Origin of the sequence: Bacteroides sp. GM023 (genome assembly GCF_014750685.1) — a bacterium.
Taxonomy (GTDB): domain Bacteria; phylum Bacteroidota; class Bacteroidia; order Bacteroidales; family Bacteroidaceae; genus Bacteroides.
In genome coordinates, this window is record NZ_JAAXGE010000012.1 from 1 (window position 1) to 57671 (window position 57671).

43 protein-coding genes and 1 tRNA gene (1 of these 44 running past the window's edge) are annotated in these 57671 nt (G+C 40.7%); 27 read left to right on the forward strand and 17 right to left on the reverse strand.

The features are described from left to right. Positions 1–395 precede the first annotated feature (395 nt). Positions 396–881, forward strand: coding sequence for a hypothetical protein (locus HC965_RS26725; protein WP_223854981.1), 486 nt, complete (start codon positions 396–398; stop codon positions 879–881). Positions 882–967: 86 nt separating this feature from the next. Next, positions 968–2524, forward strand: a complete 1557-nt coding sequence (locus tag HC965_RS21835; protein ID WP_191033457.1) for an ATP-binding protein — start codon at positions 968–970, stop codon at positions 2522–2524. A gap of 82 nt (positions 2525–2606) precedes the next feature. Here HC965_RS21835 and HC965_RS21840 read toward each other — a convergent pair whose 3' ends face one another. Genes HC965_RS21840 through HC965_RS21850 form a run of 3 tightly spaced genes read right to left on the reverse strand, consistent with a single transcriptional unit; the run spans position 2607 to position 4762 of the window. Beyond that, positions 2607–3422 carry a flavodoxin domain-containing protein gene (locus HC965_RS21840; protein WP_191033458.1) on the reverse strand — a complete coding sequence of 272 codons (816 nt, stop codon included), beginning with the start codon at positions 3420–3422 and terminating at the stop codon, positions 2607–2609. Between the two features lie 48 nt (positions 3423–3470). Next, positions 3471–4157, reverse strand: a complete 687-nt coding sequence (locus HC965_RS21845; RefSeq protein ID WP_223854977.1) for a hypothetical protein — start codon at positions 4155–4157, stop codon at positions 3471–3473. Beyond that, entirely contained in the window at positions 4154–4762 is a 609-nt protein-coding gene (locus HC965_RS21850) for a TetR/AcrR family transcriptional regulator (RefSeq protein WP_191033459.1), read from the reverse strand. The genes HC965_RS21845 and HC965_RS21850 overlap by 4 nt, the downstream gene beginning before the upstream one ends. Positions 4763–4995: 233 nt before the next feature. On the opposite strand from HC965_RS21850, the gene HC965_RS21855 reads away from it, so the two are divergent. Beyond that, positions 4996–5439 carry a VOC family protein gene (locus tag HC965_RS21855; RefSeq protein ID WP_191033460.1) on the forward strand — a complete coding sequence of 148 codons (444 nt, stop codon included), beginning with the start codon at positions 4996–4998 and terminating at the stop codon, positions 5437–5439. Positions 5440–5600: 161 nt separating this feature from the next. Here HC965_RS21855 and HC965_RS21860 read toward each other — a convergent pair whose 3' ends face one another. Beyond that, positions 5601–6041 carry a WG repeat-containing protein gene (locus HC965_RS21860; protein ID WP_191033461.1) on the reverse strand — a complete coding sequence of 147 codons (441 nt, stop codon included), beginning with the start codon at positions 6039–6041 and terminating at the stop codon, positions 5601–5603. Between the two features lie 142 nt (positions 6042–6183). After that, on the reverse strand, positions 6184–8247 hold the full coding sequence (locus HC965_RS21865; RefSeq protein WP_191033462.1) for a UvrD-helicase domain-containing protein: 2064 nt from the start codon (positions 8245–8247) through the stop codon (positions 6184–6186). Positions 8248–8386: 139 nt separating this feature from the next. Between HC965_RS21865 and HC965_RS21870 the strand changes: the two genes are divergently transcribed. Next, positions 8387–8974, forward strand: coding sequence for a phosphoglycerate mutase family protein (locus tag HC965_RS21870; RefSeq protein ID WP_191033463.1), 588 nt, complete (start codon positions 8387–8389; stop codon positions 8972–8974). A gap of 41 nt (positions 8975–9015) precedes the next feature. On the opposite strand, the gene HC965_RS21875 is transcribed toward HC965_RS21870, so the two are convergent. The 4 genes from HC965_RS21875 to HC965_RS21890 form a co-directional block, all read right to left on the reverse strand. Next, entirely contained in the window at positions 9016–9783 is a 768-nt protein-coding gene (locus HC965_RS21875; protein WP_223854978.1) for a LuxR C-terminal-related transcriptional regulator, read from the reverse strand. Between the two features lie 37 nt (positions 9784–9820). Then, positions 9821–10813: a histidine kinase gene (locus tag HC965_RS21880; protein ID WP_191033509.1), complete on the reverse strand. Its 993-nt coding sequence runs from the start codon at positions 10811–10813 to the stop codon at positions 9821–9823. A gap of 15 nt (positions 10814–10828) precedes the next feature. Further along, positions 10829–11587 carry a LytTR family DNA-binding domain-containing protein gene (locus HC965_RS21885; protein WP_191033464.1) on the reverse strand — a complete coding sequence of 253 codons (759 nt, stop codon included), beginning with the start codon at positions 11585–11587 and terminating at the stop codon, positions 10829–10831. 121 nt (positions 11588–11708) lie between these two features. Beyond that, positions 11709–12617, reverse strand: coding sequence for a DUF6268 family outer membrane beta-barrel protein (locus tag HC965_RS21890; RefSeq protein ID WP_191033465.1), 909 nt, complete (start codon positions 12615–12617; stop codon positions 11709–11711). Positions 12618–12959: 342 nt separating this feature from the next. On the opposite strand from HC965_RS21890, the gene HC965_RS21895 reads away from it, so the two are divergent. From HC965_RS21895 to HC965_RS21910, 4 genes are all read left to right on the forward strand, one after another. Beyond that, the gene (locus tag HC965_RS21895; protein ID WP_167966794.1) at positions 12960–13262 is read left to right on the forward strand and encodes an RNA-binding protein; all 303 of its coding nucleotides are present in this window, start codon (positions 12960–12962) and stop codon (positions 13260–13262) included. A gap of 375 nt (positions 13263–13637) precedes the next feature. Further along, a complete protein-coding gene (locus tag HC965_RS21900; protein ID WP_191033466.1) occupies positions 13638–14762 on the forward strand; it encodes a DEAD/DEAH box helicase in 1125 nt (374 codons plus the stop codon). Between the two features lie 54 nt (positions 14763–14816). Further along, entirely contained in the window at positions 14817–15263 is a 447-nt protein-coding gene (locus HC965_RS21905) for a cold-shock protein (protein WP_191033467.1), read from the forward strand. Between the two features lie 42 nt (positions 15264–15305). Continuing rightward, positions 15306–16160, forward strand: coding sequence for a GNAT family N-acetyltransferase (locus HC965_RS21910; RefSeq protein WP_191033468.1), 855 nt, complete (start codon positions 15306–15308; stop codon positions 16158–16160). A gap of 134 nt (positions 16161–16294) precedes the next feature. Here the strand turns inward: HC965_RS21910 and HC965_RS21915 are convergent. From HC965_RS21915 to sppA, 5 genes are all read right to left on the reverse strand, one after another. After that, positions 16295–16367: transfer RNA gene (locus HC965_RS21915), tRNA-Phe, on the reverse strand. A 161-nt stretch (positions 16368–16528) separates the two neighbouring features. Next, the gene (thiL, locus tag HC965_RS21920; protein WP_191033469.1) at positions 16529–17563 is read right to left on the reverse strand and encodes a thiamine-phosphate kinase; all 1035 of its coding nucleotides are present in this window, start codon (positions 17561–17563) and stop codon (positions 16529–16531) included. 16 nt (positions 17564–17579) lie between these two features. Further along, positions 17580–18389: a purine-nucleoside phosphorylase gene (locus tag HC965_RS21925; RefSeq protein WP_044655499.1), complete on the reverse strand. Its 810-nt coding sequence runs from the start codon at positions 18387–18389 to the stop codon at positions 17580–17582. Further along, a complete protein-coding gene (lpxK, locus tag HC965_RS21930; RefSeq protein WP_191033470.1) occupies positions 18352–19482 on the reverse strand; it encodes a tetraacyldisaccharide 4'-kinase in 1131 nt (376 codons plus the stop codon). The genes HC965_RS21925 and lpxK overlap by 38 nt, the downstream gene beginning before the upstream one ends. 10 nt (positions 19483–19492) lie before the next feature. Then, entirely contained in the window at positions 19493–21271 is a 1779-nt protein-coding gene (gene sppA, locus HC965_RS21935; RefSeq protein ID WP_191033471.1) for a signal peptide peptidase SppA, read from the reverse strand. A 231-nt stretch (positions 21272–21502) separates the two neighbouring features. Here sppA and HC965_RS21940 point away from each other — a divergent pair, with 231 nt between their 5' ends. Continuing rightward, entirely contained in the window at positions 21503–22777 is a 1275-nt protein-coding gene (locus HC965_RS21940; RefSeq protein ID WP_191033472.1) for a histidine-type phosphatase, read from the forward strand. Between the two features lie 28 nt (positions 22778–22805). Then, positions 22806–25001, forward strand: coding sequence for a GH92 family glycosyl hydrolase (locus HC965_RS21945; protein WP_191033473.1), 2196 nt, complete (start codon positions 22806–22808; stop codon positions 24999–25001). 261 nt (positions 25002–25262) lie between these two features. On the opposite strand, the gene HC965_RS21950 is transcribed toward HC965_RS21945, so the two are convergent. Continuing rightward, positions 25263–26306: a FecR family protein gene (locus tag HC965_RS21950; protein ID WP_191033474.1), complete on the reverse strand. Its 1044-nt coding sequence runs from the start codon at positions 26304–26306 to the stop codon at positions 25263–25265. A gap of 53 nt (positions 26307–26359) precedes the next feature. Then, on the reverse strand, positions 26360–26947 hold the full coding sequence (locus HC965_RS21955) for an RNA polymerase sigma-70 factor (protein ID WP_191033475.1): 588 nt from the start codon (positions 26945–26947) through the stop codon (positions 26360–26362). A 327-nt stretch (positions 26948–27274) separates the two neighbouring features. Between HC965_RS21955 and HC965_RS21960 the strand changes: the two genes are divergently transcribed. The 7 genes from HC965_RS21960 to ltrA all read left to right on the forward strand — a co-directional run bounded on the left by HC965_RS21960 (position 27275) and on the right by ltrA (position 40866). Next, positions 27275–30691 (forward strand): SusC/RagA family TonB-linked outer membrane protein, encoded by a 3417-nt coding sequence (locus HC965_RS21960; protein WP_191033476.1) that lies wholly within the window; start codon positions 27275–27277, stop codon positions 30689–30691. A gap of 32 nt (positions 30692–30723) precedes the next feature. After that, positions 30724–32367, forward strand: coding sequence for a RagB/SusD family nutrient uptake outer membrane protein (locus HC965_RS21965; protein ID WP_223854980.1), 1644 nt, complete (start codon positions 30724–30726; stop codon positions 32365–32367). Next, entirely contained in the window at positions 32367–33782 is a 1416-nt protein-coding gene (locus tag HC965_RS21970) for a hypothetical protein (RefSeq protein ID WP_191033510.1), read from the forward strand. Before HC965_RS21965 ends, HC965_RS21970 begins: the two co-directional genes overlap by 1 nt. Positions 33783–33829: 47 nt before the next feature. After that, entirely contained in the window at positions 33830–35308 is a 1479-nt protein-coding gene (locus HC965_RS21975) for a BACON domain-containing protein (RefSeq protein WP_191033478.1), read from the forward strand. A 35-nt stretch (positions 35309–35343) separates the two neighbouring features. Then, positions 35344–36417: a cellulase family glycosylhydrolase gene (locus tag HC965_RS21980; protein WP_191033479.1), complete on the forward strand. Its 1074-nt coding sequence runs from the start codon at positions 35344–35346 to the stop codon at positions 36415–36417. 7 nt (positions 36418–36424) lie between these two features. Next, on the forward strand, positions 36425–38950 hold the full coding sequence (locus HC965_RS21985) for a family 20 glycosylhydrolase (protein ID WP_191033480.1): 2526 nt from the start codon (positions 36425–36427) through the stop codon (positions 38948–38950). Positions 38951–39462: 512 nt separating this feature from the next. Next, a complete protein-coding gene (ltrA, locus tag HC965_RS21990; protein WP_191033481.1) occupies positions 39463–40866 on the forward strand; it encodes a group II intron reverse transcriptase/maturase in 1404 nt (467 codons plus the stop codon). 88 nt (positions 40867–40954) lie between these two features. Here the strand turns inward: ltrA and HC965_RS21995 are convergent, their stop codons facing one another. Next, positions 40955–41986: a LacI family DNA-binding transcriptional regulator gene (locus HC965_RS21995; RefSeq protein ID WP_191033482.1), complete on the reverse strand. Its 1032-nt coding sequence runs from the start codon at positions 41984–41986 to the stop codon at positions 40955–40957. A 397-nt stretch (positions 41987–42383) separates the two neighbouring features. Between HC965_RS21995 and HC965_RS22000 the strand changes: the two genes are divergently transcribed. The 10 genes in view from HC965_RS22000 to HC965_RS22045 are tightly spaced (at most 40 nt apart) and all read left to right on the forward strand, a layout consistent with a single transcriptional unit that may run on beyond the window. Beyond that, positions 42384–43703 carry an FAD-dependent oxidoreductase gene (locus HC965_RS22000; protein ID WP_191033483.1) on the forward strand — a complete coding sequence of 440 codons (1320 nt, stop codon included), beginning with the start codon at positions 42384–42386 and terminating at the stop codon, positions 43701–43703. 5 nt (positions 43704–43708) lie between these two features. Further along, positions 43709–45499 (forward strand): sodium:solute symporter family protein, encoded by a 1791-nt coding sequence (locus HC965_RS22005; protein ID WP_191033484.1) that lies wholly within the window; start codon positions 43709–43711, stop codon positions 45497–45499. Between the two features lie 31 nt (positions 45500–45530). Continuing rightward, positions 45531–46895, forward strand: a complete 1365-nt coding sequence (locus HC965_RS22010) for a BACON domain-containing protein (protein ID WP_122136241.1) — start codon at positions 45531–45533, stop codon at positions 46893–46895. 5 nt (positions 46896–46900) lie between these two features. Further along, complete coding sequence (locus HC965_RS22015) at positions 46901–49987, forward strand: TonB-dependent receptor (protein ID WP_191033485.1); 3087 nt, start codon at positions 46901–46903, stop codon at positions 49985–49987. A gap of 24 nt (positions 49988–50011) precedes the next feature. After that, positions 50012–51751, forward strand: coding sequence for a RagB/SusD family nutrient uptake outer membrane protein (locus tag HC965_RS22020; protein WP_191033486.1), 1740 nt, complete (start codon positions 50012–50014; stop codon positions 51749–51751). Positions 51752–51772: 21 nt separating this feature from the next. Continuing rightward, complete coding sequence (locus HC965_RS22025) at positions 51773–52726, forward strand: DUF6772 family protein (protein WP_122136240.1); 954 nt, start codon at positions 51773–51775, stop codon at positions 52724–52726. A gap of 15 nt (positions 52727–52741) precedes the next feature. Then, the gene (locus HC965_RS22030) at positions 52742–53071 is read left to right on the forward strand and encodes a hypothetical protein (RefSeq protein WP_191033487.1); all 330 of its coding nucleotides are present in this window, start codon (positions 52742–52744) and stop codon (positions 53069–53071) included. Further along, positions 53059–54444 carry a ComEC/Rec2 family competence protein gene (locus tag HC965_RS22035; RefSeq protein ID WP_191033488.1) on the forward strand — a complete coding sequence of 462 codons (1386 nt, stop codon included), beginning with the start codon at positions 53059–53061 and terminating at the stop codon, positions 54442–54444. The genes HC965_RS22030 and HC965_RS22035 overlap by 13 nt, the downstream gene beginning before the upstream one ends. Then, positions 54444–55718, forward strand: a complete 1275-nt coding sequence (locus tag HC965_RS22040) for an FAD-dependent oxidoreductase (RefSeq protein ID WP_191033489.1) — start codon at positions 54444–54446, stop codon at positions 55716–55718. The genes HC965_RS22035 and HC965_RS22040 overlap by 1 nt, the downstream gene beginning before the upstream one ends. Positions 55719–55758: 40 nt before the next feature. Further along, on the forward strand, positions 55759–57671 hold the 5' portion of the coding sequence (locus HC965_RS22045) for a histidine phosphatase family protein (RefSeq protein ID WP_191033490.1). Its footprint extends 325 nt past the window's final position; only the first 1913 of its 2238 coding nucleotides appear in the window; the start codon lies at positions 55759–55761; its stop codon lies off the right edge, out of view.

A 57671-nucleotide genomic window follows, 5' to 3' on the forward strand; every position in this document is an offset into this window, starting at 1 on the left:
TTTGGATTTTCCAATACGGATGGATGCGGAACGATTATCTTAAATTCTGCTCTGTCACTTAGAACGAAGCGAAGAAAGATGAACAAGGCGGGGCAGGATTACACGATATATTTCTATTTGTCGAAAAAGAACGTACTTCCTGCAACAAACTGCTTATGAAGTGCATATGTTTAATTACAAATGACCGGGAAGCATTGGGACATTGTTAAATTTGTATTTTAATGTCGCTGTGAAGCGCCCATTTTCCGAAGAATCCATGTGCCCCTATCATTTCTTTATATAGTAGTAAGGGAATGACCGCATGGATTCTATACCTGCCTGTGAAGGTTGGCTATTGTTTGTTTTGTTTGTGTGGTGCATCTTCTTCCCGGTGGGGAAGGAGGTGCACTCTTGTTATGTATGAGGATGAATATGAAGTGTATCCGGTAATTTCTTACCAATATGATACTAGTGCAACGCTGGATGAATTTGCGAAGGAGATTTCTTCGACTTCAGGAGTCAGTGAAGGTGAAACGATTAGTGTTCTCAAAGACTTTCGTACATTATTGAAGAAAACATTGCTGGGTGGTCGTTCGGTAAATATTGCAGGATTGGGATATTTCTTTTGGGCTGCTCAAAGCAAAGGAACGGAGAAGCCGGAAGATTTTACAGCCGCTGATATTGACCGTTGGCATCGGGATACTTCGCCGGATTTGAATGGGGATGGTGTGATTGAACCTTATGAATATGTGAAGGCTTGTCCTTGTTTTGATGTGAGGGAGTTTCTGAGGAGTGGAAGAGACTTGCTGTTTGTATTGCTGGTGGTTTTAGCTGTTCCCGGATTGTTGTCGGGATGTAGAAGCAAGAGAGAGGTAGTACTTTGGAGGATGTTGGATTTATAGATCGAAGAAAACATAATATGTTGTTTGTTCTATATGAAATTCCATAGAAATGCGTATCTTTGAATAATTAAAATAGAGGAAAAATAATGGACGGGATATTACGTAAACTTCCTATTGGGATACAGACTTTTGAGAAACTTCGTGAAGGGGATTACCTTTATGTGGATAAGACTGCTCTTGTATGGAGAATGGCTTCAACGGAGACCCCATATTTTTTGAGCCGTCCTCGTCGTTTTGGCAAGAGTCTTCTTCTTTCTACTTTTGAAGCTTATTTTGAAGGTAAGAAGGAATTGTTTGAAGGGTTAGCCATAGCCGGTATGGAAAAGGAATGGAGAAAATATCCGGTACTGCATTTGGATTTGAATGCAGAGAAATATGATGCTCCTCAAGCTTTAGTCGAAATTCTTAGCAGGCAATTGACGCAATGGGAACTGAGATATGGCAAAGGAGAGGATGAGGAAACTCTTTCGGGACGTTTTGCTGGTGTAATCCGTCGTGCCAGTGAACAGTCTGATTGTGGAGTCGTTGTCTTGGTTGATGAATATGATAAACCATTGTTGCAGGCATTGGGTAATGATGCTTTGCTTGATGATTATCGTAAGACATTAAAGGCTTTCTATGGTGTATTGAAAAGTTCAGACCGTTATCTTCGTTTTGTTTTTCTTACTGGTGTAACTAAGTTTGCGCAAGTCAGTGTGTTCAGTGATTTGAATCAGTTGAATGATATCAGTATGGATTTAGCTTATGCTACGGTTTGTGGCATTACTAAAGAGGAGTTAATATCAACTTTTGTGCCTGAATTGGATCGTCAGGCAGTAGCTAATGAAATGACATTGGAAGAAGTTGTGGAAATGATGACTCGCAGATATGATGGGTATCACTTTCATCCGAAAGGTGCTGGCGTGTTTAATCCGTTCAGTATACTTAATTCGTTTTATAAACTTGAATTTGGCAGTTATTGGTTTCAAACGGGTACTCCTACTTTTTTGGTTGAACTACTTAAAAAGAGTGAATATGATTTGCGTACATTGATTGACGGGGTAGAGGCTAGTGCTTCTTCTTTCACAGAATACAGGGTGGAGGCAAATAATCCTATTCCGTTGATTTATCAGAGTGGTTATTTGACTATAAAAGATTATGATAAAGAATTCCAACTTTATCGTTTAGCTTTTCCGAATGATGAGGTTCGTTACGGATTTCTTAATTTTCTAGTTCCTTATTATACGCCTGTCAATGATGATGAACAGAATTTTTATATAGGTAAATTTGTTCAGGAATTGCGTGCTGGTGAGGTTGATGCTTTTCTTACCCGTTTGCAGGCTTTCTTTGCAGATTTCCCTTATGAACTAAACGAAAAGACTGAGCGTCATTATCAAGTTGTATTTTATTTAGTTTTCAAATTGATGGGGCAATTCACCGGAGCAGAGGTACTTAGCGCCCGCGGACGGGCGGATGCAGTGGTGAAAACTCCGAAGTATATTTATGTATTTGAGTTTAAACTGAATGGTACTGCCGAACAGGCTCTGCAACAGATCGAAGAAAAAGGTTATCTGATTCCTTATCAAGTGGATGGGCGTGAGTTAGTCAAAGTAGGAGTGGAGTTCAGCGCAGAGAAGAGAAATATAGAACGATGGCTATACTAGCTCGATAACTATGTTTTAAAGGAGCTACAGGATGTTTGATTAATGCCCTAATATTGAGAAATTTATTCGTCCTCGTCGTTTCTCAAATATTATATGCTCCTTGCAACTTATCACTAACTACCTCCCGAAGGGCAATCCGTATTCCATTCATAAATGTCTCATGAATATAAATACTGTCCGAGGGACAATTTACCGCACATTTTTGACACTGAATACAGTTACGTTCTCCTATCGGAAGAATAGTTTTAGTATTTTCAGACTCCTTTATCTCAAAGACATGCATAGGGCACGATTGGATACATTTCATACAATGAATACACGTTGTAATATTTAGTAAAGCGATTCTGCCCGCAATTTTGTTTGAATTCGAAGGAGCTTGATAAATAAATATATTTTCAATCTTTTCGACAATTTGTTTTTTACTTTTCGCAAAGGTAGCTAACGGATGTGCTTTACGTCTCATTTTAGCAACAAACAATCTTGCTTTGAATAAGTCCATTGCATTAGGACGTGCCTTATTATAACCATCCATTGTTATCCATGGTCCAGTTCTATCATAGCCTTTGCAAGAGAACTCTCCAATAAGATGGGTACCTTTCTCTAACAGTCTCCTTTTTAGTATTTGATGATATTTTCCCAAGAATGGACGACAGCGGGTAGAGAAGATAAAAACATTACGATTCTTGAAATCAGACGCTTCTACAAAGTGGAGAAGTTTTTTATGATGTTGGGCAAAGTTTATAGCCGAACCGAGTCCGATAAGGTCAAACTTCGATAAATCTATGTTTTCTGCTTCTTCAATAGTTACCAGCATCGCAGATAATTCATTCGCCATAGCCTGTGCTACTTTTTGAGTATTACCTTGATAAGTAGAAATATATATAATGATTGCTTTCATTGTTTTTATAATAATAGAATTGATTGTTTTAGAAATAAGTATATTTACCTATTTAGATTTAATAGTAGTTTCAGGAGTACCAGGTCCGCCATTTACTCCTTTGTAACCGATGAATTGATGATTTTCTGCATTAAAGTAATAAAGACAACTCCAAAAGTGAGATAGGAGTCCCGTTAGTCGAACTTTTACTTCATAAGCATTTTGGTTGTTGAATGCAGTAAGGTTGTTTTTACGTTCTGCTTGCATAACATATAGTTCTAAATTATCAGGACGGAAACATTCATAGGTAAAACTCTTTTTATTGATGAGTATCTTTCCGGCGGAATAAGCTATATTTTGATGCCACGGATAACCTTTACTTTTTACTGTCTTATCATAAGGCTGATTATTGAATATACCTTTAAAATAGTAATTGCTATTATATAAGGTAATGGTGAGATTTGTGTGTCTGATTGAGTCTATTACCTGCCAGGATAGCGTAGTGAGAGAAGGATAGATGTTGTAATAGTGAATCTCTGAGTTCTGAGAAGTTCTGAGACAGGTTATATTATTCTCAATTTTCCTTTTATTCCATGTTATGATACTTTTTTCTTTTCCACATAAAGATTCAAACGATTTTTCCTGTGCCTGTGCTTCATAAGGAAAACAATATAAAAAGCATAGTCCTAAATAGCATGCTACCTTGTAATATATGCTCAAGTTACATATGTTGGCAGATAAACAACTCTTTCTCATTTCAGTATATTTTCGAATAGTACATGGACATATCTACGAATACTTTCTTTGCATAATTCCCACGCTTCAGGGACACTAAAGTCAATGCCATTGAAAAGGCGATATTGCCGGGTAGCCAATACAACATAGTTTATAGAGGCTACTAATAGAGTAATATACATACGGACATCTTTGGAATCCTTTCCTAATTTCCTTTCCAATTCTTCCTGAAGTTTGAAACCATTTTTTTCCCTTTCATTCTGAATACCTCTGAAAGAAGAATTACCTGATAACTCCCATGCCAATAATTCTTGCATTAGCTTATTGGTACGTAGAAAATCGAGTTGTTCCAATAAGACGATTTGGGTTAATTCAATAATATCTCTCGTGCATTCTATCGTTGCTAATCTTTCAGAATAGGTATGATAAGCTAATGTATAGAAATCATTCTCTTTTGCCCATGTGGCTAATAAACCATCCAGTCCACCAAAATAACGGTAGATTAAAACTTTGTCACATTTTGCTTGTCTTGCAACCCTGTTTACTCCCATTTTGATGAATCCTTCGTTTTCGATAATTTCACCTACTGCGGCTAGCAGCCTTTTCTCTGTGTTTTTAAGTTCCATAATAATATATCTTTGTCACTATTTGGTGACAAAGATATGTCTCAAAGTGGTGACATTTTCTATTTAGTCAGAAAAATAGGAATTAATGTGAATCTGTTGTTGAAAACAGACTGTTGTTTGTTCTTGTACTATTTTGAAGTAAATATGTTTTTTTTGAAATGCCATCCAATAGAATGATTATATTTGCATCTTGATGATAAGAAACAAAATACAAATCATTAAATCAGTAAACAATGAAATTCAGCAACGTAAGATTATTAGTAAAAGACTTCGCCAAATGCTTCAAATTCTACACAGAACAACTCGGATTAGAGCCAGCTTGGGGAGATGAAAGTAGCGGATACGCCAGTTTTAAAGTGGCTGACGGAATAGAAGGTTTCGCTCTTTTTGTATCCGACTGGATGGCCCCCTCGGTAGGCAATGCAGATAAGCAGCAGCCCGTTGCAATGCGCGAAAAATCAATGGTATCATTCAGTGTAGATAACGTAGATGAAACCTTTGCCGCCCTGAAAGCAAAAGGCGTGACGTTTATCAATGAACCTACGGATATGCCTGATTGGGGAATGCGTACTCTGTATCTGCGCGACCCCGAAGAAAATCTAATAGAACTCTTTACCCCTTTGGCACCGGAGCAATGCAGCCAAGAACTTCTCGAAGAAGATAAGAAATTTCAATAAGAGATATGGCTTAAAAGAAACGTATTCATACAAGTGAATCGGAAAAATAACATTTAATGCCCCATAGTGACACTGCTATGGGGTATATGTTAACTTGGCACCTTACTTAAAACTATTCACTTTCGCGGTAAACTTGTATTCTACTCCTTTATTTTTCATATTTATTCAACTTTATTCCCTTTTACGTCTATAAAGAAAGTCTCTCCGTTCAGTTTTACCTTTGCTTTACCGTCTTTATTAAAATAGCGGGCATCATCATATATAAGTGGGATAACTTGTTTTCCTGTTTGGTCTATGAAACCACATTTACCTTCTATGCATACTGCTGCTAGCCCTGTTTTGGTAAATGACCATGCGGGGTAATATATGCATGGGATAACTTGTTTTCCTGTTTTATCTATATAGCCCCACCAACCATTTGACCGGACTAAGGCTAACCCCACAGAAAAAGAATGCGCATGGTCATAGATAAACGGTACGACTTCTTCTCCTGTTGCCGCATCTAAAAATCCCCATTTACCGTTGTTTTCCGTTGGTACTAATTTTTGTATTGGGGATACCGGAATATCAGCGGACTTCTTTTCTGTGTGTTGTTTGGCCATTTTTTTATTTGATTATTTTTTTATCATTTACAAAATCAAGCAATGGTACAATTTGCTATTGTGCAAAAATAAGAAATAATAGGAGTTTAGCTATTACTTTCTCTTTCAATTATTTCTTGATGTCTGTTTGATGCACACATACTTACAAGAATCGACAAATGGGAGCAGAAACGGAATAAGTTAAAGTTAACTTGTGCATAGCCCTTGTCACTGCTACATAAAGCATACTTTTATCAATATTGGAATGATAATTTCTATCATCAGTTTGTGGAATGATTACTTCGTCAAACTCCAGTCCTTTTGCCATATGAGCGGAAGTGATAATAATACCTTTTACATAGGCTGAACTTTGATTGGATAAAAGTGAAATATGCTCTGTATAAGTCTGGAGTTTTTGAGCGAGTTCTTTCGCCTGAGATTCTGTTTTGCAGATAATGCCCAATGAAGTATAATTGGAGTTTTTGAAAGAAGTTATTAAGTCTGCAATACCGGAAACTTCCTTTTCTGCATTTTTGAATTGAAGAATTTCCGGTTGTTCTCCATGCCGGATGATTGGTTCTAATTCATGGTTCGTCTGAATCTTCTGCGCAAAGTTGGTAATCTCGAAAGTGGAGCGGTAGCTTTTACAAAGTTTCATTATTTCTCCTGTTGTAAATGTCTTCCGAATCATATCCGCAGTTGACGAACCGTAAGGATTGACAGATTGCGAGGCATCTCCGAGAATTGTTTTCCGGCAGGGGTACAGTTTTTGAATGACTTTATATTGTACAGGAGAATAATCCTGCATTTCATCTATCAGAAGATGTTTAACATGAGACTGAACGAAATTGCCTTCTAATGATATATGCAAGTATGCCAAAGGCGCTAAGTCCGCATATTCCAGCGTACGGTTCTTACGCATTTTGAACATTTCAGGTTTCCCAACCCATTCGAAGAAGTTTTTATAGAGCTGGATGTCATTATTCCCTGCAAACATCTTTCTTATTTCTTTTTTCAACAGATTCTTTTCTGCAGTGGTAGCTGTGAAATTATATTGGATGTTCATCATTTCCAAAATATAATCTGTCATCGTTTCAAAACGTTGTCGCATCGGATAGCGGTTAAAGCGTCTGAATTGCTCTTCAATATATCCAGCGGGAATAGTAATGTACTTGGTCAGTTTAACGTCTACCGCTTTGAAATAGTTGTTTTCTATGTAAAGGATAAATTTATCGAGCCGGGAGATGAAGTCGAACGATGCTTTATACTGTATGCGTTCAATAAACTCCTGTGCCGGCTTTTCCAGTAACTCCGTTATTTGCTCAAAGAAATTCTGATATTTATATTTGTTATCGAGTATTCCCGAAAGTATTTGCTCCATGCTGGTTTCGGATACGGTTTCTTCACCAAGTTCAGGAAGTACATTGGATATATAATCAGCGAATACCTTATTGGGAGAAATGATTAATATGTCTTTAGAAGAAATCTGCCCTTTTTGCGCATAAAGCAGGTAGGCGATGCGATGGAGGGCAATGGAGGTTTTTCCTGAACCGGCGACTCCCTGGATGATAAGTACAGGGGCATCTTCGTTACGGATAATCCGGTTCTGTTCCCGTTGGATGGTCGTAACGATATTTTTCATTTTGTCGTCGGCATTGGAGCTAAGTTCTTTTTGCAGAATATCGTCATGGACGGTTACGGAACTTTCAATCATATATTCCATTTTTCCTTTGCGAATACGATACTGACGCTTTAGCGAAATATCTCCATTGATTTCCCCTGTCGGAGAAAGGTAGGATGCTTCTCCTAATTCATGGTCGTAGAACATACTTGAGATAGGAGCTCTCCAATCGTAAATCAGATTTTTCTTTTCATTGAAGTCATAAAATGTATGTATACCTATATAAATAGGAATAGCTTGATTCCCGTCTTTCTTTTTCCGGAAGTCGATTCGTCCGAAATAGGGAATATCCAGTATCTTACTAAGACGTCTGCGTTTGTCAATCACACTTTCGCCCAGTGCAAAATGATTTAATATGCTTTCGCGCATGGAACGAATCTCATGTGGGTCAATGTCCTTATTTGACCATAGATAGTCTTTGTATTCCTGTAAAGTGTCTACATGTTCTTTAACGGAAGTACTGGTGGTGTTTATCGTATCATTAATGATACCTATGACTTGCTGCAAATACTTTTTTTCCTGCTTTTCTGTTTGATTGAATATCATAAATCGCTCTTTAATGGTATGATGAAGAATTGAAATTGCGGGCAAAGTTAGCTCAACTTTTTTGGGTATTAAATAGTTATTTATAGCTATATATTCATCCTTTTTCCTACTTTTGTGTGCTCATTTAAAAAGAAGAAAGATGGAGAATATTCTCGAAATAGCAAGGCGAAATCAACAGAAGGCATGGGAGATTGTGGAGAAAACCAATATTATTCCAATATGGGAAAGTATCGGTGCACGGATAAATATGGTCGGCTCTCTTCGTACAGGATTGTTGATGAAACATCGGGATATTGATTTTCATATTTATACTCCTTCTTTGACTTTGGTTGATAGCTTCAGGGCAATGGCTGAATTGGCAGAAAATACGTCTGTCAAGAAGATTGAATGTGTGAACTTGCTGCATACGGTTGAAGAGTGTGTAGAATGGCATGCCTGGTATCAGGATACAGAAGGAGAACTTTGGCAAATTGATATGATTCATATTCGGGAGAATTCCCGTTATGACGGTTATTTTGAGAAGGTGGCCGAGCGTATTTCTGCTGTATTGACGGATGAAACGAAACAGGCAATTCTGAATTTGAAATATGAAACGCCTGATACGGAGAAGATTATGGGCGTGGAATATTACCAGGCTGTAATCCGTGATGGCGTGCGAAGTTATTCGGAATTTGAAGAATGGCGGAGACTGCACCCGGTTACAGGTGTGATAGAATGGATACCCTAGTTTGATTGAATAACTTTGGGAGAGGAAAAAGAATGTATGAGCTAACTTAGTAATCCGATTTTCTGTCCTAAACGAATGGCTTCGATAGAATTTTGTACGCCTAGCTTGCGTAACAGATTCTGTCGATGGATATTGACTGTATGAATACTGATGCATAGCTTATCTGCAATTTCTTTACTTAGCAGACCTTTTTGAATAAGACGTAATATCTCTATTTCCCGATTGGTGAGATTTGTAGAAGGCAGGGGCAGTAGGGACGGAGAGAAGATTTCTCCATTCTTCAGATTCAGAACGGCACAGTCTACCGTTTCAAAATCTCTTTGATTGGCTGAGATGTCCATATTACCTATGATAAGCCATGCTTTACCGTTGCGGTCTTGTTCCAAAACTTGGTGTCTGCTGGTGACGCGCATATATTGTTGCCTGGCATTAAGCATACGAAAACTGTAAATATTTGAATAGTTGTTCCGTTGTTCAAGAGGTAGGTTATAAATGAATTGGGCTAGCGTGACTTGTAATGTTGCCAATTGTGCACGGTCATCCGGATGAATACGTGATTCCAGATAATCGCCTTGTCTCTCCAGTGTTTCTATCTTATGACTGTCATATCCAAGTAAATCGACGAAATTCGAGGAAGCATAAGTATAGTTGCATTTATACACATCGACTACAAATGCGCAACTATGGCTAATTTTCGACAATTGGTGAAGCATGGATTTGTCTCGTTCCCATATGGCGTAGTCGATGTCAGTAGTCGATAGACATTGTTTCGCCCACATTTCTTCTCGGGTTATATTGGCTGATTTCATAGGAAGAATATAGTAAAATATAATAGTATCGGCAAATTTAATCTAAAAGCGGTAGTTTGACAATAAACTCTTTATCGTTTTTAATTATTTCGATGTGTTTATCGTATAAGGCATATTGACGTTGCAGATTTTTGAGCCCTGTTTCATTCCGGGTTACGTAGTTGCGTAATTGGAGATTATTGGAAACAATAATCACTTCGTCATTGATGCATATATGAATAACTAACGGAGAACTTTTAGTGCTTATATTATGCTTTATTGCATTTTCTACCAGCATCTGTATGCTCGCCGGGATGACAAAACGGTTGTGTTCCTTCTTGCTATCTTCAATATTGATGGATAAAGTATCTTCAAAGCGTATATGTTCCAAATACAGATAAGAATCGACAAATGATAATTCTTCTTTTAGCGTTACCTTTAGTTGTCCATGAGTGGTGAGGAGATAACGATAAACAGTAGATAGTTTTTTTGTGAATAGATTTGCTTTTTCGGCATCCTGATAGGTGAGGGAAGCTAATACATTGAGACTATTGAATAAAAAATGGGGATTTATCTGATTCTTCAACACCTCGAATTGATATAGGGCTTTTTCTTTTTCGATAAAAGCCAGCCGTTTCTCCATTTCTGTTTGTTGTAAGTTATAAAGAAAGATTTCTATCTGAAAAACGACAATCCAGTTCCATGGAATGATAGCTAAAGAATTTTTTAAAATATCCCAATTGGACATATAGCTCTCTGCTATCAGATAGTTGATGCTTACAGACAGTAAGACACCTAAAAAAGTAATCACTATCAAGTCTAGTAGGATTCTGATAGCATTATTTCGGAATTTGATTTTCTTGTATATCAAATTTATAATTCCCAGGTCAATGAAACCAAGAACAATGCATAATGGGAGATTAAATGCAAATTGATAGATAAGATTCGCTTGTAATGGTTTTCCTGCGATTATATTATAGATACATCCAATAACAAATAATGAAATGGAGATTGTCAGGATAAAAAGGACTATAATTTTTTTATGCTTTATCATTATCATGCCGGTTTATAAGATACCATCCATCCATTTCAGAAAATCACTAACCCGGTTACGGCTTACCAACACTTCATGTGGACATTCGGGACGGAAATAGAGTTTCAGACGACTTCCGAAATACCTGGAACTTTTTTGAATAGCTTTGACATTTGCAATGCAATTTCTTGATACGCGAAAGAAAATTTCTTTGTCCAGCATACCTTCCAGCATATCTAGCGAGTAATTGATAATATATCTTTTGCCAGAGAATAAGTGCAGATAGTTATATTTATCTTCACTATAAAAGAAAGCCGCTTCGTGAGTCTCGACATATTGGAAAGTATCTCCTATCTGAATTAAAAAGCGGTTCTTCTTATTGTGCGTCAGATAATCAGCTTCCAGTTTTCGGTATTGTGGGGTAGTGGAATGAAGAGAATGATTCCGTTCGAATTTAGCCAAGGCTGTTTCCAGCTCATTTTCTTCAATAGGTTTTAGTAGATAATCGATACTATTGACCTTGAATGCCTGCAATGCATATTCATCATAGGCCGTTGTAAATATAATAGGAATGTTTACAGGACATTGTTCGAAAATCTCAAAACTGACTCCGTCGGATAGACGTATATCTACAATCATCAGGTCTATCTTATTCTGTTGAAGAAGTAAAATCGTTTGTTCGATGCTTTCTGCCCAGCCAACCAATTGATAGCCCGGTCTTAATACTTGCATCATCCGCTTCAGTTCTTCATAAGCAAACCGTTCATCTTCTACTACTAAATATTTTGTCATACAAGTTCTATGCTTTAAGGGTATGGCTATTTTCTGTCAAAAATACAATATATTTTGTTCTATGCGAGTTTATAAGCGTAAAATTAGAATCCGATTGTTCTGTTCGTAGTATGGAGGAAAATCAGAAACCATAACGAAGTCCGGTCATGACACGTAAAGAAGCGCCAAATTCGCGTTTATCATTATTGTTGTCTTTGAAGCTATTAATGAAGCCTTTGAAGCTACGGTCTGATATCTTGGTTCCACGAAGCCAATTTCCACCTATTCCCAGATAGATACTTGTTTTTTTATTGATATGGAATGACGGGCTTACGTAGGATTTCATCATTACCATCGAATAAATTTTGGATTTTCCGTTGACATTCATAACAGCAGACATCCCATCCATTTCGATAGCCGTAAATTCCATTTTAAACTTTTTATTCAGCCAGGTCGCCGCAGATATTTTCATACCGCTTGACATATCTATTTTAAATTCGTATTTGCCGGTATTTCTCCAACTGAAGTAAAGCATGGGTAATATCATGGGAATGCCATATGCATTCGTGAGCCCTGCGCCGACGCCTATATCCAGATTCTTTCTTAATTTGTATGCAAAGATGATGCCTCCATTTGCTAAAATGCTTTGTGAGGTGATTTCCTTAGGGGAAGCATAAACACCAGCACCAATCGAAGCAATGATATTCCATTTCTCGGATATTGGTCTGATATGAGATATATTCAGGCTACTGTTTACTATGTTTCCTGGATTCAGATTTTTTGCCTGTCCTTTATTGTGCGAAATGCCATACGAGCAATAAAGAGTTGCAGACCACGCAATCGGTTGTCCTCTATGATTATGCTTAATGGCAAACGGTAGGGTGTATCTACCTGACAGAATCAATAAATCTCCCGAACCGTATCTATTTCCGTTCTCATCTTTTAGGGAGCTGGAAGTTATATAGTCGCTGCTAATATAACCTTGTCCGTAACTAAAAAGCGGAATAGCTGCAAATGACAGGACTAATAGTACTTTAGAAATAATCTTCATAAACTGACTGTTATTGTTTTTGCAAAGATATTACCAGGAAAAAGTATACAACGAGTGTTATCTGATGGATGGCAGAATAGGACAGCTGAATTTCAGAATTAAGTAGATAAACTGCAGTGTTTTATAATGTTTAACATGCTAACAAATGATAATAATTGAAATTCTCTTAAAAAACAAAGAATAAAAACGTTGTTATCTGATTTTTTACATTATCTTTGTCCGAGAGTTTGAGTTACGAAACATTATCGTATAGTTCTTCTTTTAATATAATATTAGTAAGTAGGCCTTTTCTGTAATTATCCTCCTCACTCCAATTTAGTATTTATTTTAATAAAAGTTTAAATGAACATTTACATTGCAGGTTTAAGTTATCGTACAAATGATGCGGACTTAACAAATTTATTTGCAGAGTTTGGAGAAGTTTCTTCAGCTAAAGTTATTATGGATAGAGAGACTGGTAAATCCAGAGGATTCGCTTTCGTAGAAATGGCGAATGATGAAGAAGGACAAAAGGCAATTGACGAATTGAATGGCGTTGAATACGACCAGAAGGTTATTTCAGTAAGCGTTGCACGTCCTCGCGCTGAAAAACCGTCATACGGTGGAAACCGTGGAGGTGGTTACAACAATTCCAGAAGATATTAATATCCGGACTTTGGAAAAGCGGAGGAATATTTCTTCTGCTTTTCTATAAAGTCTTTGTATCCGCCTTTATGATTTATCTGCGGAGGCTTCTATAAAACAAGACAGCCTGAAAGGAAAATCATCTAACAATTAAGTTCTGCTAATTCTCACTCCTCAGTGTAGTGCAACAAGGATACCCCAGGTCCTGATCTTTTCATGTCTAAAGAAGAATTATTAGGCTTATTGCAATTTGAACACTCTTGAAACATCAAGGGTGTAAGTTTAATAATTATATCACAAAGTCTATATTGATAATTGTGTCGGTATTATCGTAAGCATTTGCATGAAATGTTTTCAGATATTCCGGCGTAAATACAGGTATAGCAAATTACATATATGACATTTAAAGATTTAAATATAACCGAACCGATTTTAAAAGCAATTGAAGAAAAAGGATATACTGTGCCAACTCCCATTCAGGGAAAAGCAATTCCTGCCGCATTGGCGAAAAGGGATATATTAGGTTGTGCACAAACAGGGACAGGAAAGACTGCTTCATTTGCAATTCCTATTATCCAACATTTGCAGGGAAGCAAAGAAGTCGGCAAACGTCAGGGTATCAAAGCGCTGATATTAACGCCTACCCGCGAACTTGCTTTGCAAATTAGTGAGTGTATTGATGATTATTCAAAATATACCCGTGTGCGTCACGGAGTTATCTTCGGCGGTGTGAATCAGCGTCCTCAGGTTGATATGTTGCATAAGGGAATTGATATTCTAGTGGCAACTCCGGGACGTTTGCTTGATTTGATGAACCAGGGACATATCCAATTGACTAATATACAATATTTTGTGCTTGATGAGGCAGACCGTATGCTTGATATGGGATTTATCCATGATATCAAGCGGATATTACCGAAACTTCCGAAAGAAAAACAAACCTTGTTTTTCTCAGCAACAATGCCGGATAGCATTATTGCTTTAACGAAGTCTCTGTTGAAGAATCCGGTGAAGATTTATATAACACCGAAATCATCTACCGTAGATTCAATCAAGCAAATTATCTATTTTGTAGAGAAGAAGGAGAAAAGTCAGCTGCTAATTTCGATTCTGCAAAAGGCAGAAGATCAATCAGTACTCATCTTCTCACGAACGAAACATAATGCTGATAAAATCGTTCGAATATTAGGCAAAGCAGGGATTGGAAGTCAGGCTATTCACGGAAACAAGAGTCAGGCAGCAAGACAGTCCGCATTGGGGAACTTCAAATCGGGAAAGACAAAAGTAATGGTGGCTACCGATATTGCTTCCAGAGGAATTGATATTAATGAATTACCGTTAGTTATCAATTATGATCTTCCTGATGTTCCTGAAACCTATGTACACCGTATCGGGCGTACCGGAAGAGCAGGGAATGAAGGAACGGCGCTTACATTCTGTTCGCAGGAAGAACGAAAACTCGTCAATGATATTCAGAAATTGACGGGCAAGAAACTAAATAAGGCTGATTTTACTATTTAAAATCAGCAATTTACATTATCTTTAAACTATAATATTAAACTAAATATAAATTCTATGGCAAAATCCATGACAGTTGGAAAACGTGAAAATGAGAAGAAAAGACTTGCTAAGCGAGAAGAAAAACTAAAGAAGAAAGAAAGCAGGAAATTATCAGGTGCTAGTAGCTTCGATGATATGATTGCTTATGTCGATGAGAACGGGATGATTACTTCAACTCCGCCTGATGATGATGTAAAAAAGGAAGAGATTAATCCGGATGAAATAATCATAGCAACTCCGAAGAAAGAGGATGAAGAGCCGGTCATCTTGAGAGGTCGTGTTGAATTTTTCAATGAGGCAAGAGGCTTCGGTTTTATTAAAGATCTTTCCGGGGTTGAAAAGTATTTTTTTCATGTGAATAATGCTGTGTCAGAGATTGCAGAGAATGATATTGTAACATTTGATTTGGAACGCGGTCTGAAAGGAATGAACGCAATCAACATTACTTTGGAAAAGAAATAGACCGGATTTAAACATTTACTTTGTAAATCTACTAAAATCAATATGGAAATAAAGTCTTTGGCTAATACAGGCTTCGATACGATATTTGAAGCCTTTAGCAAGGCTTTTGCTGATTATGAAATGCAGCAGGATAAGGAGCAGTTACGGTCTATGCTAAAAAGACGTGGCTTTAATGCTGACCTTTCTTTTGCTGCTTTTGAAGGAGATGATATAGTTGCTTTCACTTTCAATGGTATCGGTAGTTTTGAGGGTGCGACTATGGCTTATGATACCGGAACCGGTACTTTAAAAGAGTACAGGGGAAAAGGTTTGGCTACACAGATTTTTGAGCATTCTCTTCCTTATTTGAAAGAAGCAGGTATCAGGCAATTCCTGCTTGAAGTGTTGCAGCATAATACAAAAGCAGTTTCTGTTTACCGTAATCTTGGTTTTGAAGTCGTGCGTGAGTTTTATTATTCCATGCAAGATAATGATAAAATTACGAACCAGGTGAAAACACCGGATATTCCATATGATATAAAATCTATAAAAATTGAAGTACTCAGTGCAGCGGCTGGGTTTGGGGATTTTTATCCTTCGTGGCAGAATAGTATCGAGTCGATAAACAGAGCTGCCGTAGATTTTATTTGTCTCGGAGTTTTTACAATGGGGCAGCTTATCGGTTATTGTGTATTTGAGCCTACTTCCGGTGATATTACTCAAATAGCTGTTCACAGGCAGTATCGCAGACAAGGCTTTGCTTCACTATTGCTTGAACGAATACTGGAATTGAATAAGTATGCTTCTGCCAAAGTGATAAATACGGATATTCATTGTGAATCAATCATAGCTTTTCTTGAAGTAAAAAATATACCAATACTAGGTAAGCAATTCGAGATGATAAAACGGATTGTGTAATTGATAAGGATTCCCCTTTGGGTATGATCCGGCTTTTACTTTTGTCTATACGCTAAAACAATCAAAATAATGATAAAACAAAAATCCCTTGAACTTTTGAAAGTTCAAGGGATTTTTATTACTGAATCTTGAAGTGGTGCCACCAGGAATCGAACCGGGGACACAAGGATTTTCAGTCCTTTGCTCTACCAACTGAGCTATGGCACCTTGTGATTATTGGTTCAGTAATTTCTCATTTGCGGTTGCAAAGGTAGTGAAACTTTTGGATTCTGCAAGCCTTTCAGAAATAAAAAACACTGATAAAAAGTTAGTCGGCTTATTATCAGTGCTATATAGAATAAAAAATATTTTGCTGTATGCTGAATATTTTATTTATCTTCTTTTAATGGATTCCATCCCTGTGCTTTTAATTCAAACTCTTGTCCGTCGCGGGTGACCAAAGCACAGCCTAACTCCGGTTTAGTGATGTGGCCGACGAGGCGGATACCTTCCATTTGCGACACTTTCTCATGCTCGGCAATAGGTACGGTGAAAAGAAGCTCATAATCTTCACCGCCATTCATAGCGCAAGTTGTGAGATTCATATTGAATTCTTCCGCCATAACAGCAGTCTGATAGTCAATAGGGATATGTTCCTCGTAAACACGACAGCCGGCATTGCTCTGCTTGCAGATGTGCATAAGTTCTGATGATAAACCATCGGAAACATCCATCATGGAAGTCGGGATGATGTTGGCAGCAGCAAGTTTCTCGATAATGTCTTTACGGGCTTCAGGTTTCAGTTGACGTTCCAATAAGTATTCTTTGCCGGTGAAGTCCGGTTGCACGTCTTTTTCGCCTTTTAATACGCTCTTTTCACGTTCCAGGAGTTGAAGTCCCATGTAGGCTCCACCCAAGTCACCGCTGACACAGATCAGGTCTGTTTCTTTAGCTCCGTTGCGATAGACTACTTTATCCTTATCCGCGTCACCTATACAAGTAATACTGATAGCAAGTCCGGTAAGGGAAGAAGTCGTGTCACCACCTACAATATCGACATTGTATTGCTGGCAAGCCAGGCGGATACCTGCATAAAGCTCGTCCATATCTTCTACGCTGAAACGTTTGGATACTCCGAGAGACACTGTTATTTGCCTGGGAGTGCCGTTCATGGCGTAAATGTCGGAGAAGTTGACTACGGCAGACTTATAGCCCAAGTGCTTCAAAGGAACGTATGTCAGGTCGAAATGTACGCCTTCCATAAGTAAATCAGTAGTTACCAGTACTCGTTTCTCGGATGGGTAGGAGAGGACTGCGGCGTCATCACCTACTCCATATTTACTGGATTCGTTTTCTAGTTTGATTCCCTCGGTGAGACGGTCGATTAGACCGAACTCACCGAGAGTAGCTATTTCAGTTCTCATAAATCGGGTTTAATGTTTAGGCACGGTTGATAAGTTCACGCATGATAGTCGTCATTTTCGGTTGGGCGGCGTCAGCAGCTTTTTGGACTTCTTCGTGCGTTACTTCTACGATTTTTCCTTCTACTCCCAAGTCGGTAATAACGGAAATACCGAAAACTTTGATTCCGCAATGGTTAGCGACAATCACTTCAGGAACGGTAGACATACCTACGGCATCAGCACCTAAGATATGGAATAATTTATATTCAGCGGGAGTTTCGAAGGTAGGGCCTTGAGTACCTATATATATACCATGTTGTACCTTGATACCTTTCTCTTTCGCAATCTCGTCAGCTTTACGGATTAGCTCTTTGCTGTACGCTTCGCTCATATCCGGGAAACGGGGACCGTACGGAATGTTTTTTCCACGAAGCGGATGTTCGGGGAAGTAGTTGATATGATCGGTGATAATCATCAGGTCGCCGATTTCAAAGTCTGCATTCGTACCACCGCTGGCATTGGATACAAATAATGTCTTGATACCCAATTCGCGCATCACACGTACAGGGAAAGTTACTTCTTTCATCGAATAACCTTCGTAATAATGGAAACGACCTTGCATAGCCATAATATCTTTATTGCCTAATTTACCGAAAATCAGCTTGCCGCTGTGGCCTTCGACGGTAGATACCGGGAAGTTCGGAATATCCGAATACTTTATTTCGTACTTCTCGGTGATTTCGTTTGCTAAACTGCCAAGTCCGGTACCAAGAATAATGGCTGTTTCGGGACTTGTGTGCATCTTCTCTTTAAGATAAGCTGCGGTTTCTTGTATTTTCTCTAACATAGTCAATAATATGTTGGTTAAATTTATCTTGTTGATTTTGTAATATTTCTATTTCAATGGGCAGAGCATAAATAAACGGTTTCAAATCTTCGTCCAATCCCGGATGATTAACCAAACGTGTTGCATCCTTCTCGGTTGTGATTATCAATCGTTTCTCGCCTGTTAATCTTTTGAATCGTTCCTTTATCTGCTGCATATCTTTGTGAGTAAAATCATGGTGGTCGCCAAAAGATAGTGTCTCTATCTGTTTTGCACAACCATCCAGCCTTTCCATAATAGGAGCAGGTGATGCAATGCCTGTCACTAATAATACCTCCGTAGCTGTCAATGAAGACAAAGAGATTTCTTTGCTCACCGGAGTCATATTCGCATCAGCTTCTCTAACTTCTTGCCGGAATACGGGTTGCAGATTTCCATAGCGGAACGATGAGAAGAATAACTGCTGATACGGGTAAAGGTTCAGTCGTTTAGTGATAATATTGTAATCAATAGGTTTGATGTCCTGCGGACATTTGGTAACGATTACAATTTGTGCCCGGTTCTTTCCACTGACAGGCTCTCGTAAGCGTCCTGCCGGAAGCAGTGTGTCATCACAGAAAAGACGGTGATAATCAGTCAATAGAATACTTAATCCCGGTTTGACATATCGGTGCTGAAAAGCATCGTCCAGTAGGACAATATCTACGACAGGCTCTTTCAAAGCAAGCAATTTCTCTATTCCATGGCAACGGTTTTCGTCAACAGCCAGTGTGACGGACGGAAACTTAGTGTACATTTGGTAAGGCTCGTCACCAATCGTCCTGGCAGTACTTTGAGGAGTAGCGAGCACATAACCTTGTGTACGCCGTTTGTATCCGCGGCTTAGTACAGCCACCTGATATTTTTCATGAAGCAACTTTATCAAATATTCAGTATGAGGAGTTTTTCCAGTTCCGCCTACAGACAGATTACCAACACAGATGACAGGAACGTCGAAACTCTTCGACCGGAACAATCCCCAGTCAAAGAGTTTATTTCTTATGATTACCGCTGCTCCGTATAGCCACGAGACAGGATATAGCCATTTATGTATTTTGAAAAAGTGCTCGTCCATGCAGTACGATTTATTTTATATTCAGTTCGAACGGAATGCGTGCCTGAATCATGGATTGTTCTTTTAAATTCTTCAGTAAGCCGAATTGTTGATAATACTCGCCCAATTTACTTTTAAGAAGTTGAGATTCAACATAATTAGTCGGCTTCGTATCAAGTAGAGAAGACAGGAAATCCTGTTTAGCCGGATAAGATACTACGGTGTATCCCTCAATACCCGCTTTTGCTACGGCAATATCCAATGCTTTGTCAATACCTCCGAGCTCGTCTACCAAACCTAACTCTTTGGCTGTTTCACCTGTCCACACACGTCCTTCGGCAATCTTTTCGATTGCTTCCTTTGTCATATGGCGTCCTTCGGCACATCTGCCTACGAATGTATCATATCCCTGAGTAATCATCATTTGCAACAATGACTTCTCACCCTCATTGAAAGGACGCATAATATTTCCAAAATCTGAATATTTATTGGTTTTTACCACATCATAAGTCAGACCTATTTTTTCTGTTAATTTTTTTACATTCGGAATCATTCCGAAGATACCGATAGAACCGGTCAGCGTAGTGGGTTCGGCAACAATCGTATCGGCTACACATGAGATATAATATCCTCCTGATGCCGCATAGTCACCCATAGAAACAATAACTGGCTTTTTAGCTTTCAACTCTTTTACTGCATGCCAGATTTGTTCCGAAGCAAAAGCACTTCCACCCGGAGAATTAACCCGGAGCACAACGGCCTTCACATCGTCATCTTCTTTCAACTTACGCAAATCACGAATCACTTTAGGACCTACAATCCCTTCTTCGGAAGCCGAAGAACTGGGATAGTCTGTGATTTCACCGGATGCATAATAAACGGCAACGATATTACCACTTTTATCTTTAGGAACATTCTTTTTCACATTAATCATATCCGCCAGTTCCAACATAGGAAGACGGTCATCCTTGTTTATTTCCACCATCTCCTTGAGATAGTTGCGTACGTCATTGCTGTAAATCAATGTATCAGCTAATCCGCATTTCACGCTTTCTTCTGCAGGATAGAACATTAACATGCGGTCTGCATAAGCATTGAGAGAATCGACCGGAAGACTACGGCTGGTAGCTACTCCTTCGGTCACTTGTCCCCAAATGGAATTAATGAAAACTGTTACCTGTTCACGGTTAGCCGGGCTCATCTCAGTGGCGATAAACGGTTCAACGGCAGATTTATAGGTTCCTACTTTGAATACCTGCATCTCCACGCCGATTTTCTGAAGAAGATCTTTATAGAAAAGAGGAGCGGAAGCAATACCCCGCCATTCGATCATACCTTTGGGATTAAGCAGTACCTTGTCGGCTACACTGGAAAGATAATAAAGTCCTTGAGTATAAGAGTCACCATAAGCAATGATGAATTTCCCGCTTTCCTTAAAGTCAAGCAATGCGTTACGAATCTCCTGTAAAGAAGCATAGGATGCACCCAATGAACTTGCCTGCAAATAAATCCCTTTGATGTTTTCATTCTCTTTGGCCTTTTTGATAGACGAAAGAATGTCGTCCAGCCCATATGTATTAGACCCGTCACCGAATAACTGGGATAAAATACCCAACGGGTCTTCTTGCGTACGCTCCACTAACGTACCGTTCAAGTCGAGCATCATTACAGAATTCTTTTTTACTATTGTTTCTGTATCCGAAGCAGACATGATACCGAACAGCGTCACCATGCTGATAATAAATAATACAATACTTGACAAAATGATACCTGTCACTGTGGCAAGTGTGAATTTCAAGAAATCTTTCATTGTACTTATTGTTTTTTTGCGCCAGCTTATTATTAAGCTAACAAAGATAAATAATTGAGTTGATATTTATTCAATAAGTCGTACGAATTTTTGTTTTATCACAATGAATCTATATAAATCAGAGCTTCTATCGTTTAAGATTTAAGTATATTTGTCTGTATATAATCATCTTAAATGGGAAGAATTCTCTAATTTTGTGGCACAACTATTAATACATTGAATAATACTATCATGAAAAAACTCACATCTGTACTTGTATTGCTTCTGCTGATATTGACTGTACAAGCACAAACAGCCCGTGAAGAGATTAGTGCAAACCGGTATTTATCAGGTAATAATTACTATGCATATCCTACACCCATCGCCAGGCAGACAGCTGCTCCTAAAGGATATGAACCTTTCTACATCAGCACTTATATGCGTCATGGTTCACGCTATCTGATTGATCCGAACGATTATCGTTTCCCCAAGCAAACTCTATTGAAAGCCGACTCTTTAAACAAACTCACCCCGACAGGTAAGAATACATTGGAACTTGTTCTGCGTATGGCGGACATGGCAGAAGGTCGTCTTGGTGAACTTACTCCATTAGGAGCACGACAACACCGGGGAATCGCCAAACGTATGTATACTAATTTTCCGCAGATATTTGCTGATAGTACTGAAGTGGATGCCCGTTCCACAGTTGTCATCCGTTGTATATTGTCCATGACCTCAGAATGTCTTCAGTTGCAGGCGATGAACCCCCAATTGCGTATCAAGAATGATGCCAGCCACCATGATATGTATTATATGAATCCGCCTGCCAAAGAATTAAGTAAACTATCAAAATCCGATAAAGTAAAGGAAGTACAGAAAGACTTTGAAGCGAAACATGTACACCCGGAACGATTGATGAAAGTTTTGTTTACGGATGCGGAGTACGTGAAAGCAAATTTTGATGCTGCACGTCTCATGAAACGTCTTTTCGATTTAGCTTGTAATATGCAAAACCATGACACGGATATGGAGCTATATCCTCTTTTTACCGATGAGGAATGTTATGATTTATGGAGTTGTAACAACTTATACTGGTATCTGACACATGCAGCTTCGCCTGTGACAAACGGCTTGATGCCTTATCGGGAAGCCGAATTACTGCGCAATATCCTGGATATGGCAGATGTTGCTTTAAAAGAAGGTAAGAATCAGGCAACTTTAAGATTCGGTCATGAGTCTTGTTTACTGCCATTGGTTGCTTTGCTGGAACTCAATCATTATGGCGAATCTTATTCTGATGTAGAGAACTTGTCGGAACAATGGAGAGCCTATGATATTTTCCCAATGGCTTGCAATGTACAATTCGTCTTTTTCCACAAGAAAGGAAACAATGATATATTAGTAAAAGTGCTGCTTAATGAGAAGGAAACTAAGTTGCCGGTGAAAACAGATATGGCTCCTTATTATCATTGGAAAGATGTAGAAAGCTACTATCGTGAGAAATTAGATAAATATCAACGTATGTAATGCGACATTAACTTAACATTATATTTACATGAAAAGAAAAATCCCTTTTATGACCGCTGCTTTGGCAGGTTTATTCTTTTATTCTTCCTGTACCCCGACGGAAAAAATGGAAACGCAGGATTATACTCAATACGTTAATACCTTTATTGGTGCTGCCGATAACGGGCATACATTCCCCGGAGCTTGTTATCCTTTCGGGATGGTGCAAACCAGTCCCGTAACAGGTGCGGTCGGATGGAGATACTGCTCCGAATATGTTTATCAGGATACATTGATTTGGGGATTCACTCAAACTCACCTGAACGGAACGGGATGCATGGATTTGGGAGATATTCTGGTAATGCCTGTCACAGGTACGCGTGCCCGTGCATGGGATGCTTATCGTAGCCATTTCTCCAAAGATAAGGAAGCAGCCACTCCGGGTTATTATACAGTTGAACTTTCCGATCCTCAAGTTAAAGCGGAACTGACTGCTTCTATTCATGCAGCTCTTCACCGTTACACTTATCTTAATGCCGATTCGGCTTCTGTCTTGATCGACTTGCAACATGGTCCCGCATGGAGAGAAGAACAGTATCACTCACAGGTGAACAGTTGTGAAGTAAACTGGGAAGACGCACAGACACTAACCGGACATGTCAATAACACTGTGTGGGTAGATCAGGATTATTTCTTTGTGATGAAGTTCAACCGCCCTGTTATAGATTCGCTTTATCTTCCGATGGGAAAAACAGAAAAAGGTAAGCGTATCGTTGCTACTTTCGCCATGCAGCCGGGAGAGGAACTGATGATGAAAGTAGCCCTTTCTACGACCAGTGTAGATGGAGCAAAAAAGAACCTGGAAGCCGAAATTCCTGCATGGGACTTTGACGGAGTAAAGACCGCTGCCCATAATGAATGGAATAACTATCTGAGCCGTATTGAAATAGATGGTACTGATGATGAAAAGACCAATTTCTATACCTGTTTCTATCATGCACTGATCCAACCGAATCAGATTTCGGATGTAGATGGCATGTATCGTAACGCTGCCGACTCCATAGTGAAAGCCGGAACAGGAACTTTCTACTCTACATTCTCTCTTTGGGATACCTATCGTGCTGCTCATCCGTTCTATACATTGGTAATTCCCGAACGTGTGGATGGTTTCGTGAATTCATTGATCGAACAAGGTGAAGTGCAGGGTTTTCTGCCTATTTGGGCATTGTGGGGAAAAGAAAATTTCTGTATGATTGGTAATCATGGTGTATCGGTTATCGCAGAAGCTTATCGTAAAGGATTCCGTGGCTTTGATGCAGAACGTGCTTTCAATATGATAAAGAAAACGCAGACAGTCTCTCATCCGTTGAAGTCAAATTGGGAAGTTTATACAAAATATGGATATTTCCCGACAGACCTGATAAAAGCAGAATCCGTATCTTCTACGCTGGAGTCAGTGTATGATGATTATGCTGCTGCCGATATGGCACGCCGTATGGGTAAAGAGGAAGATGCTGCTTATTTCTCAAAACGTGCAGATTATTATAAAAATCTCTTCGATTCGGAAACACAGTTTATGCGTCCGCGTAAAGCCGACGGCACTTGGAAATCACCGTTTAATCCAAGTGCATTAGGACATTCAGAAAGTATTGGAGGTGACTATACCGAAGGAAATGCATGGCAGTATACTTGGCACGTGCAACACGATGTACCGGGATTAATCAGCTTGTTTGGCGGTGAAAAACCTTTCTTGAATAAATTAGATTCTTTATTTACTGTTAAGCTCGAAGGTGAAAGTCTGTCAGATGTAACAGGGCTGATTGGTCAGTATGCTCACGGCAATGAACCGAGCCATCACGTTACTTATTTGTATGCATTGGCCGGTCGTCCGGAACGCACTCAAGAATTGGTTCGTGAAATCTTCGATACTCAATATAAGAATAAACCCGATGGACTTTGCGGAAACGACGACTGTGGTCAGATGTCCGCTTGGTATATGCTTAGCGCAATGGGATTCTATCCGGTAGATCCGGTGAGTGGAGAATATGTATTCGGTGCTCCGCAATTGCCGAAGATGGTGCTGCATTTAGCTGATGGAAAGACTTTCACGATTATTGCAGAGAACTTGTCAAAAGAACATATGTATGTAGATAGCATTACGTTGAATGGAGAACCCTACACGAAAAATACAATATCACATGAAGATATTGTGAAGGGCGGAACATTGGTGTATAAGATGAAATGATAAATTCGTTTTCTGTACCGTTATGAGCTAAATGATCTTGATTAATAGTGATTGGGATTATGGCTTATAGTAAAGGAGAAAAAAACATACTGCATGAATTAATTGTCTGACACCCGGGTCTCATGATGCTTGACACCCGGGTGTCAGCATACCCAACACCCGGGTGTCGGTATGTCTGAGACCCGGGTGTCAGACAACTTAATTCTACTAAATGAAATAAATTCAAAACTATATTATTAAATTTGTGCTAGTACTAATCTATCATCGTACAATCCTACTCACTTCTATACGCTGCTTTTCAAACTTCTCGTTATTGTTACCACGGTTACTGACTTCTTTACACTGGATGGGTGCACTCATTTCGAGTAAGCGTAAGATCTCATTCAAAGACTCACCTTCAAAAGTCGCCTTATAGGAATATTTTCCTAATTCGGCATCTTTCAAAATAAACTCCACATTATAAGTTTGTCCCAAACGTTTGAATACATATTCCAGTGGATCATCTCTAAAAATGAGTACTCCATCTTTCCATGAGCACCATTTGTAAGTATTGGTTTTATTGATGTTATACAAAGAAGTTGCCAGATTATAGTCTATTTTCTCTCCCGGTGAAAGGGAAATTGTTTTTTTCTTGTCAAGAGTTACTGCTACCTTTCCTTTTACTAATGTCACTGCTGTTACATTGTCCGAAGTATATGCATTCACATTGAATGCTGTGCCGGTAGCTTCTACAGTCAGCTCTTTCGTTTTTACGATGAACGGATGCTCCTTGTCGGATTCTACTTCAAAATAGGCTTCACCTTGCATTGAAACCACTCTTTGCTTGTCATTGAATTGAGTCGGATATTTTAGAGAACTTCCGGCATTTAGCCAAACCTTAGAGCCGTCGGGCAGATTCACTACCGACCAGGTGCCGTAAGGAGTGAATAATTCCTGATAAGTTTCTGCAATTTGAGAAGTCGGTTTCAAATAAAGATAAGAGGATACTATCAACAAAGGGAGAAGCAGTATAGCTGCAATTTGTTGCCAGTAGTACAGAAAGGACAACTTTGGACGAACCGATGTCGGCTGATTTTGATGAAGAATCTGCTCCATAACTTTTCTGTGCGCGCTGTCCACATCTATCTCTTCCGGATTAAAAGCCGGGTGACTGACTTCCCACACATTCTTTTGTGATAGAAAGCTCCTATAGTTTTCGGGAGTAGCTGATATCCAATCTTCCAGTACCTTAATTTCTTCTGGTGTAGCCTCTTTCGAGAGATATTTGGAAATTATAATTTCTATGTCTGAATCTTTATTTATCATATGCATTTTACCTTATATATAATAGACGTTTCAGAAAGAAAATCCCACATCCATTAGTGGAAAAGAAAGAAAAAAAGTAGCAAATAAAAATCTTTTAATAAAATGCGAAGCTGTTTCAAAGCCTTACTGATGCGTACTTCCACTGTTCTGACAGAGATATTGAGGCGATTGGCTATTTCCTGATATTTAATATTTTCTAACCGGCTCATTTCAAATACTTCTCTTTCCTGGGGAGATAATTGTTCCAATGCATTTTTGAGTTGCTGGCATAAATCGGAGTAAAGTATGTAATTTTCCGTTGTATCGATATCTATAGAGCCCGATTTAAGTTCATAAGCAACGTGCTCATCTATAATCCTGCGATGGCGCAATTCATCTAGGCAGTAGTTTCGGACAGCTTTCAATAAATATGATTTTAGTGAGTTCTCAATTTCCAGTGTTTTCCGGTCATTCCATAATTTGAGAAAGATATTCTGTACAATATCCTCACAGGTAGATTTCTCTGGAATGTAAGTACCGCCAAACAACACCAGATCTTTATAATAGGCATGGAATAATCGGGTAAAAGCCTGTTTATCATCCTGTTTCAGTGCTATTACCAGAAAACGGTCGTCGGAAGTCTGTTGTTGGATATTCGGCATAGTATTGTAGTAGAGATTCTATTGTTGGGGTAAAAATAGAAAGATTATTTGGGATAAACGATAGTTTGATGAAAAAATAGTCCGGATGAAAAAATAATGTGATATGGGATGTGGCTTTTATTTTTAGAAACGTCTTATTGATAGGAACGAGAGAAAAACACATTTATTAACCTTTAAATAATACAAGCCATGGGAAAGACATAATCAGTGAATTTTACTTCCGAAAAAACTGATAAAAAAGGAAGGTCTGACTCACCTTCCTTTCCAAATATTCAGTTATTCGTTAATCAACTTATTTGTAGAACCAATAACCAAACATGTAAAGGTATGAAACTTATTTCAATTAGGAAAATGAAAAAGAGAATTAATGTACCTGCGAATGTAAAAATGGGGAGAATTTGTGCCATATGGTTGTTTTGTATAGCTCTGCAAGCTGTCAGTATACCTATCTTTGCACAATCCGCCAAAATTACATTACGACTGAAGAACGTGACTGTAGAGGAGGTCTTGACTAATATCGAAAATCAGACAGAATACCGCTTCTTGTACAACAAAGATATTGTTGATGTTAGCCGTATAGTAAGCATTTCTGTGAAGAATGAACTGATGACTCTGGTACTGGATAAACTTTTTAAAGGCGAAGGGGTATCTTATACGATTGAAAAACGCCAGATTGTATTAAACAAAGTTTCATCTCAACAGCAGGATAACAAGCCGACAGTCAAGGTGACAGGAAAGGTCGTGGACGAATCTGGAGAGACTCTTCCGGGAGTGACTGTGATGATAGAGGGGGTGACTCAAGGAACCATCACCGGTATAGACGGCAATTATCAGTTGCAGGTTCCGGAAGGTTCGACACTGAAATTTACTTCAATAGGTTACACTACATATACGCAGAAAATAACCAGGCCGATGACGTTGAACGTGACGATGAAAGAAGATTCAAAACAATTGGATGAGGTTGTTGTGGTAGGTTATGGAACGACCACCCGTAAGAATCTGACCACTTCCATAGCAACGGTCAAAACAGAAAAAATATCAAGAGCCGCAACAAGTAATATGTCGCAGATGTTGCTTGGACGGGCAGCCGGACTGGAAGCTACGTTAGCAAGCCCACAACCGGGTGGAGCAGTCGACCTTTCCATTCGTGGTGCAGGCACTCCTATCTTTATAGTGGATGGAGTAATGATGCCTTCCACTTCTTTAGAGGTTGGAAACGGAAATCAGGTCATGCCTAATTCTATCAATCGTTCGGGATTGGCAGGACTTAATCCGGCCGATATTGAATCTATCGAAGTATTAAAGGATGCATCTGCCTCCATCTATGGAATTGGCGCAGCCAATGGTGTCGTATTGATTACTACGAAGAAAGGTACTGAAACTCGTCCACAGATCACTTATGAGGGAAATTACTCTATCGTGAAAAACTATCCGTATCTGGAACCTTTGAGCGGAGAGGAATATATGAATGTTGCTAATATTTTCAATAAGGAAAACTATTTATTTACGAACGGCATGTATCCCTATGGTGATGAACCTTTTGATAATAAATGGGTGCCTCAATTCTCACCTCAACAGATAGCTGCCGCTCAAACAACAGACTGGCTGGATTGTGTGTTGAAAGATGGTAGTATCAATAACCATAACATCACAATTACAGGAGGATCTAAACTACTGAAATATTACTTGTCCGGAAACTATTATAAACAGGAAGGTACGGTAGAAAACTCTGCAATGGAGCGTTATGCTCTTCGGACGAACATATCTTCACAATTGCTTCCATTTCTTAAGTTGACTGCAATTGTCAATGTAAATGAGAATGAATATACAAACTCAACTTCCGGTGGTGGAGGTGGTGGTAATGGTTATGATGCTATCCAATCGGCATTGACTTATCCTTCTTATTTGCCAATCAGGGATGCGGTAGGAAATCCTACTTTATATTCGAACTACCCCAATCCTGCAGAAATGGTAAAAGTGAGCGACCGCACCAAAACGAGTGGTTACTATCTAAACTTTGCTGCCGATGTGGATATTATCAAGGATATGCTGTCGTTCCGTTTGATGTATGGTATCAATAAGGAGAATGCTAATCGTAACCTGTATATTCCTTCTGATATTTATTTTATGGATATGTATAAATCGAGAGGACATCTGGGATATGTTGAGCGTAGAAACCAAACCATGGAAGGTACACTGACTTTCAAAAAGCAGTTTGGAGATTTGTTGCGTGTTGATGCCGTAGTGGGTATGGGAAGATATACGAACGATTCAAGTGGACTTGAACTTGACTACGAGCAGATTAACGATCACATTGCTGCTGATAAAGTGGAAGCTGCGGAAGGTGCTTTCTATCCGACTTCTTTCAGGGCAGCCGACGAACGTCGTTCTCAATTTGCCAGGGCAAGTGTGGATTTGCTTGACAGGTATGTGGTTGCGGCTACTATCCGCCGGGATGGAACGGACAAATTTTTTCCGGGAAAGAAATATGCCTATTTCCCTTCAGTGTCATTAGCCTGGAAATTATCTAACGAACCGTTTATGAAGAATATATCATGGATTGACCAGTTGAAGATTCGTGGCAGTTATGGACAGACAGGTAATGACAACCTGGGCAGTTCACTTTATGGAACTTTTAGTCTGGCAGCACAATATATTAAATTCTCTAACAATTCAGTGACTTATGTACCCTATCTGCTTAGCGGTCCTGATTACCCGAATGTAACTTGGGAAAAGACTACCATGAAGAATATAGGTGTAGACTTTTCTGTGTTGAAGGATAGAATTTGGGGAAGTTTCGATATGTTCCGTAATGATGTAACCAACTTGCTGGGATATGATTCTTCCTCTCCGCTTAGTATGACATCTTCCGTCCCGATGAACTATGGACATTATGTGCGTTATGGATGGGATGCAACTATCAATTCACTTAACTATGAAATCCCCCGTGTGTTTAAGTGGACGTCACAATTGACCTTATCACATCATAATGCCGTTTGGAAAGAACGGATGCCCAACTATTATTATGAAGAATATCGAATTCGTAAAAACGAACCGGTAAATGCTTATTACTATTATGAAACAGAAGGTGTAATCAATATAGATAAAAGCAATATGCCCGAATCGCAGAAATCTTTACCGGTGGATGCACAACAACCCGGTTATCCGATTATAAAGGACACGAATGGGGATAATAAAATAACGATTGATGATGTAAAGATGAGGAACACACTTCCGAAAATCCACATCGGATTTGGAAATACATTTGTGTACAAGGATTTCGATCTGGATATATTTATGTATGGACAATTCGGACGTACACGTTATAATTATGCATATCGTTGGGCGCTTGTCGGAGATGTGTATTACACAAGTCCCAAGAACTCGAACAAATATGTATATACTATCTGGAACTCTCAAACGAACCAGAATGGAAACCGGCGTGGCATTGCTTCGACAAAGGCTGTCGCTTTACCCGGCAACGTAGGTTTTGAAGAAGATTATCAGAATGCTTCGTTCGTACGTGTCAGGAATATTACTTTGGGATATAATCTCTCGGGGAAAAAGCTGGGAAGAATAGGTGATTATGTAAGTTCTATCCGGGTTTTTATTGATTGTCAGAATCCGCTGACTTTTACCAATTTTGTAGGGGTCGATCCTGAAATAAAGACGGGTGGCGACGGCTCCAAGGCGGAATATCCGATGACAAGAACATACTCCTTCGGAGCAAGAATATGTTTTTAAGAGAACCTGTAACGAAAGAAAAAATTGAAAATATGAGCAAGAATAAATTATTTAGAGTATTTATCATGATTGCATTTATCATGTGCAGTTGTGAGGATAATTTTGATCCGAAGATGTATGGCACATTGAATGTTTCTAATTATCCGGTGACTGAAGCCGAATACGAATCATTTATGATGACCTGCTATATGCCTTTTACTACTACATGGACCTATTGGATTGGTGCCGGTACAAGTGGCAACCAGCATGGTTGGTATATACCTGCCGGAGGCGTATTGAAATTCTTTGATTATCCGACCGATGAGATGGCGGTGTGGAATAATGGTTGGGGAGGTGGATACTACTTCCTTTCCAAAGCCGATTTCAGTCAGTGTGTCTATTATACGAGTGGTACGTTAAGTGACGAAAGGCCGAATCATTTTCCGAAAGTAAGTGAGATTTCCTACTTCACCAATGTGATTGGAACTTTGGAGAAGGCTTCTACCGAGGTCGTTTCTGAGGAACGTAAAAAGGAGTTTATTGCCGAGGCCCGTCTTTGCCGGGGATTGATGATGTATTATTTATTGCATGTATACGGACCTGTTCCTGTGATTGTTGATCCGAACGATCTGATTAATCCTTCAAAACTGGAGAATCTGGTACGTCCGACATTGCAGCAAATGACGGAATGGATTATGGCTGATTTTGATTATGCTTATCAGTATATTGCAGATACACAGCCGGAACAAGGACGTTACAATAAGGACTATGCACGTGTGTGCATCATGAGGCATTGCTTGAATGAAGGTTATTATATGTCTGGTTATTATCAGAAAGCGATTGATATGTATAGCGAGTTGAAGGGGCGGTATAGCCTTTTCAAAAAAGGAGATAATCCTTATATCGAGCAATTTAAAAATGCCAATAACTTCAATTCGGAAGTGATTATGGCTGTCAGTTGTGATGAAACGGCGGATGGTACGAATAAGTCCGGTAATTTTAATCCGCTGATGATGCTCGCTACTCCTGATAATGCGGCGAGAGTGGACGATCAGGGCAATCCGACTCCTTTCTATCTGCAAGGGCAGGGATGGGGACAAACCTTTAATGTATCTCCGAAATTCTGGGATACGTATGATCCTTCGGATAAGCGTCGTGACGTTATCCTGACTAAGTATTATACGACAGCCGGAACTTGGATTGACCGGAATACAACCACATGGGACGGATTTATAATTAATAAATTCCCGGTTGAAACGGCTACGGCTTTTCAGGGGACTGATATTCCGTTGGCTCGTTGGGCGGATGTCTTGTTGATGTATGCGGAAGCCGAAGTTCGTAAAAACAATGCTGCTCCGTCTGCTGACGCTGTTGCTGCAGTGAATGAAGTACGTAAACGCGCCGGACTGGATGATCTTCCGTCATCGGCAACAGCTAGTGCCGAAGTTTTCCTGGATGCTTTACTTACTGAAAGAGGACATGAAATGTTGTATGAAGGAATGCGTAAAATAGACCTCATCCGGTTTAATCAATATGCACAGCGTACGGCGAAGATAAAAGGAGTGGCTCCTACACATCAATATGTGCCTATTCCTAATTATGCGGTTCAGCAAGCTTCGGAATCTTATGGAAAAGTGTTGGTACAGACATTCGAGCGTGAGGGATGGAAAGCGGATCTTGCGGCAGCTCGCAATTAATGTCGTCATTCATGATTGTTAAACTAGAGATCTTAAGAAAAATGAAAAAGATATACGTACTATTCATATCATCGCTATTGCTCTTTTCGTGTGCGAAAGATGATATTAGTAAGCCAAGTGAATGGCCGGAGTGGCCTACGCCTTCAAAACCTAAAATAGAAAATGCTGTATTGCGGGGAGTGAATGGTGAAACGGTTGTGGCGGCTGGTGATAAAGTTAAATTCACCGCACAGATAAGTGATGAGTATAATGATCTGGTTTCATTCCAATTATTGGTGACAATGGACGGAGCCGAGATTTTGAATTTGTCTAAGGGATTGAGCGGACGCTCTGCAGTTATTGAAGAGGAAGCAACTTTGCCTTTTGTTGCCGGTTTTCAGAACGGACGTCCTGTGGTAACTATCAAAGCTGTAAATGATTTGGGAGGTAATGAATCGACACTGACCCTGGATGAGGCTGCAAGCGTGAAAGTAACCCGTCCGGAAACACCTTCCAAATTATATATTGTTGATGATCTCGGAAATGTATATGAAATGGACAAGGCAAATCAGAGTGAATCGGATTATGGCTTTCGGACGAATGCTGCGGATCTTGCAGGGATCGGAGATCATTTTAAAGTTGCCGAGAAGGTGGTAAATAATAAACCGGACTATTCCGGTCTGGTTTGGGGGTATGCGGATGATAAAATATCCATTGTGACGGATGATGCGGCAGCTTCAATACCGACTCCTAAGGTGGGAAGTTATACATTGGCGAATATCACTTTCGATATGTTGTCTTTCCTGGCTGATAAGACACTGACGTATAGTATTGATATTGATAAATCCCGGTTCTTTGATGTGGGAGGAGGATATATCCAGTTGGATGTTGAACTGGTGGAAAGTGCCAAGGTTAATTTTATCGGCTTTGGTAATGATGTCACCAATATGCTCCGGCCGGAATTCTTTAAAGATGTTTCTGGTGCCAAGGCAAAATTCGATGGTCCGTCGGTACTTTATAACTTGAAATACAATACATCAAACGGTTTTATGTATATGGAACGGCCGCGGGATGTGTTTTATCCGGAAGTGATGTATATTGTTGGTACCGGAGTTGGATTCCCGCGTGAGCCCTATGTTGCCACACTTGCTTGGGATTTCTCATATCCTCACCAGTGGTTCTTCTTTAAGAAGGTAGGTGCAAGTGCTTTTGAGGCAGTCGTATATATCGACCAGACGATGGGATTTAAGTTCTATAGAGGATATGGCTGGGCGCAAGAAGAGGATACGAAGAATTTGTATACGGTTGAACCGGCTAACTTGGTTACGAGAAGTGCTCCCGGTGATTTGATTCCCGGTCCTGATTTTAAAGCTGGTCTTTATACGATACATATCGATAAAGCTAGTGAAATGATACGATTGATTCCTTATAATTGAGTTGGGAATCGGGATTAATAGTCTTTAATTTAATATTCAATAGAATTATGTATATATCAATGAAAACATATAGTAAGAAGTTTCTGGTTGCATTCTTTTTTTCAATGTTGCCAATGGTGTTGATGTCTTGTTCGATGGAGCCGGAAAAAGCCTCTTTCTCTATTTCCGGAAATTTGGGGAAGTTGCAAATCAGCAATGAAGGGTTTACAGAAGTTTATTCGATAAAGTCTAATACGGAGTGGAAATTTGTTAATGAGACCGATCAGTCTTGGGCCACCATTTCCCCGGTTAAAGGGAGTGGGAACGGAAAAGTGACAATTACTGTAAGTGCAAATGCGGGAACCGGTCGTACTGCCGTATTCCGTGTGGTGCCTAATGGGGTGAAAACGCAGGAAATAGAGATTATTCAGGGAAACTCCTATATCCCGGAAGCTGATGGAGTATTTCCGATTATAGCATGGACTGGAGTGGAAGCAGACAAATCACTTGAGAAATTTCCGGTGATGAAAGCATCCGGCATTAATATTTATCTGGGATGGTATAATGATTTGGAGACAACACTCAAAGTGCTTGATGCGGCACAGAAAACCGGAGTGAAGATGATAACTTCCTGTCATGACCTATTGTCTGTTGGTACTGCCGAAGAGGTTGTAAAAGCGATGATGAATCATCCGGCATTGTATGCCTATCATTTGAAAGATGAGCCGGAGGTGAATGATTTACCGGGCTTGGGGGAATTGGTAAAGAAGATTAAGACGGTGGATAGTCATCATCCCTGTTATATAAACTTGTATCCGAACTGGGCCTGGGGAAAAGAACTTTATTCTGAAAATGTAAAGTCGTTTATAGAGCAGGTGCCTGTACCGTTTATATCGTTTGACAATTATCCTATTGTGTCTATAAATGGGGCTCCCAGCATTGTACGGCCGGACTGGTATCGTAATTTGGAAGAAATATCAGCAGCTGCTAAAGAGAGTAATAAACCTTTTTGGGCATTTGCACTTGCACTTTCTCATAAACTGGATGAAACTCATTTTTATAAAATACCAACATTGCCCGAGTTGAGATTACAAGTTTTCAGTGATTTGGCTTACGGCGCACAGGCAATCCAGTATTTTACTTATCGCGGACTTCAACATGATGAACCGACCGAAGTATATGATTTGGTTAAGACAGTCAATCAGGAGGTGCAACAGCTTGCAGGTATATTCTTGGGAGCGCAGGTTATTTCAGTGTCTCATACCGGAAGCCAAATACCGGAAGGAACTACGGCGTTGGGAAGTTTGCCGGCCCCTATAAAATCGTTGACAACGAGTGATACAGGTGCTGTTGTTTCTGTATTGGAGAAAGGTAGTAACCAGTATCTTGTAGTTGTAAATAAGGACTTTCGTAATGTGATGAATCTGGCAATTGATGTGGATGGTTCTGTAAGCAGAGTGCTGAAGGATGGTTCAACTGTAAGTCCGGATGGTTCTACGATAGCGGTTGAACCGGGGGATATGGTTATATTTACATGGAGAAAATGAATAAAGGTTTCTAATTAGATAAAGTAAATTCGATTATGAAAAAGATATTACTCTCATTTTTTATTGGCATTATGTTAATTGCCTGCAGTCAGAAAACAGTCTCTGTTCGTGAAGTCTGGACAAAAGAGCAGGCCAATGAATGGTATCAACAATGGGGATGGCTCCGTGGGTGTGATTTTATTCCGAGCACGGCAATCAACCAATTGGAGATGTGGCAGGCTGATACTTTTGATCCGGTGACTATTGACCGTGAACTAGGCTGGGCAGAAGATATCGGAATGAATTGTATGCGTGTATATTTGCACCATCTGGTTTGGGAAATGGATAAGGAAGGTTTTAAGAAACGTATTAATGAATACCTTACTATTGCCGACAAGCATCATATCTCTACCATTTTCGTCTTTCTGGATGATTGCTGGAATCCTACTTACCAGGCAGGAAAGCAACCGGAACCACAACCGGGAGTACATAATTCGGGATGGGCGCGTGATCCGGGAGATTTGTATTATAAAGGTGATACGGCAGTGATACTTCCGGTCTTGGAGAATTATGTGAAAGACATTCTTACCACCTTTAAGGATGATAAGAGAATTGTGTTGTGGGATTTATATAATGAGCCCGGCGGTTCGGGTGGATATAGATACGGTGAAAGAAGTCTGCCGTTATTGCAGAAGATATTTACGTGGGGACGGACGGTTAACCCGTCGCAACCCTTGTCAGCCGGAGTCTGGGATATGAGTTTGACTAATTTGAATAAGTTTCAGTTGGAAAACTCGGACGTGATAACCTATCACACGTATGAAGGTCTGGATTCGCATCAACAGCTCATTGACACATTGAAGCAATATGGGCGTCCAATGATTTGCACGGAATATATGGCGCGTACCCAAAATAGTACTTTCCAGGATATTATGCCGATGCTGAAGAAAGAAAATATCGGTGCAATAAACTGGGGACTTGTAGCCGGAAAGACAAATACAATCTTTGCATGGGATACTCCGTTGCCTGACGTAGCTGAACCGTCTTTGTGGTTCCATGATATTTTCCGTAGCGATGGGACACCTTATTCGACAGAAGAAGTGGAATGTATTCGTTCATTAACTAAATAATTCCCTTATGATAACTATGAGGAATATATGGATAATGATGTTGGGGATATGCTTGTTTGGTTGTGGGGCTGGTAAACAGCCCCCTTCCTCACAGCTCTCTTTAACATGGAAACTGGAAAAAGATAGTGTGGAAGCCAGATATTTTAAGAATACATTCTGTTTGACGAATAACGGGAATAAATCCTTGGTTGATAATTGGGTGATCTATTTTAATCAGACACCAATTTATTATCAGCAACCTATTAATGCCTCGTTGGAAATAGAATGTATTGGTTCGACTTACTATAAAATGTATCCTACTGAACACTATCAGGCGTTGGCACCGGGTGAAACACTCTCTTTTACTATATTGAGTGAAGGAAATGTGATTAATGTATCTTCGGTTCCTGAAGGGGCTTATATTGTAGTTACCGATGAAAAAGGGAAAATGTTGCAGCCGCAAAATATTCCGATTGAGATCGGACTGTTTACGCCCGATGCCCAATGGATTCGTTCGAAGAATAGTTTTCCCTATGCAGATGGAAATTATTTGTATAAGCAGAATGATGATTTCAGCAAGCCTGTAGATTGTGATATACTTTCTCTCTTTCCTACTCCTAAAAAAGTAGAGAAGACGGGTGGTGTTTCTACTTTCTCTCCAAAGGTAGGTCTGAAGTTTGACGGTGTATTTAAAGAAGAAGCTCTTTTGTTGAAAAAGCAATTGACTTCACAGTTAGGATGTACCGTTTCTGAAAAGGATGAAGAAACAATCATTGAATTGAAGAAAACAGAACTTCCTGCCACCTGCCAATGTCCGGATGAGTATTACGAAATTGTGATAAAGAATAACCTGCTGACTTTGAAAGCTAATGATGCGCATGGCATATTTAATGCTTGTCAGACATTGGTTGCTTTATTGGATAACATGAAGCTAGCTTCCTCTCCGCTTCCCAATCTTCATATTACCGATTATCCGGACATGGGACATCGGGGAATCATGCTGGATGTAGCCCGCAATTTTACAAAGAAGACGGACTTATTGAAACTGATAGATATACTGTCATTCTATAAAATGAATGTACTGCATCTGCATTTGAGTGATGATGAGGCTTGGCGTGTAGAAATACCCGGATTGGAAGAATTGACAGAAATAGCCTCTCGCAGAGGACATACTACAGATGAACTGACATGTCTTTATCCTGCTTATGCTTGGGGATGGAATGAGGCAGATACCACCTCATTGGCTAATGGGTATTATTCCCGCAGTGACTTTATGGATATTTTGAAATATGCAAAAGAAAGGCATATCAGAATTATTCCTGAAATAGATATTCCCGGCCATTCACGGGCAGCAATAAAAGCAATGAATGCCCGTTACCGGAAATATATCGATACGGATCAGTCGAAAGCGGAAGAATATCTTCTGATTGACTTTGCAGATACTTCCCAATATCTATCGGCACAAAATTTCACTGATAATGTTATTAATGTCGCCATGCCTTCTACATACCGTTTTCTTGAAAAAGTGATTGATGAAATCGGGCGGATGTATCAGGATGCGGGAGTAGAATTGCCTGCTTTCCATGTAGGTGGAGATGAAGTGCCGGAAGGCATTTGGGAAGGTTCTGCTATCTGCCGTACTTTTATGAAAGAACATGGATTGGCTAAGATACGGGATTTGAAAGATTATTTTCTGGAGCAAATTCTGGAAATGTTGGATAAACGCAATATACAGGCAGTTGGATGGCAAGACATTGTTATGAAGCCGGATAATACCGTGAACGAACATTTCAGAAATAGCAAGGTCTTGAATTATTGCTGGAATACAATTCCGGAACAGGGTGGGGATGAAGTTCCGTATAAGTTAGCAAATGCGGGCTATCCTATTATACTCTGTAATGTGGGTAATTTCTATTTGGATATGGCCTATTGTTATCATGTGGAAGAACCGGGATTGCGTTGGGGTGGTTACGTAGATGAGTACGTAACGTTTGATATGTTGCCTTTTGATATTTACAAGTCTTTACGGCGGAATCTGAAAGATGAATCTGTGGATGTAAAAACAGCCTCAAACGGTAAGCAACCCTTGACAAAAGAGGGTTATAAGAATATCAAAGGTTTGTCCGGACAAATCTGGGCGGAGACAATCCGTAGTTTCGGACAAATAGAATATTATCTTTTCCCAAAAGTTTTTGGGCTGGCAGAACGCGCTTGGAACGCTCAACCATCGTGGGCATTATCTCCGGACAGTAAGGTATATGTAGATGCCAAACGAAAATATAATGCTGGTATTGTAACTTATGAGTTGCCCCGTTTGGCAAAACGAGGTAATAATTTCCGGGTATCTCCTCCAGGTATTATAGTAAAGGATGGATTGTTGTTTGTCAATACCACAAATCCGAATGCGGTAATCCGGTACACCACCGATGGTAGTGAACCAACGGAAAATTCCGTGAAATGGCAAACTCCGATAGCATGCGATGCTCCACAGATAAAAGCAAAGGCATTTTATTTAGGGAAGGAAAGTGTAACTACAGTATTGATAAACGAGTAGTATTCAATAATGTGCAAAACCCTCTGAAGAAGAATTTCTTTGGAGGGTTTTATTAGTTCGCCCAGCATGGTTCTATTCTAACAGGTGCAAGTCCTCAACACGCCCTGATAGTGGGAAGTGTCCAGCCAAAGACAAGGGTGTCCATCGTGAGTTGGAATCTGAAGGAAGTCGGCGGCAAACATCTGACCTGACGAACAGAAACTTGATATAAGGCCCAAGAACGTGGGTTAGTTTGCTAGTCAAAACAAAGCCCGATAGCTATTCGGAACGTTCATGGTAAATCAAGCAGGTATAAGATGGAAAGAATAGATTCTTAACTGGGGAGGTCTCACAGACGTGCGGATGTTTTTTTGTCAGAAGCACGGTGTAAAGCTTGCTGTGAGAAGTCAGCAGATGCCATAGTAGATACGGATACAAGCCTGCCCATGAAAAAAAAATGTACCGCAGGAAGTCTTACCAAGTATCGAAGGGCAGAACCTTATTGTAAGTGAGTAGTGAATGACTGTTACCTGATGAAAGAACGAATGCAGAAAATATCAACGAGTAGTGATAGCTGCCACGATGGGAATAGGACGGAATCCGAAGGCTATTGTGGAGTGCAGACTTTCCTTGGGATAACTGAAAACAACCTCACGGAAGTACGTTTTACGCAAGACGCTCTACTTGAACAAATCCTTTCTCCACATAACTTGAACAAGGCTTACAAACAAGTCGTGTCCAACCATGGAAGCAGTGGAGTCGATGGAATGGAAACCGACGAACTTTTACCCTGGCTACGGCTTCATAAAGAAGACTTGTCGTCAGCCATTATTCAAGGTAAATACCGTCCTCATCCCGTTCTTCGTGTAGAAATTCCCAAGAATGACGGTAAGAAACGTCAACTTGGTATTCCTACTGTAGTAGACCGTTTTGTTCAACAGTCTATATCCCAAATTCTCTCTCCCCTTTACGAGCTAGAATTTAGTGATTCCAGTTATGGGTTCCGTCCTCATCGGAGTTGCCATGATGCCTTAAAACAAGCTCAAACTTATATCATCTCTGGCTATAAATATGCTGTTGACTTGGATTTGGAACGATTCTTCGACACAGTTAACCATAGTCGCCTGATAGAACTCCTTTCCAGCCGGATAACGGATAGTCGAGTTATTTCGCTCATCCATAAATACTTTTTGGCGGGAATTCAAATAGATGATAAGTTAGCGTATTGTCCTTGCGGAGTCCCTCAAGGGGGTCCTTTGAGTCCTCTGTTAAGTAATATAATGCTAAATGAATTGGATAAGGAACTTGAACGTCGTAGTCACCCCTTTGTTCGCTATGCCGATGACTGTTTAATCTTTTGCAAGAGCAGACGTGCAGCGGAACGAACCAAAGAAAGCATCATCCGATTTATAGAAAAGGAACTTTATCTCCGGGTAAATAAAGACAAGACAAGTGTAGGATATGTACGAGGAATGAAGTTTCTCGGTTACAGTTTTTATGTCAAATCAGGTGAATGCCGCCTAAGTGTCCATCCTAAAAGTTACGCCAAGTTCAAAACCCGTTTAAAGGAACTGACTGGTCGTAGCAATGGACTGGGATACGAAAAGCGGAAAACCTCTCTTCGTTTATTTATCTGTGGCTGGCTTGAATACTTCAAACTGGCTGATATGAAGACCCGTCTTCAAACACTGGATGAGTGGTACAGGCGCAGACTTCGTATGTGTATTTGGAAATGCTGGAAGAAAACTAATACTCGTTTCAATAACTTATGCAGGTGTGGAATTGCTAAAGGAAAGGCATGGGAATGGGCAAATAGCCGAAAGGGTTACTGGCACATTGCCGACAGCTTTATACTTCATCGCGCATTGAATAACGACAATTTGAAACGAGCTAATTACCCATTTCTTATGGACTGTTACCGTAAAGTTGTATCGTAAGTAAGGAACCGCCGTATGCCGAACGGCACGTACGGTGGTGTGAGAGGTCGGAAAACGAAAGTAGGAAGAAAACTACTTCGTTTTCCTCCTACTCGATTTTATATACTTCTATGGGTGGGGTGGATGCACGCATTTTGATTTCTGCGTTCAGCACGATTGAGTGGTTCGGTGATGCCGGATCCTTGATCTTTTCTAAAATCAGTTCGGCTGCACTTTTCCCCATTTGGTACAGAGGTGGTTCGACGGTAGTCAGTTTGGGATAGACTATGTTGGAAAGCTCAGTTCCTGAAAAGCTGGCTACGGCAATTTCGTCCGGTATCTTTTTTCCAAGTTCTTTCAATCTGTTCATGGCTCCAATGGCTAGTGTTTCCGTGAAAGCAAAAACAGCATTGAAAGGTATATTTCTTTCCATTAATATATCCGCTGCTTTTTTTCCTTCTTCAAAAGTTATACCGGTTCTTATCAGCATATTATCCTTATCAAAAGGAATCCCGAACTTCGCCAAAGCGTCTTTGTATCCTCTGACACGTTCTATGGAGTTATAAATATCGTCCGGTCCCTGTATATGAACAATCTGCTTGCGCCCGCTTCGGATAAGACTTTCCACGAGAAAGAAGGATTTCATATAATCGTCCACTATTACCTGTGGAACTTCAAGCCCATAGGGAATACGATCATAGAATACCATAGGCATTCCTGCTTCCTGTAAACGGAAATATTCCTCCTTGTTTCTTTTATAACTGCAAAGACAGATGATGATACCATCCACCATGAATCGTTCCATCAGTTGCAAGTTCTCTTTTTCTTTTTCCGGATCTCCTCCTGACTCTGCAATAATCACCTTTATATTTTTAGCATGGAGCACTTCTTGTATCCCGTTTATTACTCGTGAAGCAAACGGGGTAACCATTTCAGGAACTATCACTCCCACGGCATTAGTATGTCCGTATTTAAGGTTGGTTGCTACAGGATTGGGTCTATATCCCAATTCTTTAACCGCTTCCATCACCTTTTCTTTCGTTTCCTTACGGATATTCTTATCATCCCCCAATGCACGAGATACAGTGGAGACAGATATTGACAAATGTCTGGCTATGTCTTTAATGGTTATATACTTCATGGTTGATGATTGTTTAAATCAAAACAAAGATATCGGTTTCGATCAACAAATCCTAATTTTTAAGAACGTTTGTGCTAGAAGCCGAATGCCGTTCATGTTTATGCAATGCTTTTGTAACGTTTGCAGATTTTGGGAACGTTCCCGCAATCGTTTGCAGGAAAAAGATCTGCAAAAAAACATTTTTCCAGGTTCCCATTCTTTATCTTTGTTACATCATAATTATGTCGAACTAAATCTAAAGAAAGTATGAAAACACAATTCTTTTCTTGTAAGTGCGATCCAAAACAAATCAAAGTTTACTATACATTGAATCGGTAAGATTCTAAATATATGAATGATTTTGAAATGATTCATTTTGGATTTAACACCAAAGTTAAACTTAAGGATAAAAATAGGAATGGACAAGAAAGTACTAAGTATGGAAATCACGAAGCGGGTTCCAATAGTGGGCAACTATGATGTAGTTGTTTGCGGTGGAGGGCCTGCTGGTTTTATAGCAGCAATTGCTGCTGCTCGATGTGGCGCGAAGACTGCTGTTGTGGAACAATATGGCTTTTTAGGTGGAATGGCTACAATGGGGCTTGTAACTCCTTTGAGTGTATTCACTTATAATAATGAGAAGGTGATAGGTGGCATTCCATGGGAGTTTATCGAACGACTTGAGAGAATGGGGGGCTGTATCATTGAGAAACCTCTCGGAAATGTGGCTTTTGATCCGGAGCTTTACAAACTTTTATGCCAGCGAATGATGCTCGAAGCCGGCGTGGATATGTATATGCACTCTTATCTAAGTGGTTGTCAGATAAAAGACGGCAAAATATCCAGTGTCCTTTTTGAAAATAAGAATGGGACAGAGGCTATCAGTGCCGATATGTATATCGATTGTACGGGTGATGGTGATCTTGCTGCTATGGCAGGTGTTCCAATGCAGGCTGATGAATGTAAACCTCTGCAACCTCTTTCAACCTATTTCATTTTAGGAGGTGTGGATACGGATTCACCTATGATAATCGATGCCATGCATCATAACAAACAAGGGCAGAATTGTCATTGCATTGCAGTTCGTGAGAAACTTCTTGAAATGAAAGATGTGCTTGGTATCCCCGAATTTGGAGGTCCCTGGTTTTGTACAACTCTTCGTCCGGGTGAAGTAACGGTTAATATGACTCGTACTGCAGGAAATGCTGTCGATAATCGAAATTTTACCGCAGCCGAATGTCGTTTGCGGGAAGATGTATTCAAAATAGCACGAATCCTTAAAGAAAACTTTGAAGAGTTTAAAAACAGTTATGTGACGACGGTTGCCGTACATGCCGGTATTCGTGAGACACGTCGTATCAAAGGTATACATACAATCACAGGAGAAGAGTATGTGAACGCTTATAAGTATCCTGATAGCATATCACGCGGCGCACACCCTATAGATATCCATGTTGCAGCAGGTGCAGCACAGAATGTTACTTTCCTTAAAAAAGCTGCGTATGTACCTTATCGAGCTCTTATAGCTGATAACTTCCCGAATTTGCTTGTAGCCGGGCGTTGTATAAGTGCCGATAAAACTTCTTTTGCATCGCTTCGTGTTCAGGCAAGTTGTATGGGAGTAGGGCAGGCTGCAGGAGTGGCGGCCGTGCAATGTATAAGGGCCGGTGTGACAGTACAAAAGGCTGATGTAGACAAACTCATAGAGGAATTGAAGAAACTTGGAGCAATAATATAAAGTATATGGAATCTTTAGACTATTTTGTTATCTTACTCTACTTTCTCGGATTGATAGCCGTGAGTGTCGTGATGTCGCGGAAAATTAAAAATTCCGAAGATATGTTTATTGCCGGGCGAAATTCTTCGTGGTGGCTGTCGGGAGTCTCTTCTTACATGACCATTTTCTCGGCAAGTACCTTTGTCGTTTGGGGAGGCGTTGCTTATAAATCAGGTATAGTTGCGGTAATTGTTGCACTTTGCCTTGGTGTGGCATCATTTATTGTCGGTAAATGGATCTCCGGCAAATGGCGCCAGTTGCGTATCAAATCGCCGGGGGAGTTTCTCACGATCCGCTTCGGACACCGCACAGTGAGTTTTTACACGATTTCAGGAATTGTAGCCCGTGCGGTGCATACGGCAGTGTCTCTGTATGCGGTAGCGGTTGTGATGTGTGCGCTTATCAAGGTCGATGGCGGCAGTATTTTTGCGAGTACAGGTATGCTAGGCGATTCACCGGAGGGTTATCTTAGCATTTGGTGGGCACTTCTCATACTTGGTGCCATCGCTCTTGGATATACCATTGCCGGAGGTTTTCTTGCCGTACTAATGACCGATGTGATTCAATTCGGAGTACTTCTGGCTGTGGTTGTATTTATGATCCCTCTCTCATTTAACGCAGTTGGAGGTGTAAGCGCATTCATCGATAAAGCAAATGAGATACCGGGATTCTTCTCGGGTACGTCTCCAACCTATACATGGGTATGGCTTTTATTGTGGATATTTCTTAATGTAGCCATGATTGGTGGCGATTGGCCGTTTGTACAACGTTACATAAGCGTGCCTACTACAAGAGATGCGAAGAAGAGTACTTATTTGATAGGAATACTTTATCTCGTCACTCCCCTCATTTGGTATCTGCCTACCATGATTTATCGTGTAATGGAACCCGGACTTGCACTTGATTTGGATGCAACCACAATGACTTTCAACGGTGAACATGCTTATGTGAATATGAGCAAACTCGTGCTCATGAAAGGAATGGTAGGCATGATGTTGGCAGCGATGCTATCGGCCACATTGAGTAATGTTTCGGGCATTTTGAATGTGTATGCAAATGTATATACTTATGATATTTGGGGACACAAAGAGAAAAATCGTCAGGCAGATGAGAAAAAGCGTATAAAGGTAGGTCGTCTCTTTACATTTGTTTTTGGACTTGTGATAATTGCCTTGTCGATGTTCATACCTTTTGCCGGAGGTGCAGAAAAGGTCGTAGTAACCCTTCTTACTATGGTGATGTGTCCTTTATATATTCCGTCAATATGGGGATTGTTCTCAAAGCGGTTGACAGGTAACCAACTTATTACTGCAATGGTGCTTACTTGGTTCGTGGGTATTATGGCTCGTATCATCATTCCTGCCTCCGTCATTAGTCCAAGCATAATAGAATCGGTTTCCGGTTGTGTACTTCCCGTACTTATTCTTGTAATGATGGAAATTTGGTCGGTACGCAAAAAGTATGAAGACAATGGCTATCAAGCCATTTGCGAATATACTGATCCTGATGCCGACCGCGAGCCGACCTCAAAGGAGAAAAAAGCGGTACGAAATTATTCGCATTTGGCCGTTAACTGCTTCTGTATAACCCTTGGAGTCGTTGCACTCTTGCTGGTTGGTCTGCTCATTGTCGGCGATACAAAGACTCTTGCGGTAAAAAATATCGTAATAGGAAGTATCGTACTGATTGTTGCCACTATACTTGCTTATGTGATATACAGAATCATGTATGCAAAGCAGGTGAAAATATCTAATTAGTCATTATTAATTAACCCTAAATACTAATCAAATGAACCTAAAGATGTTATTGTTTGCAAGTGTGTCGCTTGTTATTTTTGCATCTTGTCACGATTCGGATACTCCGTACATGACACTCGCGACAAAGACACTTGTTGTAGAAGCAGAAGGTGGTCTTTTCACCGTTGATCTTGAATCAAATGTCTTTTACAGAGTCAATAACGACTGCCAGGCCGAAGGAAGCGATAGCCATTGGGCAGTTATTGATTCTCATGAGACACAAGGTGAGATTACTAAATTTACAATCAAAATTTCTGAAAATTCATCGGCTACTTCTCGTACTGGTGCAATTCGTTTCATTGGTGATGATGTAACTCCTCTAAAGCTGGCTATTACTCAGAAGGGGATTGTTCCTAAGGGCATCAGCCCTGCCACCGAATCGGTTGATGCAGCTACAACGGAATCTTCGTTCAAAGTCTTTGGCGATAAAGAGTGGAGAGCTGTTTGTATAGATGCGGATGTGACCGTTTCTCCTACAAATGGGGTAGGCGAATGTGACATTAAACTTACTTTCCCGGAAAACAAGACATTTGTAAAGCGGACAATAGAAGTAACGGTAACCATCCTGGATGATAAAGACTATACATATACTCTTGTACAAGATGCTTTTTCGGGTATTTTAGCTGATTGGGATTTGAAGAGTTTAACCAGCAATACGAGTGGAACATTTGCTGATGGTGAAGCACAGTCGGTATTCCCGGGAGCCAATGGCAAGTATATTGCTCCAAGTGCCGGAAGTGGTAAAATAGAGTATTGGGCATGTGACCGAACAGGTTATATAGCGCAGACAGCTATTTGCGACCGCGCAGTGGGCGGTAATGGTGACCCGTATGTATCAGGAGCTATTCCTGGCGATTATTGGTATATCTATGGCGATGCGAAAGGTGCGATAATCCCTGCCGGTACAAAGATCCATTTCTATTTTGTGACTAAATTGGGAACGATGTGTTCCAGCTACTGGATGATCGAGTTCAAGGATGGGGAGGAATGGAAACCGGCTCTTCCGACTTCGACTCTTCTGGAAAGTGCGACAGAAACGATATCGGGTGCTTCCATTGATTATTCGGCAACAATTACCTACAATTTTGCAGGAATGTTGCTTGATACCAGCAACAATGGTGCATATATCCCTGCCGAAGGAGTATTTACGACAACTAAAGATATGGATGAGATTGTCTTAAGATTTGGACAAGCAGGTCGTTTAGGTCTTAGTGGTGCTAGATATTCTGGAAAATATATCGACTGCACACACGCAAGTGGTCAGACACGTTTTTCGGCGCAACATCCGAGTAACCCTGAAACAGGTGCGGCGATCAAAGAGTATAACCAACATGTATTGCTTGAAATCGTAGAATGAATATTATGAAGAAAAGTATATTAAGCCTGTTATTGGCATGTTTCCTGCAAATCAATCTGGCTTTTGCACAGAATGTAATGAAGGGTGTCGTTAACGATGCCAATGGTCCTCTTGTCGGAGTTGTGATCCATGATAAAAACAATGGAAAAGGTACTACCTCCGATATGTCGGGAAAGTATGCGCTTAGTGGTGCGGAATCAGGGCATACAATAGAATTCCGTTATCTGGGTTATATGACCGAACATGTTGTATGGGATGGTAAAAGTGTGGTAAATATAAAACTTAAAGAGGATGCTGTACAGCTTGAAGAAACGGTCGTTATCGGTTATGGATCTGTAAAGAAGAAAGATCTTACAGGTGCAGTCGGTGTAATCAACAATCCATTGATCGAGAGGCAGAGTACTTCGCAACTTTCGCAATCTTTGCAAGGATTGATTCCGGGACTTACGGTTACTCGTTCAAGCAGTATGCCGGGAGCGAGTGCTACGGTGCAGGTTCGTGGTGTGACAACCATGTCTGATTCGAGTCCGCTTATCCTTGTCGATGGTATGATGGTCAGTAGCCTCGATAATATAGCAAGTGAAGACGTGCAGCAGATTACTGTACTTAAGGATGCGGCTTCTGCATCTATTTATGGTGCCCGTGCTGCTGCCGGTGTTATCTTGATAACAACTAAGGAGGCAACCGAGGGACAACTTTCGATCGGTTACAACGGGGAGGTTTCCTTATCTTCTCCTACCGAATTTCCGAAATTCCTGACCGACCCTTATCATTACATGACAATGTATAATGAATGGTCATGGAACGATGCCGGTAATCCTGCGGGAGGCGAGTTTGCCAACTATTCACAGGATTACATCGACAACTATGCTACCAACAACAGGTATGACCCCATTCAATATCCTATCTATGATTGGAAAGATGCCATTCTTTCGAGTACCGCTATGCGCCATAAGCACAATTTGACAATGACGTATGGCAACAAGGTAATCAAGAGTCACACTTCCGCTACTTACGAAAATGCTGACGCTGTCTACAAAGGTTCAAACCACGAAAGAATTTCTATCCGTTCTCGTAATAATCTGAAGATTAGTGATAAAATCTCCGGTTCTATTGATTTTTCGGTACGTTACGCCACGAAAAACGACCCCACTTCCGGTAGTCCGATTCGTGCGGCTTATATGTATCCTTCCATTTATTTAGGACTTTATCCGGACGGTCGTGTAGGTCCCGGTAAAGACGGCAGTCTTAGTAATACACTTGCCGCTTTATTGGAAGGCGGAGAAAAAAAGACTGTATCTAATACAATGACCGGTAAATTCTCGTTGAGCTATAAGCCTATAAAAGATTTGACCATTACTGCTAATTTGACTCCTACCATTGGAAATGTTTCAATCAAGGAGATGAAGAAAGCCATACCTGTTTATGATGCATACGAAACCGATGTTATGTTGGGATATGTTTCGGGGTATACTTCTAATTCGCTAAGTGAAGAACGCCGTAACATCAAATCATTGGAGAAACAATTCATCGCTACATACGATAAAACCTTTAGCAAGGTACATAACTTCAATGCCATGGTCGGTTATGAGGATTATAGCTATACGTATGAAACGATGTCGGGGTCGACAAACGATATGTCTTTGTCTTCTTTCCCTTATCTTGATTTGGCGAATAAAAATGCTCTTGCTGTAGCCGGCAATTCTTATCAGAATGCCTATCGTTCATTTTTTGGGCGTATCATGTATAATTACGACAGCCGCTACTACCTCCAACTCAATGCTCGTGAAGACGGATCTTCACGTTTTCACAAGGATCACCGTTGGGGATTCTTCCCGTCGGCATCGGTTGGTTGGGTAATTTCTAATGAGAAATTCATGCAAAATATAACCCCGATAAGTTATCTGAAGTTTCGTGCCTCTATCGGTACTCTCGGTAATGAGCGGATTGGAAATTATCCTTACCAGACATACATTTCGTTCAACAATGCCATTATGTATGACAGTGCAGGATCTACGCCTCAATCTTCAATGTCCGCCGCACAACAAGATTATGCGTATGAGAATATCCATTGGGAGAAAACACAGAGCTGGGATATAGGTGTGGATGCCGCTTTCTTTGACAACCGCCTTGACTTTAGCGCAGACTATTATTATAAAAAGACAACAGATATGCTCTTGTCGGTGGCAATCCCGTCGTTTACCGGTTACTCGGCACCTGACAGGAATGTAGGTAAAATGCACACCCGCGGTTGGGAAGTAAAACTTGGCTGGTCTGACCGTATCGGGGATTTTAGTTATGCGATAAGTTTTAATATCTCTGATTACAAGTCTATTATAGATAATCTTAACGGCAAGCAGCAGTTTAACAGCGATGGTACTATTATTACTGAAGGTGCAGAATATAACTCATGGTATGGATATAAGACTGCAGGTTTGTTCCAGACCGCAGAGGAAGTCAGCGAAAGTGCTTTGCTTTCGGCTTCTACCAAACCGGGTGATGTAAAATATGTAGATATCAGCGGACCAGATGGTACTCCTGACGGAATTATCAATGAGACATATGACCGCGTAGTGCTTGGCAGTTCGTTGCCACACTATCTTTATGGAGGTTCTATTAGTTTGGGTTGGAAAGGCATCTCCTTCTCTCTACTTTTCAATGGTGTCGGGAAACAACTTTCACGCCTTACCGAAAGTATGATTCGTCCCATGCAGGGACAATGGCTTCCGGCTCCGTCAGTCCTTCTGAACGACAATGGTGACCGTAATTACTGGAGTGTGTATAATACAGCAGAACAGAACGCATCAGTCAGGTATCCTCGCTTGAGTCATCAGGGCGGTGAATACAACAACTATAAAATGTCAGATTTCTGGCTTAGGAGTAGCGCATATATGCGTATAAAGAACATCAATATTGGCTATACAGTTCCTAAAAAAATCGTCTCTAAGGTCGGAATCAAGGGACTTCGGGTGTATGTCAATATCGATGATCCATATTGTTTTGATAGTTATCTTTCTGGATGGGACCCTGAAGCAGGCGCTTCTACCTATATCACACGTACTTATACGTTTGGAGTTGATATTAAATTCTAATAGAGTCTGAAAAAATTACATAATATGAAAAAAATACATGTATTGATTTACATGATAGCTCTTCTATCTGTAACTTCTTGTGTGAACCTCGACCTGAATCCTCCTTCAGCTGCATCCAGTGAAAACTGGTTCTCGTCACCGGAGGAAGTTCGAATCTCATTGAATGATTTTTATCGTAGTACCTTCTTTGTTATAGAAGAAGGTTGGACGTTGGACCGTAATACAGATGACTGGGCGCAACGAACCAATATTTATACAATTGCGGCAGGTTCACTGAATGCGTCTTCTACAAGTAATCCCAACATTAAGACTGTTTGGAGTTACACTTATAAGAACATTAGTCGTGCAAACCGGATTTTGGAGGCACTTGACAATCTTGAAGGTAAATATTCCACCACAGAACTTAATATGCTTCGTGCCGAAGCCCGTTTTTTCAGGGCGTTTGCTTATTCACGTTTGATTACTCTTTGGGGAGATGTTCCTTTCTATCTGACTTCAATTACTCCAGAGGAAGCATTTGAGATGGGACGTACCGACAAAGCTGTCGTTTTAAAACAGGTTTATGAAGATTATGACTATGCAGCAGAAAATTTGCCGGTCGCAAATAATAATAGCGGTGCCACCCGTGTGGATAAAGGAACGGCCTATGCTTTCAAGGCTCGTACAGCTCTCTATCAGCACGACTATGGGACTACCGCAAAGGCTGCACAAGACTGTATGGATCTGGGAGTATATGACTTAGCCCCTGATTATGGAGAACTTTTCCGCGATAAGACAAGAGGTAGCAAGGAAGTCATCTTCTCTGTTGTTCACTCAAGTGACCTTGAATTGGATGAAAACGGTCAGCCTACTACACAGTCTATCGGTTCATTCATTGCCCGTTCGGCGGGTGGTACACATAATGCGCAACCTTCATGGGAACTTCTTGCTGTCTACGAAATGACGAATGGTAAGACGATCGATGAGCCGGGCAGTGGCTTTGATCCTCGCGATCCATTTGCCAACCGTGATCCCCGTTGTTTGGAAACATTTGCTGCTCCCGGTAGCCGTATCTATGGTATTGAGTGGAATCCTGCGCCAAATGCACTTGAGGTAATGGATTATACGCAAAATCGCATGGTTACAAACAAAGATTCAAAAGGCGGTTCGGATGCTTCCAACTGCGCTTACAATGGTTGCTGCCTGCGCAAAGGCGCGCAAGAGTCATGGCGTATTACTTTGTATAACGACAATCCCGTCATTCTCATGCGTTATGCCGATGTGTTGTTGATGTATGCCGAAGCTAAGATTGAACTGGGAGATATTGATGCTACTGTTCTTGCTTGTATCAACGATGTCCGTGCTCGTGCTTATAGCACTACCCGTACGCAAACCAACGACTATCCGTCCATCACCACCACCGATCAGACGGTATTGCGTAAAGTGCTTCGTCGTGAGCGTCGTGTGGAGTTTGCATGGGAAAATCTGCGTTATTTCGACTTGCTTCGTTGGCATCAGTTTGAGAATGCTTTCGGACACAATATGTACGGATTTACTCGTACGGCCAATAGAGCAAAGGAATATTTTGCGGCAGGCAACTGGTTCTGGCCACAGACTCCGGCATTTGATGAAGACGGATTCCCTTCCTTTGAAGCGATGGCTGATGGGACTTATATCGTTCAGCATGGAGAACGTAAGTTTGATGAGAAGATTTATTTGTGGCCATTGCCAAGTGATGATGTACTAATCATGAATGGCAAACTTGTTCAGAACCCAGGGTACTAACTTTATTAAATAAATGATAATATGAGCATTGGAGAAATTTTATTGCACAGTCGGTATCAACCATTAAAGAGGGTGTTGAGCTATGATGTATTCAACACAGGCTTTAACGGCTGGATGACATTGATGCCTAATTTTACGGAATATCCGAATTTTGATGTTCCTAAGACATTGGTCAATAAAGATCAGTGGCCACCGGTCATGCTTAGTTCCGCTACCTTCAGGTATCCGGGTACTCATGGGGCAATGTCCGGTACTTATTCTCTTAAACTCTCGACAAGACCTGTTGCAGCGCCTTATACGGAGATTCCGGCAGAGGGATGCCTGGGACATGCCATTAAGCGACTTTCATTCTCTCGTCCGGGCTGCAAATATTTGCAGATAGAATGCTGGTTTACATATACGGCGGAGCAGGATGTGGTTGATGGCGGTGATCGTCCGCAACCGGGTTTACATGAGAGTTCAATCCGCGACTTCGGTATGGGATTTGATGTACAGGAAGGTGGAAAACGCTATCATGTAGGAATACGCTATCTCAATGCAGTGGACGGAAAGTTAATGCAGAAGTGGCAGTATGAACATTCGGATGAAGACGTTACAGATCGTGATTGGGCTTATGGACTTGACGGAGATTGGTGTAAGAAGGGTGTCGATCCTTGGTGGTTTGGTCGTCGTTATCCTAATGGTGACCATGATGGGTTCAAAGATTTGAACGATGGTCATCAGAAACTCATTTACAATGAGACTGATTGCAAACTCAATTGGCAATATATGCGCCTGAAACTTGACACACAGCTTCGCGAATATGTGGAGTTCCAATGTCAGGACAGAATTTGGGATATGCGTGGCATTGCAGCCGATACTGTTGATGGATATAACCGTATCGACAACCTTATCAACCCTCTTTTCTGGGTGGGTACTGATACCAATCGTCGTGTATTCTTTTATATAGATTCAGTTGTTGTTTCACAAGAATAAGGAGGAATGTAATATATGAAAATGTTTAATGATTCCCATCTTGAGGTAAAGAAGTTTTTTAAAGGAACTTTCTTCACTCATCCTTACGAGGCTGGTTGGGCAGATGAGGCTATATTTTTTGTTATGGTTGAGAAAATAGAGGGAGATCCTGTATTCGAAGGTCGTGTACAACTATCGCAAGACGGTGTGTATTGGGCTGATGACGGCAGTATTCCTACGATCTTCAAAGGACTTGGCCAACATATTATAAAAGTGAATTCAAATTTTGGTAATTATATTCGTCTTGCCGTCAGCATTGAAGGCGGAGAGATGTTTTTAAATCTTCATATAGCATGCAAAGGTTAATATTTATTTTCAGTTTGTTCATCCTTGCGATTGTAGGATGCAGTTCTAATGAATCTCAATCATTTTTGATTCGTCCGGACGGAGGTGAAGAAGGTGGAGATGACTCTGCCACCAAAATAGAGATAGGTAAAACTATTCCTGCTTGGCAAGAAGGTGTGATGGATATTCATTTCATCAATACAACTACGGGTGAAAGCGTGTTTGTAATATTCCCGGATGGTACGCAAATGCTTATTGATGCCGCAAGTTCGAGTGTTACGACCAACTCTAATGGTAATACGACCAACGCCGGTATTCGTAGTCGTTGGGATCCAACCTTAACTTCTACCCGTGGCTCACAAATTATAGCTGATTACATTCGTAAGTGTATGGCATGGACAGGTAACAGTACGATAGATTATGCGGTACTTACCCACTTCCATAATGACCACTTCGGTGGTTATAATACATCCTTGCCGAAATCTTCCAATTCCGATACCTATTCGTTGATAGGTTATGCCGAGATCTTTGACAATTTTAAAATTGGCACGCTTCTCGATCGTGGTTACCCCGATTATAACTATCCGTTCGACATGGCGACAATGGCAGATAATGCTTCAAGTTGTAACAACTATATCAATGCGGTGAAATGGAATGTTGCTAATAAAAAGTTCGAGGCTGCGATATTTAAAGCAGGGGCAAATAATCAAATAGTTCAGAAGTACAATTCAGCGAAGTATCCTACTGCAAAGGTGCAAAATGTTGCTGTGAATGGAGAAATTTGGACAGGTTCGGGCACTGCCACAAAGAAGACATTCCCTGAACTCTCGGAGATTTCATACAAAAACAGCAAAGACATTACAGCCAGTGACAATTGTCCGCCGGAGAACATAACCAGTTGTGTGATGAAAGTCTCGTATGGCAACTTTGACTTCTTTGCCGGTGGTGATCTTCAGTATAACGGGCGCTCGAGTTATGCATGGAAAGATGCCGAATTGCCATGTGCAAAAGCCGTAGGCCAGGTAGAATTGATGAAAGCCGACCATCATGGTGTAACCAACACCAATCAGGCCGATGCTCTGAAAGCACTCAATCCACAAACGATTGTTGTTAATTCATGGGTCGATTGTCATCCCCGCACCGATATATTGAATTCGATGGAGACAACACTCCCTGCGTGTGATATATTTATCACTAACTTCTGGCAGGGCGATCGTCCCAGTGGAGTAGACGACCGGGTAACGGCAGAAGAGGCTGCGAGAGTAAAGGGATATGATGGACATATTGTAGTTCGTGTGACCGATGGAGGAAACAAATATAGAGTAATGACGACCACAGATTCTGATGGGGCAATGACTGTTAAGGCTGTTTCCGGTCCATATACAAGCAGATAATGAATACAAAATATTATGATGTATTAGTAGCAGGTGCAGGTCCTGCCGGAATATGTGCGGCTGTAGCCGCTGCCCGGCAGGGGGCACATGTTGCTCTTATCGAAAGATATGGAGTCATTGGAGGTAATCTGACCGCTGGGTATGTCGGTCCTATTCTCGGTAGTGTAGGTAAGAACACTATGCGCGATGAGGTTTGTTCTATTCTTGGCGTCAAAGACAATGACTGGATTGGGGAGCATGGAAATGCTCACGATTTTGAAGAGGCAAAACTTACATTGGCAGAATTTGTTGCGAAGGAAAAGAATATCGATGTCTTTTTGCAATGTTGTGTGTCGGATGTTATTCGTGACGGAAAGGTGATAAAAGGCATTAAGTGCGCAAGTAACGAGGGGACACTCTGTTTTGAGGCTGCAGTTACCATAGATTGCACTGGCGATGCAGTGGTGTCTTTTCTTGCCGGTGCAAAAATAGAAAAAGGGCGCAATGACGGTCTTATGCAGCCTGTAACCCTTGAATATACTATTGACGGAGTAGATGAATCAAAGGGGCTTATTTGCATTGGAGATGTAGATGATGTTCAACTTAATGGCGAGCGTTTCCTTGATTGGTGTAAAAAGAAAGCTGACGACGGTAAACTTCCCCCAATTCTTGCTGCTGTACGTTTGCATCCATCAGTCAGATCGGGTTGCCGTCAAGTAAATACGACACAGGTCAATAGAGTGGATATAACTTCAGTAGGATCTATTTTCACCGCTGATCTTGAACTTAGACAACAGATACGTCTCCTGACTCAATTTTTGAGAGAAAATTTGCCGGGTTACGAGAACTGTAGAGTGATCGGAAGTGGTACAACAACTGGAGTGCGTGAAAGCCGCAGAGTGATGGGCGACTATATGATTGATGCCGATGAGATGGCGGAAGGCTGCCGCTTTGCTGATGTGGTAGTACATAAAGCATTGTTCATTGTCGATATACATAATCCTGACGGAGCCGGACAGGCGGAACCGAGCATACAATATTGCAAACCATACGATTTGCCGTATCGTTGTTTTCTCCCGTTGGGCTTAGAAGGGCTTCTTGTGGCGGGACGGTGCATATCGGGTACTCACAGAGCCCACGCTTCATACCGTGTCATGAGTATTTGCATGGCAATGGGAGAGGCTGTTGGTATTGCTGCTGCCATGAGTGCATCGCAGAATTGTACTCCGCGTGCTCTCGATGTAGGAGAGTTGCAGCGACGGCTTGAATCGTTAGGCGTAGAGCTATTCGATTAACGTAGAACATAATCATACTTTAAATTTATAGAGCATACTTATGAAAAAAATATATTTGTCTGTCGTGTGCTTATTGGTCTCTATTCCCCTTATCGCCCAGTTGTATGTTGAGCCGGAGAAGGAAGTAGAGTGCTCTGTCTTCTTGGCAAAGGAAGGACGGGGGCGAGCACAGCAAGGACTTGAAATATGGGATGATTACATATTCTCGTGCGAGGATGGAGGGCATGTGAATATATATGATTTCAAAAGTGCAGATTCGAAACCCTTAGCAGGCTTTGAACTGGCTTCCTCCCATCCTGACAACCATGTAAATAATGTATGTTTTGGTGTTGAGACAAAACGAGGAGCATCATTTCCTTTACTATATATAACAAATGGCAAGGTAGGAAGTGAATTGGAATGGTTGTGTTTTGTAGAGAGTATAACTCGCCGTGGGAAACGTTTTAGCAGCGAAATTGTACAGACAATCGAACTAGATGGTTCGAAGTGGGCGGAGAAAGGGTATGTCTCTATCTTCGGAGCGCCGAGTTGGCTGGTCGATCGGGAACGTGGCTTTATATGGATATTTTCGGCACGTAAGCGTACGGTAGCGAAAGTGACAAAGAATGCATGGGAGAACCAGTATGTCGCCACCAAGTTCCGCATACCATCGTTAAGTGAGGGTGCAAAGGTGCGGCTTGACCAAAATGACATTCTTGATCAGGTGGTGTTTCCCTATGATGTATGGTTCACGCAAGCGGGCTGTATGCATGATGGTAAAATATACTATTGCTTCGGAGTTGGGAAGCAAGATGACAACCGTCCTTCCTGCATCCGGGTGTATGATACTGATACGCGGACAATTACTGCACGATACAATGTGCAGGAACAAGTCATTTACGAACCGGAAGATATTGTGATAAAAGATGGAGCCATGTATGTCAATACCAATACAAACGCAAAAAAGACATCCGACCTTCCTTGCATATTCAAACTCTCTCTTCCGAAAGAAAAGCCGATAGCGGAGAATCCTCTTGACGAGATACGCAGGGAACCGGAACGTGCAGGTGGCGTGTATTATGTGACCGATCTTTCACATACGGTTACGCCGGCACCAAAAGGCTATAAGCCATTCTATATAAATGGTTATTTCCGTCACGGAGCACGTCAGATAGACGATGCGGTAACTTATCCTGCCATATACGGCGTATTGGAGAAAGCTCATGATACGAACAACCTTACAGACTTCGGGAAGGCTCTATACGAACGCCTTGAACCGTTCAAGATGAATGTGTTCTATAAAGAAGGTGATCTGACACAGATCGGTTATCGCCAGACGCGGGAAATAGGCCGAAGAATGGTACAAAACTATCCTGAAGTATTTGAAAACCATCCTTGTTTGAAAACTAACGCGACAAATGTACTTCGAGTGGCAGCTACAATGCAATCGGTGAATTCGGGGATTTTGTCACTGAAACCCGAGCTTGAATGGGCAGAGATAGACAACTCTCGTTCGTTTCTTACCACACTGAATCCTTATGGCAATGTATGTCCCGACAGAAGTCCGCTCGATAAATATATACTTGGTAAGGAAAATAGTTGGTCTAAAAAATATCATTCATACATAGATGAAAAGTTGGATGTTGATGTTTTTTTCACAAGGCTATTTATAGACATTACACAAATAGAAAGCGAGTATGATAAATATGACCTTGTCCATCGCTTCTGGTTAATGGCGTCGCTTATGCAATGTCTCGACCGGCAAGTGCCTATCTGGGATATCTTTACAGAAAAGGAAATATTGGCTTGGGCAGAAATCGAAAACTATAAGTATTTTGCGCAGAAGGGGCCTGAACCCGTATCCCACGGGAGGAGTTGGGGGCTTGCATCGCGCACGTTACGTCATCTATTAGACGAATCTGCTGAAGATATTGCTCGTGAACGTCATGGTATAAATCTCAACTTCGGACACGA

Excerpts from the sequence above, each read along its gene's own strand:
- HC965_RS22025 (WP_122136240.1), top strand. The coding sequence starts at position 51,773 with ATGAGCATTGGAGAAATTTTATTGCACAGTCGGTATCAACCATTAAAG.
- HC965_RS21955 (WP_191033475.1), bottom strand. The coding sequence starts at position 26,947 with ATGCCGAATATCCAACAACAGACTTCCGACGACCGTTTTCTGGTAATA.
- HC965_RS22010 (WP_122136241.1), top strand. The coding sequence starts at position 45,531 with ATGAACCTAAAGATGTTATTGTTTGCAAGTGTGTCGCTTGTTATTTTT.
- HC965_RS21945 (WP_191033473.1), top strand. The coding sequence starts at position 22,806 with ATGAAAAGAAAAATCCCTTTTATGACCGCTGCTTTGGCAGGTTTATTC.
- HC965_RS22020 (WP_191033486.1), top strand. The coding sequence starts at position 50,012 with ATGAAAAAAATACATGTATTGATTTACATGATAGCTCTTCTATCTGTA.
- HC965_RS21865 (WP_191033462.1), bottom strand. The coding sequence starts at position 8,247 with ATGATATTCAATCAAACAGAAAAGCAGGAAAAAAAGTATTTGCAGCAA.
- HC965_RS26725 (WP_223854981.1), top strand. The coding sequence starts at position 396 with ATGTATGAGGATGAATATGAAGTGTATCCGGTAATTTCTTACCAATAT.
- sppA (WP_191033471.1), bottom strand. The coding sequence starts at position 21,271 with ATGAAAGATTTCTTGAAATTCACACTTGCCACAGTGACAGGTATCATT.
- HC965_RS21895 (WP_167966794.1), top strand. The coding sequence starts at position 12,960 with ATGAACATTTACATTGCAGGTTTAAGTTATCGTACAAATGATGCGGAC.
- HC965_RS21870 (WP_191033463.1), top strand. The coding sequence starts at position 8,387 with ATGGAGAATATTCTCGAAATAGCAAGGCGAAATCAACAGAAGGCATGG.
- HC965_RS21980 (WP_191033479.1), top strand. The coding sequence starts at position 35,344 with ATGAAAAAGATATTACTCTCATTTTTTATTGGCATTATGTTAATTGCC.
- HC965_RS21840 (WP_191033458.1), bottom strand. The coding sequence starts at position 3,422 with ATGAAAGCAATCATTATATATATTTCTACTTATCAAGGTAATACTCAA.
- HC965_RS22035 (WP_191033488.1), top strand. The coding sequence starts at position 53,059 with ATGCAAAGGTTAATATTTATTTTCAGTTTGTTCATCCTTGCGATTGTA.
- HC965_RS21890 (WP_191033465.1), bottom strand. The coding sequence starts at position 12,617 with ATGAAGATTATTTCTAAAGTACTATTAGTCCTGTCATTTGCAGCTATT.
- HC965_RS22030 (WP_191033487.1), top strand. The coding sequence starts at position 52,742 with ATGAAAATGTTTAATGATTCCCATCTTGAGGTAAAGAAGTTTTTTAAA.
- HC965_RS21900 (WP_191033466.1), top strand. The coding sequence starts at position 13,638 with ATGACATTTAAAGATTTAAATATAACCGAACCGATTTTAAAAGCAATT.
- HC965_RS22015 (WP_191033485.1), top strand. The coding sequence starts at position 46,901 with ATGAAGAAAAGTATATTAAGCCTGTTATTGGCATGTTTCCTGCAAATC.
- HC965_RS21855 (WP_191033460.1), top strand. The coding sequence starts at position 4,996 with ATGAAATTCAGCAACGTAAGATTATTAGTAAAAGACTTCGCCAAATGC.
- thiL (WP_191033469.1), bottom strand. The coding sequence starts at position 17,563 with ATGAGAACTGAAATAGCTACTCTCGGTGAGTTCGGTCTAATCGACCGT.
- ltrA (WP_191033481.1), top strand. The coding sequence starts at position 39,463 with ATGAAAGAACGAATGCAGAAAATATCAACGAGTAGTGATAGCTGCCAC.
- HC965_RS21985 (WP_191033480.1), top strand. The coding sequence starts at position 36,425 with ATGATAACTATGAGGAATATATGGATAATGATGTTGGGGATATGCTTG.
- HC965_RS21965 (WP_223854980.1), top strand. The coding sequence starts at position 30,724 with ATGAGCAAGAATAAATTATTTAGAGTATTTATCATGATTGCATTTATC.
- HC965_RS21885 (WP_191033464.1), bottom strand. The coding sequence starts at position 11,587 with ATGACAAAATATTTAGTAGTAGAAGATGAACGGTTTGCTTATGAAGAA.
- HC965_RS21970 (WP_191033510.1), top strand. The coding sequence starts at position 32,367 with ATGTCGTCATTCATGATTGTTAAACTAGAGATCTTAAGAAAAATGAAA.
- HC965_RS21940 (WP_191033472.1), top strand. The coding sequence starts at position 21,503 with ATGAAAAAACTCACATCTGTACTTGTATTGCTTCTGCTGATATTGACT.
- HC965_RS21835 (WP_191033457.1), top strand. The coding sequence starts at position 968 with ATGGACGGGATATTACGTAAACTTCCTATTGGGATACAGACTTTTGAG.
- lpxK (WP_191033470.1), bottom strand. The coding sequence starts at position 19,482 with ATGGACGAGCACTTTTTCAAAATACATAAATGGCTATATCCTGTCTCG.
- HC965_RS22000 (WP_191033483.1), top strand. The coding sequence starts at position 42,384 with ATGGACAAGAAAGTACTAAGTATGGAAATCACGAAGCGGGTTCCAATA.
- HC965_RS21905 (WP_191033467.1), top strand. The coding sequence starts at position 14,817 with ATGGCAAAATCCATGACAGTTGGAAAACGTGAAAATGAGAAGAAAAGA.
- HC965_RS21995 (WP_191033482.1), bottom strand. The coding sequence starts at position 41,986 with ATGAAGTATATAACCATTAAAGACATAGCCAGACATTTGTCAATATCT.
- HC965_RS22005 (WP_191033484.1), top strand. The coding sequence starts at position 43,709 with ATGGAATCTTTAGACTATTTTGTTATCTTACTCTACTTTCTCGGATTG.
- HC965_RS21925 (WP_044655499.1), bottom strand. The coding sequence starts at position 18,389 with ATGTTAGAGAAAATACAAGAAACCGCAGCTTATCTTAAAGAGAAGATG.
- HC965_RS21960 (WP_191033476.1), top strand. The coding sequence starts at position 27,275 with ATGAAACTTATTTCAATTAGGAAAATGAAAAAGAGAATTAATGTACCT.
- HC965_RS21975 (WP_191033478.1), top strand. The coding sequence starts at position 33,830 with ATGTATATATCAATGAAAACATATAGTAAGAAGTTTCTGGTTGCATTC.
- HC965_RS21850 (WP_191033459.1), bottom strand. The coding sequence starts at position 4,762 with ATGGAACTTAAAAACACAGAGAAAAGGCTGCTAGCCGCAGTAGGTGAA.
- HC965_RS21875 (WP_223854978.1), bottom strand. The coding sequence starts at position 9,783 with ATGAAATCAGCCAATATAACCCGAGAAGAAATGTGGGCGAAACAATGT.
- HC965_RS21860 (WP_191033461.1), bottom strand. The coding sequence starts at position 6,041 with ATGGCCAAACAACACACAGAAAAGAAGTCCGCTGATATTCCGGTATCC.
- HC965_RS21950 (WP_191033474.1), bottom strand. The coding sequence starts at position 26,306 with ATGATAAATAAAGATTCAGACATAGAAATTATAATTTCCAAATATCTC.
- HC965_RS22040 (WP_191033489.1), top strand. The coding sequence starts at position 54,444 with ATGAATACAAAATATTATGATGTATTAGTAGCAGGTGCAGGTCCTGCC.
- HC965_RS21845 (WP_223854977.1), bottom strand. The coding sequence starts at position 4,157 with ATGAGAAAGAGTTGTTTATCTGCCAACATATGTAACTTGAGCATATAT.
- HC965_RS21910 (WP_191033468.1), top strand. The coding sequence starts at position 15,306 with ATGGAAATAAAGTCTTTGGCTAATACAGGCTTCGATACGATATTTGAA.